We start from the raw sequence: 55,333 nt of genomic DNA on the forward strand, positions 1-55,333 counted from the left end.
AGGAGTCCACACAACTCCCGATGATCACGCGGTGGCCGTACCCGTTCCCAGCCGGGCCTGACGCAAGATCGCAAAACCAGACCGGAGTACCAGGACGGGTTGCAGCCGGTTCGATCCGTAAAGGGCCCGGCCCTCAGCCCGGCCCCCCGGGCGCGGTGACGGTGCGTCAGGCAACTCCAGGTGCGGGCATGCCCCTGGCGCCTGGTGGGCAACACGCGCTGTTCTGTCCGGTGGGCAACGCGCGCCGTTCCGGCTGGTGGGTGCGGTGAATGTGGAGGGTGGACGGTGGCCGCGTGTTCGCGCGTATTGGTTTCCGATGCGTTTCATGAGGTGTGCGCGAGGTATTGACACCCGCACGGTCGGCTCCTACTTTTCCTTCACGCGAACCGGTTCGATACCGGATACGAGCATCACTCCCACCTCTGCCCTGACCGGTCTGCTTCTCCTCTGGAAGTGGCGAACCGGTTCGATGAAGGAGTCCCCGTGAACATCGGTGAGATTGCCAGGCGGGCCGGTGTCTCGCGGAGCACCGTGTCGTATGCGCTGAGCGGCAAGCGCCCGGTGTCGGACGACACCCGCGAGAAGATCCAGCAGGTCATCGACGATTTGGGCTACCGGCCCAACGCGAGCGCACGTGCCCTGGCCAACGGCCGGACCAGCACCATCGCTCTGGTCTTCCCGCCGGCCGGGGACCACTACACCGGGATGCAGCTCGATTTCCTCGGCAGCGTGGTGGAGGCCGCGGCCGCCCACGACTACGACGTGCTGCTCTCCCCGAGTGGCGTGGACAGCGACCGCTCGTTCCAGCGCCTGCTGGGCGAGCGGCGCGTCGACGGCGCGATCCTGATGGAGATCAGGCTCCAGGACGACCGGGTCGACCACCTCGTCGCCGAGGGCTTTCCCGCCGTCTGCATCGGCCGCACCGCGCGGCCGGAGAGCGCCTGGTGGGTCGGCCTGGACCATACGGCGCTGGCGGCGGCCTGTGTCCACCACCTCGCGGACCTGGGCCACCACAGGGTCGCCCTCGTCAACCGGCCCGAGCGGCTGCTGCGCGCCGGGTACGAGTCCGCGCACCGGGGGCTGGACGGCTTCACCAAGGCCGCCGCCGAGCGTGGGCTCACCGTCCGGACGTACAACTGCGAGGACGACGCCCCCTCGGGGCAGGCGTGCCTGGAGCGGATCCTGCACGACGACCCCGCCACCACGGCCCTCGTCACACTGAACGAGGCCGCGCTCGGAGGCCTCTACCGGGGCCTCGCCCACGCGGGCCGCCATGTGCCACGCGACTTCTCCGTCACCGGTGTCGTGGCCGCCCCGTGGGCCGAGACGGTGACCCCGCAGCTCACGGCGGCCGACGTGCCGGCGGCGCAGATGGGGCGCCTGGCCGTCGAACTGCTCGTCGAGCGGCTCGACCACCCCGACGCGCCCCCTCGCCACCAGCTGCTCGCCCCGCCGATCTCGCTCCGCGCCAGCACCGGGCCCGCCGGCCCCCGCTCTCCGGGGGACACGCGCGGGATCCCTGACGCCTCCTCGACCACCTGACAGGCCGCCCTCCGCATCCCCTGTTGATCGCAGGCCCTACTCCTCCTCCTTCACCTCCCGTCCCGTCACCGTTCAACCGGCAGCTCCGCGACTCCGCAGCGCTGTTCAGCCTGCCCTGCCCTGCCCTGCCATCCGTCCAACTCCCCTCCACTGGCATGCCCATGCCTGACACAGAGGAACGCCCGATGAACAAATCCACCAGGCGCCGTCTCACTGCCACTGCCGTAACCGTTGTCGCCCTCACCGCCGTCACCACCGCATGCTCCTCCGGCGACGGCACCCCCTCCACGAAGGCTGCGGACAGTGGTACCTACACCATCTGGGACCCGTACCCGCAGTTCGACAAGACCTCGGCCTGGGCGAAGCTGCTGGACGACTGTGGCACCAAGGCCGGCGTCAAGATCAAGCGGACCGCCTTCGACACCAGTGACCTGGCGAACAAGGCGCTGCTGGCGGCGCAGCAGGACAACTCCGCCGACGTCCTCATCGTCGACAATCCGGTGGTGTCGACGCTGGCCGAGGCGGGCGTGCTCACCACGACCGACGACAACAAGCTGGACACCTCGAAGGTCGACCCCAACCTGCTGGCCGCCGGCCAGTCGGGCGGGAAGACGTACGGCACGCCGATCGGCGCCAACACCCTCGCCCTCTACTACAACAAGAAGGTCCTGAAGGCCGCCGGGGTGGACATCGCCTCGGTCAAGGACTGGAAGTCGCTGACGGCAGCCCTCGAGAAGGCCAAGAAGGCCGGCAAGAAAGGCATCACGTTCTCCGCGATCGGCACGGAGGAAGGCAGCTTCCAGTTCCTGCCCTGGTTCTGGGGTTCGGGCGCGAAGCTGACCGAACTCGACTCGCCCGAGGGCGCCTCGGCGCTGAAGCTGTGGACCGACTGGCTGAAGGAGGGGTACGCCCCGAACTCGGTGCTCAACAACACCCAGACCACCAGCTGGCAGGAGTTCGCCAGCGGTGACTACGCCTTCGCCGAGAACGGCACCTGGCAGCTCGCAGGCGCCAAGAAGGCCGGCTTCGACTACGGCGTCCTGCCCATCCCCGGCGCCTCGGGCGGGGATGCCGCAGCCCCGACGGGTGGTGAGTTCGTCACCGTCCCGGTCCAGGGCGACACCGGCCGCTACGCCACCTCCCAGAAGTTGGTGTCCTGCCTGACCAGCGCCGAGAACCTGTCGGCCACCGACACCACCTTGTCCTACGTGGCCCCGACCAGCGAGGTCCAGGACAAGCAGGTGGCGGCGAACGCCGAGCTGAAGCCCTGGGTCGACGCGGTCAAGGCCGCCAAGGGGCGCACCAGTGACGACCTGGGCACCAAGTACCCGAAGATCTCCGAGCAGATGTGGAAGGCGGTCCAGTCCGCCCTCAGCGGCTCCGAGTCGCCCAAGGACGCGCTCACCGCGGCGCAGGACGCCGCCAAGTAAACCGTCAGGCACCGCGACCCAGGGCTTCTTGATGAATCGCATGACACATCTGCCGGACCGCCGGCCAGTGCGTAACCGGAACGGGGCGGCGGCCCTCGCCGCCCCGCTCCCGGCCCGCACCACGACCCGGCGCCGTCGCCCCACCTCCCAGCAGTGGGCCGCCTGGGCCTTCCTCGCCCCGGTCATCCTCTACCTCGTCCTCTTCTACGCCTATCCGCTCTACCGCAACCTCGACCTGAGCCTGCGCAACTACACCGTCCGCTCCTTCGTCCAGGGCGACGCGCCGTTCACCGGACTCGCCAACTACCGGAAGGTCCTCGACGACCCGACCTTCGGTCCGGCCCTGTCCCACACCGTGGTGTTCACCGCCGTGTGCCTGTTCTTCCAGTACGCCATCGGCCTGGCGCTCGCCGTCTTCTTCAACCAGCACTTCAAGCTCTCCGCGACCCTGCGGGCGCTGTTCCTGGTGCCGTGGCTGCTGCCGCTGATCGTGTCGGCCTCCACCTGGTCGTGGATGCTCAACAGCGACTCCGGTGTCGTCAACGCGGCACTGCACGCCGTCGGCGTCGGTCCGGTGAACTGGCTGACCTCCCCGGAGTGGTCGCTGACGTCGGTGATCATCGCGAACATCTGGATCGGCGTCCCGTTCAACCTGGTCGTGCTCTACAGCGGCCTGCAGTCCATCCCGGCGAACCTGTACGAGGCCGCGGCCCTCGACGGAGCGAACGCCTGGCAGCGCTTCTGGAGCATCACCTTCCCGCTGCTGCGCCCCGTCTCCGCGATCACCCTGCTGCTGGGGCTGGTCTACACGCTCAAGGTCTTCGACATCATCTGGATCATGACCAAGGGCGGCCCGGCGGACTCGTCCACCACCTTCGCCACCTGGTCCTACCGGCTCGGCTTCGGCAACCTGCTGCCCGCCTTCGGCCCCGGTGCGGCCGTCGGCAACCTGCTCGTCGTCGCCGCCCTGGTCTTCGGTCTGGTGTACCTGAGGGTCCAGAGAAAGCAGGCACTGGCATGAACAACCTGCTGCACCGGCTCCGGCTTGGCGGTACGGGGTGGAAGACCGCCCTCGGCCTGGCACTCACCGCCGTCATGCTCTTCCCGGTCTACTGGATGCTCAACGTGTCCTTCACTCGTGACCAGGACATGCGCAAGTCCCCGCCCGACCTGTTCCCCGTACACGGCACGCTGGCCGGCTACCGCGCCGTGTTCGACCAGCAGTTGCCCTACCTGGGCACCAGCCTGGTCATCGGCCTGGGCACGGTCGCGCTGACCGTGGCGCTCGCGGCGCCCGCCGGATACGCGCTGGCGAAACTCCGCCCGCGCGGCGGGGGAGCCTTAAGTTTCCTCTTCCTGGTGGCCCAGATGATCCCCGGCATCATCATGGCGATGGGCTTCTACGCCATCTACCTCAAGCTCGGCCTGCTCCAGTCCGTGCCCGGCCTGATCGTCGCCGACTCCACCCTGGCCGTCCCCTTCGCGGTCCTGATCTTCACCGCGTTCATGTCCGGCATCCCCGGCGAACTGCTCCAGGCCGCGCAGATGGACGGGGCCGGGCCCTGGCGCACCTTTCGGTCCGTGGTGCTGCCGATGAGCCGCAACGCGGTCGTCACCGTGTCGCTGTTCGCGTTCCTGTGGTCGTGGTCCGACTTCGTCTTCGCCAGCACCCTGGCCAACGGCGGCGCCCACGAGCCGATCACCCTCGGCATCTACCACTACATCGGCAACAACAACCAGGAGTGGAACGCCATCATGGCCACCGCCGTCGTGGCCTCGCTGCCCGCCACGGTGATCCTCGTCCTCGCCCAGCGCTACGTCGCCGCCGGCGTGACGGCCGGAGCCGTCAAGGACTGACCACCGGACGACCACTGTCGGCCACCCTGCTGAAGAAACGAGTCACACCACATGACCGCCGCCCGATCCGGCCCGGCCTTCTCCCTCCATGACATCCCGTTCAGTACGCACGGCTCCTGGTTCGGCATCTCGCCCGTGCTGGCGGAGAAGACCCGGGCCGAGGACCTCCACCTCGTCTCGCACCAGAACGGCATGCACGCCGTCCTGCGCCTCACGCCCCTCGACACGACGACGGGCGAGCGCGCGGGGACCCGCGTCGAGGCGACCCCGGGCCTGCTCAGCTGGACCGGTGAGCAAGGCCGCATCCGCCTCGCCTACGCCTCACCGGACACCGTCCGCCTGCGCGGCGAAGGACTGGCCCTGCGCTTCACCGCGGCGGCGGACACCCTGACCCCCTTCACGGGCACCTACTTCTATCGCGACCCGGTGGACGGGGCGTACGTGTTCACGTCGTACGAGACCGGGCGCCGTTACCGGGTCACCATGCTGGCGGGCACGGTCGCCGGGGTGTCCGGCAGCCAGGCCCTCGGCAGCGGCGAACGAGGCGTCACCGTCACCGCGGCCCCCGGCGGAGTCTGGGAGGCGGCGATCGAGGAACTGGACAGCGCATGCCTGCCCTACACGTCCTCGGAGACGTTCGACGCCGTCGTGGCCACCGCGCAGCACGCCTTCGCCGCGTTCGTCGACGCGGTGGCCCCCTGGCGCTCGTCCCGCACCCCGGCCGCCGAACTCGCCGCGTACGTCCTGTGGTCGGCGACGGTCCGCCCGGCGGGCCTGGTCACGCGGCCCGCGGTGCTGATGTCCAAGCACTGGATGGACAAGGTCTGGAGCTGGGACCACTGCTTCAACGCCCTCGCCCTGGCACCCGGCGCCCCCGCCCTGGCCTGGGACCAGTTCTCCCTGCCCTTCGACCACCAGGACGAGACCGGGGCCCTGCCCGACTCGGTGACCCACTCCGAGGTCCTCTACAACTTCGTCAAACCGCCCATCCACGGCTGGACCCTGTCCCACCTGCGCAGACGGCTCCCCGAACCCCTCAGCCGGACCGAACTCGCCGAGATCTACCGCCGATTGGCACGGTGGACGGACTTCTGGCTCACCGCCCGCCGCGCACCGGGCGCCGCCCTGCCCCACTACCAGCACGGCAACGACAGCGGCTGGGACAACGCCACCACCTTCGACCCCGAGCGCGTGGTCGTCACCGCCGACCTGGCCGCCTTCCTCACCCTCCAGCTCCGCGAACTGTCCGGCCTGGCCACCGAACTGGGCCTTGCCGACGAGGCCCGCCGCTGGACCCGTACCGCCCAGTCCACCCAGGCCGCGATGCTCGACGAGCTGTGGACGGGAGAGCATTTCGTGGCCCGGGGTGTCGACAGCGGCGCGACCTGGGACAGCGCCAGCCTGCTGGACCTTATGCCGATGGCACTGGGCGAGCACCTGCCCGAGCACGTCGGCAAAGCCCTGGGCGCCCGGATCGAGACCCACCTGACCTCCTACGGCCTGGCCACCGAGCGGACCACCTCACCCCACTACCTCTCCGACGGGTACTGGCGCGGCCCGATCTGGGCCCCCGCCACCGTCCTCGTCGAGGACGGCCTGCGCCGCGCCGGCCACCACCGCCTCGCCGACGAGATCAGTGCCCGCTTCCGCGCCCTGTGCGAAACCCACGGCTTCGCCGAGAACTTCGACGCCGTCACCGGAACCGGCCTGCGCGACCGCGCCTACACCTGGACCGCCAGCGGCTACCTCCTGCTGGCCGAGGCACACGCACACCGAGACAGCCGCTGACCGGCTGTCTCCCCACAGCCCCGGGGACGCTCCATCCCCGGCAATCCTCCCCCGGACCTGTGGAACGAGCCGGACCTCAACGGCTTCTGGGACCGGCCCCAGAGCCAGTACCTGCAGATGTTGGTCGCGGTTCCACGCCGCCGTGCGGGCCAACCTCCCCAGGCAGCTCATCGTCGGCCCCAGCGTGGCCACCCAGCCCAACTCCTCCAACACCTGGTGGACCACCTACCTGAACCACATCAAGGCCAACAACGTCGCCCCCGACATCTACAGCTGGCATGCCACACCACACGACCCCGTCCAGGCCGTCAGCAGCGCCAACTCGACCCTCGCCGCCGCGGGCCTGACCAACAGCCGCCCGTACCAGATCAACGAGTACGCCGGGCGCGAGCAGCAGAACCCCGGTGGCGGCGGCTGGTTCATCTGCCGCCTGGAACGGGCCGGCGCCGACGGGATGCGCACCAACTGGGGAGGGGGCCCCAACCTGCACGACTACGCAGCCAACCTGCTCACCAAGAACAGCTCCGGCCAGTACTTGCCGCTCGGCGAGTGGTTTGTGTAGCGCTACTACGGCTCCCAGACCGGCAACATCGTGAACCTCACGCCCGGTACGAACACCGACGGGCTGGCGACCAAGGACAACACCGCGCGCAACGCGAAGATCCTTCTCGGCAACAACGGCAACAACGGCAACAACGGCGACGTCACCGTCAACCTCAACCGCCTCGACACCACCTCGGTGGTGGAGAACAGCCGGGTGCGCGCGATAGTCCAGCGCATACCGAACAACGGCGGCGGCGCGGTGACGGGTCCGGTGACGGTCTCCGACCAGACCCTGACCGTCAGCGGCAACTCGGCGTCCGTGAGCGTGCCGTGGACGGATGCCGCTGACGGCTACACCGTCACCCTGCTGCCACCGTCCAACACCACCGTCTCCACGGTCGCGTTGGCCCAGCACAGCGGTCAGTGCCTGGACGACCCCAACCTGTCCACCGCCGACGGCACGCAGTACCAGCAGTACCACTGCGAGGGCGGGTACCAGCAGATGCTCGACTTCAAGCCGGTCGCCGGCCGGGCGCGGTGCCGAACACCCGGAGAAAGGTATTTGAGTCGGAGTGTGGCTAACCAACACCAAGAGCCGGCGGGACAAACTCACCGACGACAAACTCCAGCAGCTCGCGGACCTCGGGCTGACCTAGGCGGCTGATGAAAGGGACGCGTAACGACCGGTGACAGCTTTGAAGAGCAGCGGGTACAGGCGGCCGAATGGCGGCACGGCCTGAGGTAGATAACCACCCCGTTCCTGCCATGTCTTCCTGTCCTTCCGTCGCGCCCCGGTTTGCCGTGATGGCCGTCATACCCATGCCGCCCCGGCACGCCTGTCGGGCCGGTGGGGCCAGCCGGGCCGGAGGGGCCGGAGGGGCCAGGCGGGCCGGGCAGACCCTGCCGGATGCTGTTCCCCTGGAGGGCGATGCGCCGTGATTGGAGTTCGTCGAGCTGCTGCTGGTGGGCGACGAGCACAGCTGCTTGCGCGACGAGCATGACGGTCAGCGCTGCGCCGAGTGCAAGGCGGCGTCGCGGGCTACGCCACGCCTCTTTCATACTTCCCACATCATTCCTCACGTTATGCGATGACAAGGAGCAAAAGGCAAGGGCGAGGCAAAGCGGATCTCTACGGCGAGCGTCCTTCCCGGGGCGACCGGACACTCCGCTTCTGCCGATCACTGCAGGGAGGAGCTGAAGCACGTCACGGGCGCATCGCAGGCGGTGTGCGGAACCATGTTCACCTACTTCGGGCGTCCCTTCCGGCGGGCGGAGAAGCCCGAGATGTGTCACGGGCTTCGACGTCTGCTTTCAGGCCACAACCGCGATGAACGCGACGGACCGGGTACGACCCCCGACGGCCGGTTGACGATCCCGCGCCGCGCCAACGGCGCGTCCGGCACTCTCGGCGGCGCTGCACCTCGTCCGGGCGCCGTCCACAACTCCGACTGCCCTATCCGGCCCCGTGCAAGGGCGGAATACCCTCCAGTGCACCCCGGAGGAGCCGGCCAGTGCGGCGCCGAGACTCTAACTTGGAGCCGGCGCCGGCGGAACGACAGCATCCTTCCCGTCCTTCCCGCTCGTGCCGTCCTTCCCGTTTGTGCCGTCCTTGCCGTCCTTCCCGTCCGTGCCGTCATGGCCTGCCGGGCCGATAGGGCCAGCGGGACCCGAGGGGCCGGGGGGACCGGACGGCCCTGAAGGGCCAGGCTCAACGCTCGCCTGGTCGTCGACGGGCTGCATCCGCAGGTCGTCGATCTGCACTTGCTGGGCGACGAGCAGAGCTGACTGTGCGGCGAGCGCGACGGCCAGCACCGCGCCGAGCACGAGGGGGCGCCGCGGACTACGCAGCACTTCAATCACTCTTCTCACATCATTCCTCACGCTATGTGACGGCGAAAGTGTAAAGGACGAGGGTGTGGCGGGGGTGGACCTGCGCGTCCAGTGTCTTTCCCAGGGCCGCCGCGAACGCCAGACTTCTGCCGTTCGCGGGGCGTGGACCGGGACTTCCTGCTCGGCCAGTTCACGGACCCGCTCGCGACCGCTCACGTACACCCGTACATGCCAGCGCCGACCCGCCTGACCGAGCTCAATCGTGTCCTCGCAGGGCCCCCGTAGGTCCACACCCTGACCTGGCCGGCGGGGACATCCATGCCCGCCTCGCCCTGGGCCTCCCACACCCCGCCGTCCGCAGGCGGCTGGTCATCCCACACCTCCACCGACAAGGCCGGGGTGTGGGTGTGTCCGCCGCTTTGCAGATAGACCCGCTGGCCGCATGCGGCGACGAACGGGGCGCCATCCTCCGGCTCATCCCGTTCACTCGTGTCGTCCGCATCCTCCAGCCACAACGCGTAGAAGTCGACGTCCGCACCCATCTGCTGCCTGCTGACCAGACCCATCGGACCCACCCCTTCTTCGCTGCCTGCGGCCCTACCGATCAGCCCTGCCTCGGCAGACACCTGGACAACAAGCCGCCACCCGTGGCGCACAGCCCGGGCCCGCTCGGCGGCGGCAGCAGATGATCATCCGGGCCGGACACGATCCCGTCCAGGGTGATGAGCTCGATGACGATGACACTCGCGATGAGATTCCCTTCGGTTCGGGCTCACCAGTACCTACCGGGCGCAACACCCTCGACTCATCGGATGGCGTACCCGTCCCACAACGGGCCGCCGGCTCGGTCCAGCACCTCCGTGACGGCCGCGGCGAAGGCGCTTGTGTCCCCGGCGACCGCCTGCGCGGCGGCCTCGGTCAACGCGCGGTGCAGCCCGGGGTCGGCGGCAGCCAGCCGCCGCGACAACCACTTGCCTCCGCCAAGCCAGTGCCCGTCGACCAGCAGGACCAACTCCGACGCGCGCTGCCGTGTCGAAGCCCGGCTGGTCATCGGGTGCGCCCCAGGCGAGGTCCAGCTCGCGGGCCGTCAGGATGGCGAGCGCGCCGTCGAAACGGGGCTTGCCGTCGACCAGTTCACGGTATTCACGATCGGCGTCGAAGGGCCGCTGGCTTCGCGCCGTGCGAAGCCCACGCGTCGAGGCAACCGTCGAAGGCGGCTTTCCAGGCCTTCGCGTTCAGCACCGCCGAGTCGAGCAGGACCCCGTCGGTATCGAAGACTACGGCCCGCATCGGACTCACCGATGCACCACGCGGCGGCCGGTGATCTGGACGGGAATGACCGACATCCAATACTTGCGGTCGGCGCCCGCCCAGGGCAGGGAACGCGCTGCCGCGTCCAGCCGCCGGATCACCTCGCCGTCGGTGACGCCGGCGGCCTCACCGACGGCAAGAACGCTCCAGCCCTGTTCCATCGCATCGTCGATGTGGTCGACCTCGAAGGCCACGCGGGCGCCGGCCGCACCGGCCAGCAGCGATTCCCACGAGGTACGGAACGCGATCTCGCTCCCGGAGACAACGTAGTTGACCGGAAAGATGACGGGGCCGTCACGGGTGAACACCGCCACGCGGCCAATGCCATGCGTTGACAGCAGATGACGGCACTCCGCCTCGCTCAGCGCGACGAGCTCGGAGTCGCGCTGAGCTGCCCCCTGACCGGGCGGTTGCTCGGTGGTCGCTCCGGACAGTTCGGCGACGGTGGTTCCTAGGGCGTCGGCGATACGTACCAGTGATCCGCTGCCCGGTGCAGCGGCCCGCTCCTCCAGATATGCGATGTAGCTGGCGTCCACTCCACAGCGGTTGCCGACCTGCTCGCGGGTGAGTCCGAGTTCCTCGCGCCGGGCCGCGATCCGTCGGCCCAGGTCGGTGTGTCCGGCTTCGTGGGCAGTGGCACGGACCGGTTTGGGTGTCGTGCTGGGCATGGTGTTCAGATCCCCTCGTTCGGCAGGGTCACGGTGGTGTGCTGGGGACCGCCCAACGCCACTTCGCGGGCTCCGGTTTCGGCGACGCGGGAGAAGACGTCGTACGTCTCCTCCATTTGTCCGAGTTCGAAGCGGTGGGTGATCAGCGAGGTGGCCGGAAGTCGTTTGGCCGCCATCATCTTCATCAGCATCGGAGTCGAGTAGGTGTCGACGAGTCCGGTGGTGAGGGTGCCGTCCTTGATCCACAGATCCTCGAGGTGGAGGGTGGCCGGCTTGCCGTGGACACCGATGTTGGCGACGCGGCCGCCAGGACGCACCATGCGCGTGCACATCTCGAAGGCTTCCGGCACACCGACGGCCTCCATGACGACATCGGCGCCGAGCCCGTCCGTCAGGTCCTCGACGAGACGTTCGGGCTCGTCGTCCGCGCTCGCTGACGCGTCCGCGCCAAGGGAACGAGCCGCGGCCAGCCGGGAATCGGCGAGGTCGATCGCGATGATCCGGCCGGGGCGGTACAGCTGAGCGGTGGCGACAGCGGCCAGTCCGATAGGACCTGCACCCACCACGCCAACGGTGTCTCCGGGCCGCACTTTCCCGTTCAGGACACCCACCTCGTACGACGTGGGAAAGATGTCGGCAAGGAGGACCGCGTCGTAGCCGTCGACGGCAGCGGGCAGCAGATACCCGGACAGATCGGCGAAGGGCACCCGGACGTATTCCGCCTGGGTGCCGTCGACAGTGTGGCCCAGCATCCAGCCCCCGCCTCCCCGGCACTGGCCGTAGTGCCCTTCACGGCAGAACCAGCAGCGGCCGCACGAGGAAATGCAGGAAATCAGGACCCGGTCGCCGGGACGGACGCTACGCACGTCGTCACCAGTCTCGACAACCGTTCCGACCGCGTCATGCCCCAGGACTCGGCCCCGGGTCACCTCGGGCACATCGCCCTTGACAATGTGCAGGTCAGTGCCGCAGATGGTGACGGCGTCCATGCGGACCACCGCGTCCGCGCCATCCTCGATACCCGGGTCCGGAACGTCCTGCCAGGACGTCTGCCCTGGGCCGTGGAAGACGAGTGCCTTCATGACGTCGCCCTTCCCTTCCTGTTCTCCACGTCCGGCAGGGTCTCCTTCGCCCCGTCCAGCACGGGTCACAGCCAGCCTGACTTCCTGCAGCCCGACGCGCATGGGCCCGACGGTCGCCCGCCTGGGCCGGCCGGGCCCATCCCGAGAGCCGTGCCCCATGGGACGGTGGAATCCGCCGTGCCGGAATGAGGGCCACCGCCATGTCAGGGTCAGCTGAGTCCACATCGGCCTCTTCCTCCCGCCCCGCTCTACTGCGGTTCCTGGGTGGAGTGCGTACCGTCACCGGCAGCAAGTTCCTGGTCGAGATCGATCACGCGAGGATCCGCGTCGACTGCGGCCTCTTCCAGGGTTTCGCCGATCTGCGCCGCCGCAACTGGGAGAAGCTGCCCTGCAGCGCCTCCGACATCCACGCCGTGGTCGTCACCCACGCCCGTCTCGACCGCTGCGGCTACCTGCCCCGCCTCGTCCGCCACGGCTTCCGCGGCCCCATCCTGATGAGTACCCCCACAGCCCACCTCGCGGAGATCGTGCGGCGCGACAGCGCCCGGCTCCAGATGGAGGCGGCCCAGCACGCCGACGAGCACGGCTGGTCCAAGCACCGTCCCGAGGCACCGCTCCACGACGACAACGATGTCGACCGGATGGTGGCATTCTTCGACCCAGTGGACGTCGGCAGCGAGGTCGAGATCAGGCCGGCCTACGTCGACAGCCCCGTGGCACTCGCCGCACTCGACGTCTACCAGGTTGAAGCCCACCGGATTGCTGTCGAACCCGTGGATCATCTCGCGCAGCTCCCAGGCCCTGGAACCGTCCCGGGTGAACTCCGCGACCGTCGCAGCGGTGGCCTGCGCGACCTGCGCGAAGTCGTCGACCAGGAGTTCCCGGTACCGCTCGACGACCACGACGCCAGGGTTCGACATCCTCCCGAAGTCCAAGGTGTCGCCGTTCTGGTGGATGGACCACCACCCGGCCGTAGGCCGGCGCCACGCAGGCGGCGATGTGGGCGACCAGACCCAGGCCGTCTGGCACCGCTTCGCCGACCAGGAGGCCGCGAAGGTCCGCCAAGTTCAGCCAGACCTAGGCGAACGGACTGCGCCGCAGTCGCCCCCGGCCCGGGCCCGGGGACAAGTGGCACTTGGACGAGGTCTCCGTGAAGATCAACGGGCACGACGTGTGGCGGGCTGTCGACGCCGACGACAACCTGCTCGACATCCTCCTGCAAAGCCTCCGCGCCGAGGCCGCCGCCGGACGCTCCGCGGGTGGGCGGCGCCGCGCAAGCCCACCACACCCCGACGGCGCCATCAGACACTCACGCACCCAACGACGTCACAGCGCCCGTCAGACCGCACCGTCACGACCTGTCTCGTCGGCCCGATGTCCGGCATCAAGCGGAACCGTCCCACCAGGCAGACCCTCGCTGGTGACGAAGTAGAAGACGGGGAGCAGGACGAACACGGCGACCGCCAGCAGCGGTGCGACGAGCGCCCCAAGAAGCCCGGCCAGGGTGTAGGCGAGGGTACCGGCCCAGGATCGAAGCCGACCGTGCCGCACGTACGTGTCCTCCACATCAGGGTCCAGCAGCTCGGGCCGACGGGAGATCTGTTGGTAGAAGGCCACCCAGCTCAGGCACATCGCCGCGGCGATGCCGGCGTACAGGGCGACGGCCATCCGCGCGTCCATGCCCATGGGATCTGCCTGCAGCGCGTCTGCCACCACCGCGGTCGGAAAGGACAACAACCCCGTGGTGAGCAGCAGAAACAGGTTGGCGGCATGCAACCCGCGATCCATGGTCCTGATGCGTACGAAGGCCTGGTGATGGTTGAGCCAGATCACCGCGACGTAGCCGAAGGACGCCAGGTAGCCGAGATAGGCAGGCCACTGAGCCAACAGAGCCTGGCCAAGGCCGCCCGGTTTGTGCGGAGGGTCGGCGAGATTGAGGACGAGCAGCGTGACGGCGATGGCGAACACGCCGTCACTGAATGCCTCGGCCCGTGTGGTCTCAGAACGTGAGAACTTGCGGGGATGGGTGCGGGACAAGCCGTCTCCTTACGTACTGGCTCATGTCGTTCACAAGTATCCGTGCGCTGCCTCCTGCACCACGTCCACCGAGCAGGGCCTTACGGACAATTGCGAAGCGACAGGTCAGGGCGTCGTCTCAACTACCCCTCGGAACGTCTCTTCTGATGGGGAACGCATAGGGTATGTCCGCAGGTCAGGCGGTCACAGCGGGGCGGTGAGCGCTCAGGTCGCATTACGCCGTCAGCGAGAGGGCGGGACCCGTCGCCGCAAGCGGGCTTCGCGGCTGCTGCTGTCGAAGGTATTGCCTTGGTGTGTGAGTGCCGGGCTCCAGGGCGACGCATTCCTCTCCTCGCGTCCCAACTCCAGTAAGCCGCGGGGCCTGGCGCCTCTCGAAGAGTCGGCGCCGCTCGCCTCAGGGGTCCTCGATCACGTGCGAGCTGCTGTCGGGATCCCCGTCCCAGAGATCCCGACAGCAGCTTTGACCCGTAGGCCTTTCGGCCGGCCTATGCCGGGATCACTTCCCCAGGAAGGCGAGGAGCGCGGTGTTGACCTCGTCCGCGTGGGTCCACAGCAGTCCGTGCGGGGCGCCCTCGATCTCCACGTAGTCGGCGGACGGGAGCGCCTTGTGGAACGGTCGCGCAGTTCCCTCGACGGGCAGGATCCGGTCGCCCGTACCATGCAGAATCAGGGCCGGTACGTCGATGGTCAGAATGTCGGCCCGGAAGTCGGTGTACCAGGTGGACGGCGCGGCGGCGGCCGCGAAGAAGCCGCCACGCGCCGCGACGTTCCAACTGTTGCGGACCCCGAACGGCCAGGTCCGGCTCGCCTACATCGCCCAGTTGCCCCTGGTGGACTTCACATCCGGCTGGGCCATCCGCCACGCGGTCGACCGGGCCTTCCGGGCCGCGGGTGTCGACCCAGCACAACCTTCGAGCTGAGCGGCATCGGCGCCGCTGCCGAACTGATCCGCAACGACCTGTGCGTCTGCATGATGCCCAAGTCCATCGGCGACCGCTTCCCTGACCTGCCCCAGGACCGGTGTGACCGGCACGCACCGAACTGGACGGTCATGGTGGTCGACCTCCCGGCGAGGCACCCCCGCCAAAGACCACCCTGGCAACCAGTCACGCCGCCCCCGGGCAACTCCCGGCGCCCGGACAGAAGGTCACACCCAAGACACCCCGTCACATCCACACGCACCAGCCTGTACAGAGCCCGCAGCAATGACGCCAACGGCCAAGTTGGCTGACACGTCCGCCAGTTGGCCTGCGCACGTGACGAAGTTCAGGCTCACTGTGCAGGATTGTTCGCGTGGTTCAGCCACACCTTGCGCGCCGTCCTCGCAACTCCGCTCCCGCCCGGGTCGTGAACGGAGCCTCCCAACGCCACAGCTTTCTGACATCAACAATCGAGATAACCGTCATCATGAATCATCTCCTTGTTGGGGGAAGCAATGCCGTGAGCCAGACGCTGGAGTGACTGTCTGAGCAGCAAGGAGGCTGCGCAGACACCGACAGCGTTCTGCCCGGGCCGCATCCGCGGCTGTACCCGAGAAGGTGTCCGTGTCCGAATCCACTCAGCTCCAGGTCCCACACCGACTGACCACCGCGAAGGCCCCGCACGGCGTACCCGGATGGCTGATCGCGCTCTTGGCCGTCGCCTCCGGTATGACCGTCGCCAACCTGTACTACGCCCAGCCTCTACTGTCCTCGCTGAGCACCGTGTTCCACACCAGCACGGCCACCGCCGGCGCACTGATCACCCTCACCCAGGTCGGCTACGTGGTGGGCATGCTCTTCCTGGTGCCGCTCGGCGACCGGCTGGAGAAGCGGAACCTCGTCACTGCCCTGCTGACGGTCACGACCCTTGCCCTCGTGGCGGCAGGCCTTGCCACCAGCTTCCCGATGCTGCTGATCGCCTCGCTGGTCAGCGGCGCCACCTCGGTCGTCGCCCAGATCTTGGTGCCCTTCGCCGCGAGCCTCGCGCCCGACCATGCCCGGGGCCGCGTCGTCGGCCGGGTGATGAGCGGTCTGCTCACCGGCATCCTGCTCTCCCGCACGCTGAGCAGTCTGGTCTCCGAACTCGCCGGCTGGCGCGTCGTATTCCTCGGCTCCGCCGTCCTGATGGCCGTGCTCGCGGTGGTCTTGCGCAAGGCCCTGCCGCGTCACGCCCCGACCACCACCATCCCGTACCACCACGTGCTGCGCTCCACCGTCCAGCTGGTGCGCACACACCCCGCGCTGCTGCGCCGTGGCCTCTACCAGGCAGCAATGTTCGGCGTCTTCAGTGCCTTCTGGACCACCGTCTCCTTCGTGCTGACCGGCCCCTACTTCCACTACTCCCCGGTGGGCGTCGGCATCTTCGCGCTCGTCGGCGCGGCCGGCGCCGCTATCGCGCCTGCCGCGGGCCACTGGGCGGACCGCAAGCTCGTTCGCCCCATGACCGGTGTCGCCTTCGCCGTCGCAGCGGTGGCCTTCGCCCTCGCGGGCTTCGGCCAGCACAGCATCATCCTGATCGCCCTGGCCGCCATCTTGATCGACATGGCGGTGCAGACCACCCTCATCCTCGGCCAGCACACCATCTACCAGCTCGATCCGAGCGCACGCGCACGCCTCAACAGCGCGTTCATCGCCATCTTCTTCCTCGGCGGCGCCGCCGGCTCCCAGCTCGGCTCGATCGTCTACCACGCCGGAGGCTGGAGCGCGCTCACCATCCTCGGAGCCGCCCTGCCTGTCCTGGCCCTGCTCTACTGGACCACGGAACGCCGGGCACAAGCCCGAACCACACGCTGACCCCGACGCACCCGCTTCAGCCCAGGAAGACACCCCTCCCGGCTGAAGCGGGCGACGTATCCAGGAAACGCTGCCCTACGTGATATGCCGCAGCAATGCCGCAACCGCCGGAGGCACTTCCCCCTGGGGCCGCGCCACCATGACCTTCCAGCCAGGCGCGTGCTGGGCGAACCGGCGCGCGGCCAGATCGGGGAACCGTGCGGCAATCGACTCCGGCATGATGCACACACCCAGATCGTGCCGAACGAGTTCGGACGCAGCGACAATGTCGTTCACCTCAAAGGTGTGACTGCGCTCGACGAGAGCCGCACGGAAGGCCCGGTCCACTGCGTAACGGATCGCCCAGCCTGGTGTGAAATCCACGAAGGGCAGACGGGCGACTTCCGCGAACGTCACCAGGGAGTCATCGGCGAAAGCCCGCTCGGGCGAGGCCAGCAACACCATCTCCTCGCGTGACAACAGCCGGGTCACCAAACCCCGTTGCTGCTGCCGATCGAATGCGACAACGGCCAGATCCACCGTGCCCTCACGCAGCGCCTGCCGAATATCGGCCACCGCCGCCTGCCGGAGGTTGACCACCACGCCCGGGTGCTCCGCCCGCAAACTCGCCAGAGCACGGTGGAGTCCGGCCCAGACACCCTGCATCGTGCCGACCGTGACGCGCCCCCGAAGCTGCCCCCTCACACCATCGACTGCGGCCCGGGCCTGCTCGGCAGCCCGCAGCGTCGTACGTGCCGCCGGTACGAACGCCTCACCGGCCGCGGTCAGCGTCACCCGGTGCGTGGTGCGCTCGAACAGCTTGCTGCCCAGCTCCTTTTCCAGCGAACGGACCGTTGTAGACACCGCGGACTGCACGACGTGCAGCCGCTGCGCCGCCGCCGTGAACCCGCCTTCCTCGGCGACCGCGACGACAACCTCCATCTGCCGCAGATCCATGGCCCTCGCCGCCTCTCCGATTCGGCATCCCGCGGACCATCTCTGTGCGAGATCACCGCACCCACAATTCATCGTATCCGCTGCAGAACTCGTGGCAGCGCCGCCCAGGCCACTCCCGGTCACTGGCCCCGGACTCGATCAGGTCAGCGGCTGCCAGACGGACTTGCTCGCGCCGAGCCCGTTCCTCAGCCGTCAACCCGCCGCCATCGGGATACCTCATGCTCCCTTCGGGCATAGCGCGGCCCACGACAGCCGCATCCTTCGGCGGCCGGAGCACCTGGCCCGACTCATCCGCGAAGCACAGCCACGCGTCCTGGTCCCTCACCCTCTTTCCACCCGCGGCCAGGTCTCCTTGATCCAGGCGGCCACGGCGTCCTCGTCGCGTTCGGCAGCGCGCCGCACCAGGACCTGCACCGTGAAGCCCTTCTGGCGCAGGATGCGCCAGGTCTGCGCCGCACCGAAGCAGACATGGAAGCGCCGCGCGATCACGACGGACACGCCGGCCAGCGTCCACCCCTGATCCTCCACGACGCCCGAGCCGTCACCGCGCTGCCCCGCCGCCGCTGAGAACCAGACGCGATGTGTCGCGGTGGGTGTTCGCGTCCCCTGCGTCCGGCTGAATGCGTTGCGGCAAAGGTGGCCGCTTTTGGCGAGAGCTCTTCTCCTGAGGACCCCACACCCACTTGGTTACCGTCTCGCCCCCGTGCGGATCAGGCGCAGGCCACAGCCGGACTACACCTGATCTCGCCGAGGTCGCCTCAGTGCGGGACGAATCACTACACCCTTACGTCGGTCGGGTAGCCCGAGGGAATCTCCACCCTGGCGGGGCCGGACCGTTGCCTTGACGTTTTCCTGCTCCCGGCCCGTCACGGGGAGGGCGTTGTCGATGAGGACGGCGGCGATGGCGGCGGCGGTGGGGAAGGACTCGGCATTGAGGACTCGGGTGCGGGCCGAGGCGCCATCGAGGAGCAGCGCCAGTTGTTCGCCGAGCTGTTCGGGGTCGGTGGCGCCAGCTTCGCGGGCCGTTTCGGCGAGCCGCGCGGCGATGGCGAGCTTGTACTCGCGTGCGAATTCGGACGCGGGGTGTTGGGGGTCGTGGATTTCGACGGTCGCCGCGATGTAGGGGCACAGGGGCGTGAGCTCGCCTGGGCCGGACGTGGGCATCTCGAAGGCGGCGAGGAGTCGTTCGCGCGGTGTGAGGTCGGTGCGGTCGAACACCGCGGCCATGAGGCCGGGATCGAACCGGCGCAGGTATTCGGCGACCAGCACGTCCTTGCCGGTGAAGTGCTGGTAGGCCGTGCGCTTCGAGACCTGGGCCACTGCGCAGAGTTGGTCCATGCCGGTGCGGTTGATGCCCTGAGCGCGAAACAGCTGCTGTGACGCACTGAGGATGCGCTCGCGCGCGCCCCTGCCGCGGCGCCGGCCTTGGGGGCCCTTCTCCAACTTCGTCATGCCTGCACCATACCTCAATTCGGTACCGCTCGGTGTACATAGCTTGCACTCCCACCGGTCGCCGGATACGTTATGTACACAGCTCGGTGTACTAAGGAGTGAGTGGTTGTGGGAAAGCTCGATGGCAAGGTAGCGGTGATCACGGGCGGGTCGACCGGCATGGCGCTGGCCGGCGCGAAGCTGTTCGTTGAGGAGGGGGCACATGTCTTCATCACCGGCCGGCGGCAGGAGGCGCTGGATGAGGCGGTGAAGGTGATCGGCCGGAACGTGACCGCCGTGCAGGGTGACGCGGCCGACCTAGCCGACCTGGACCGTTTGTACGAGACGGTCAGGCGGGAGAAGGGCGCGATCGACGTGCTGTGGGCGAGTGCCGGGATGGGGGAGCAAGGCAAGCTCGGTGAAATCACCGAGGAGCAGTTCCACCGTGCGTTCTGGCTGAACGCACGCGGCACGTTGTTCACGGTGCAGAAGGCGCTGCCGCTGCTCAACGACGGTGGCTCGATCTTCATGACCGGGTCGAACGCTTCGCTGAGGGGCTTCCCCGGGTGGAGTGTGTATGCCGGGAGCAAGGCCGTGCAGCAGGCGTGGGCCCGTGTGTGGCTGAACGAGCTCAGGGACCGGCGGATCCGGGTGAACGTGCTCACCCCCGGCCAGGTCGCCACGGCCAAGCAGGAGGAGCTGTTCGACGAGGAGACCAAGAAGCAGTTCGAGTCCCTGATCCCGCGAGGCAAGATGGGCCGCCCCGAAGAGATCGCCACGGTCGCGCTGTTCCTCGCCTCGGACGACTCAAGCTACGTGAACGGACTGGAACTGACCACCGACGGCGGCACCACGGTGATCTGAACGAACACACCTGTATACGCACACACACCCGCGAGAACGCAGTCGCCACGGGCCGAGGAACTGGCCTCGAATGCGGATATGGGAGTAGCTATGACCACGTTCGCCCGGCACCGTGCTGTCTGGGAGTCCTTCGTCGACTGCATGCACAGCGGCGCAGACAAAGAAACCCTTACCCGTTTGTTCGCCGAGAACGTGGTGCTGAACAGCCCGCTCGGCGATGAGCCGCTCGTCGGCCGCGAGGCCGTCGTGGAAGCCATACAGACCGTCAAAAGGCTGGCGGCCGACCTCACGTACTGCCCTCAGCGGCGAGACCCACCACGCCGCATTCTTCCGGCTGCAGATCGAGGACACCGTGGTCAACGGAATGGACTACACCCTGATCGACGCGGACGGCAAGATCGCCGAGGTGACCATGTGGTGGCGTCCGCTGCCGTCCGCCGTCGCGATGCAGGGACACCTTGCGAACGTGCTCGGCATGCAGCCCTGGGAACTGCGCACGAACGGGGCGTAAGGATCACGGATGCCCTCGTCGCATGTGTGTGACCTGACCTCCTTGGAGCAGGTCATCGAGGGACAGGTTCACGCATCCCGACCTACCGGCGGAATGTCAGCCGGGGGTCCGGCCGGATGCCGGTATCCGGCCGGACCCCCCGCCTTCTCCGCCGGCGCCGAGCTCCGCGGCTCACCCCGTTGGGTGGCTCGGCACCAACGAGACAAAGCGAAAGTTCGAGAACAAGGAAGAGAGCACACCTCATGAGCAGCATCAGCATCATCGGCACCGGGAACATGGCCCGTACGATCGCCGCGCTGGCGGTGGCCGGCGGCAACACCGTCGAGGTCATGGGCCGCGATCACGCCAAGGCCGCTGACCTGGCCAAGGCTCTCGGCGGCGGCGCCACGACGGGAGAGTGGGGTGCCGTCCCGGCCGGCGACATCGTCATCGTGGCCCTGTTGTCCGACAGTGTCGTTCCGGTTGTCGCCCACTACGGAGACGCCCTCGCGGGCAAGGTCATCATTGAGATCAGCAACCCCTTCAATGCCACGGCCGACGGTCTGGCCCACCGCGGGGTCACCTCGATCGCGCAGGAAGCCGCCAAGGTGGCCCCGGCCAGTGCCAGCGTGGTGAAGGGATTCAACACCGTCTTCCGTCATGTCCTGGAGCAGGGCCGGCCCGACGTCTTCATAGCCGGCGATGATGCGCAGGCCAAGGCGATCGTGGAGACGTTCATCAAGAGCCTCGGGATGCGCCCGATGGACGCCGGCGGCCTGGAGATGGCGCACTGGCTGGAAGGAGCGGGTGTGCTCACCATGGGCCTCGCACGCCACGGGGTGGGGGGCTGGAACTTCGCCCTCGGCGTCACGGAACTTCCCGCTTGAGCCGTACCGGAGGAGGTACTCGCGATGAAGCTTGGAGCGACTTCGGCGACGTCGCCGATCGTGCGTGGGCAGGCGGTGATATCGCGTAGTGCCCGTCAGCGGCCGGTCAGTCTCCGAGTTCGTGGCGGACGCGCCGGGACGGCCTGAACGTGTAGAGATCGAGGATGTCGGGCGGCTCGGCGAGGCCAGGGCCGCCGTTTCGGACCCAGGCGGTGATGTCTGCTGCGGCGCCGGGGTCGTTGACCTGCCCGAGCCAGACCGGGCGTCCGCCGGCCTTGCGGCCTTCGGCGGAGGGCTGGATGACGATGACGTTGGCGCGCTCGCACGCATCCAGGCAGTCTGTGCGCCGGACCATCGCGACTCCGGCCAGCTGGGTGCGCAGGTCGGTGAGCTGGGCTTCGTGGTCCAGGCGCGGCACCTTGGCCGGGGTGCCGCAGCAGCAGCCGCGGCAGACGGTGACGGTGGGCCGGGCCGCCCCAGAAGCGGGGGCGGCCTTCTTGGTACGGCGGCTCACCGCATATCCTGCGCGGCGCGGTTCCAGGCGATGTCGCGCAGCAGACGCAGCCCGTTGAGGCCGACGATGACGGTCGAGCCCTCGTGGCCGAGGACACCGAGCGGCAGCGGGAGGCTGCCCACCAGGTCCCAGATGACGAGGCCGGAGATGAACACCCCGGCGATGACCAGGTTCTGCACCACCAGGCGGCGGGCCGCCCGCGAGAGGGCGATGACCTTGGGGACGGTGGCGAGTTCGTCGCGGACGATGACGGCGTCGGCCGTTTCCAGGGCGAGGTCGGAGCCGGCGCGGCCCATGGCGATGCCGATGTGGGCGGCGGCCAAAGCGGGGGCGTCGTTGACGCCGTCGCCGAGAACCAGCACTTTGCGGCCACGGGCCTCCAGGCGCCGTACGGCTTCGACCTTGTCCTGGGGCAGGAAACCGGCGTGGACCTCGTCGCCGGTGATGCCGACCTCGGCGGCCAGACGGGCGGCGGCGCGGGGGTTGTCGCCCGTCACCAGCATCGGGGTGCTGCCGGTCAGGTCGGTCAGGTCGGCGACGGTCATGGCGGCGTCGGGACGCAGCCGGTCGGCGATGCCCAGCACCCCTACCGGGACCTTGTCGAGTAGGACCAGGACGGCCGTGCGGCCACCGTCCTCCAGGTCGGCCGCGGCCTCGGCGGCGATAACCGCCGCGGTGTCGTTGTTGCCATCGAGGAGACGAGCGGGGGCGCCGACCGTGACCGTGTGGCCGTCGATGGTGGCGCTGACGCCGACGCCGGGCGTGGAGGTGAAGTCCCGCATGGCGGCGATGGCCACACCGCGGGTGCGCGCCGCGTCGGCGACGGCACGGGCCAGGGGGTGTTCGCTGGGGTGCTCGGCGGCGGCCGCCAGCGCCAGCAGGGCGTCCTCGGCCAGTCCGGAGCCGGGCAGAGGGCGGATGTCGGTGACGCGAGGGGTGCCCTCAGTCAGTGTGCCGGTCTTGTCCAGGGCGACCGCATCGACCTGCCCGAGACGCTCCATCACCACGGCGGACTTCACCAGGACGCCATGGCGTCCGGCGTTGGCGATCGCCGACAGCAGCGGCGGCATCGTCGCCAGGACCACCGCGCACGGCGAGGCCACGATCATGAAGGTCATCGCCCTCAGCAGCGAGGCGGTCAGGTCCGCACCGAGCGCGAGGGGAACCAGGAAGACCGCCAGGGTCGCGAAGACCATGCCCAGGCTGTACCGCTGCTCGACCTTCTCGATGAACAGTTGTGTGGGCGCCTTGGTCTCGGAGGCCTCCTCGACCATCGCCACGATCCGGGCGATCACCGAGTCCGAGGCATCCCGCTCCACCTTGACCCGCAGGGCACCAGTGCCGTTCAGGGTGCCGGCAAAGACCTCGTCCCCGGCCTCCTTCACGACCGGCAGCGGCTCACCGGTGATGGTGGCCTGGTCCACCTCACTGGCCCCGTCAAGGACGCGACCGTCCGCACCGACCCGCTCACCAGGGCGGACCAGGACGGTGTCCCCGACCACTAGATCCTCGGTCGGGACCGTCGCCTCGCTCCCGTTGTCGGCCAGGCGGGTAGCGACGGTCGGCGCGAGGTCGAGCAGGCCGCGCACCGCGTCCTGGGTGCGGGCGGTGGCCAGCGCCTCCAGCGCGCCGGAGGTGGCGAAGATGACGATCAGCAGCGCGCCGTCCATCACCTGCCCGATCGAGGCCGCGCCGATCGCGGCCACGATCATCAGCAGGTCCACATCCAAGCTCTTCTCCCGCAGCGCCGTGAGCCCCGCCCAGGCCGGCTCCCACCCCCCGGTTACGTAGGCGGCGGCGTATACAGGGCCCCACGACCAGGCGGGTGCGCCGGTCAGCTGGAGCGGCAGCGCGATCAGGAACAGCGCCAGCGCCGCGGCAGCCCAGCGCGCCTCGGCCAGGGCGAACACCCGCGTACGCCGCCTCGGCGCCGTACGCGGGGCAGCCGGAGCTGCCCGTTCAGGCCGCTGGATCAGGTCGGAGGGCATGACAAAACAACCCCTTCAGGGCGGAAGACGGCGACACGCACACCATACAGGAACATCTGAACAGGTCTTCACATGTGACCGGTAGGATGGGCGGTATGGGTCATGGAGCCGACGACAAGAACCACGCCACCTCCCGCGAGCGTCTGGACGCGGCGGGGGCCACCGACGTCGCCGCCACCCTCCAGGCCCTGGCCACCCCTTCGCGGCTGTACATCCTGGCCCGCCTCCAGGAAGGCCCCTGCGCGGTCGGTGACCTCGCCGAGGCTGTAGGCATGGAAGCCTCCGCCTGCTCTCACCAGCTCCGCCTGCTGCGCAATCTCGGACTCGTCACCGGAGAGCGCCGGGGCCGCTCCATCGTCTACGCCCTCTACGACAACCACGTCGCCGAGCTGCTGGAACAGGCTCTCTTCCACGTCGAGCACCTGCGGCTCGGCCTGCGTGACGCCCCCGTTGCCGAAGCGGCCCCGGTCGCGGCCCGGCCGTAGTTTCCCGTACCTCAACTACTCACGCCCGTCTGCCACTTGTGGTGGTGCGTGCGGTGGTTGTCGCCCGGTCAGCGGATTCGAGGCAGTGCCTTGTCGCCGCATGCACGTACTTCACGGCGACCCTGGGTGGATGCCGAAGAGCCGGACGAGACAAATCGGGTCTGCCGTCTCGCGAGCTTCGTCGAGAACCCGGTCGGCCCACAGCTGGCGGGGCAGAAGTCCGATCTGGTCGACAACGCCGTGGTCAGCGTCTTCGACCTGACCGGTCCGGCGCACCGGGACGACACCGGCCGGGTGACCTTCACGGGCGTTCCCTCGCCCCGCTGGTCTGTGCTGATCGGTGTGCCCAATCCGGGCAAGCCGTGGGGGGGTGCGGGGCATGGCGCGCCCCATCCAGTACCTCGACACGTCTGTGATCATCGGTGCGCGGCGCCGGTCAAGGACGATGGCGTCGTACGCCGCGCCGTCGTCGGCGACGTCGCGCTCACCGTGGACGACGAGGGCAACGCCGTGGTGTCGATCCCTGCAGGCCGGAAGGTCACCGTGGTCACCCGCGAGGCTTTGGGCCGGTGAGCGCCCGTGCCACTGCGGTCTTCTGCCGACGCCCACCTGCAGCCCGTGGCCGAGGGCATCGTGCCGTGGGCCGTGCGAGGCGCTGTGCCGCAGGAACGCCCAGTCGTCGTGGTAAGTCGCCGGGCTGCCCGGCTCTGGGAAGAGCACGCTCGCCAACCTGCTCCACCCCGTAGGGACTGGGGATCAGCCAGCCGTCCGCCATGCGGCTCTGCGGACGGCGGATCGGGTTTCAGTCGGTGATGTACCAATTGCTCTTGAGGTACTCCAGGGTGCTGCTGCCGAGCTCGCGCTCGGAGAAGGTGACGGAGGCCCTGATCGCTTCGGTCGGGATCTCGACCTTGTCGGGAGCCAGCACAGCGACGCGCTGCGGGTCGACCGTCGCGGTTCGCAGGGCCTTCTTCTGCGCAGGCGAGATCATCTGGAACGTGACGACGAACGTCGACGTGCACGGGCCGAACCCCTGGTCCTCTGCCTGCTTCGCGGCGGGCCCGGCCACTTCACAGACCGTGTTGATGTCCTCACGGCCCACAGCATGGAGGTACTGCTCGTACCGCTGGATCGCGCCCTCCTTCGTCCTGGGAGCGGGCTGGTCCCCGGTCGGCTCGGCCGACGGCTTCTCGGTCCGAGGGGACGCGGACGGCGTGGCCGACGGTTCTTCGGGCCGCCCCGATTCGGACGACTGCGACGGCTTCGCGGCCGTGGACGTGTCTTCTTCCGGCTTCTCCGGACCACACGCGCACGCCGCCAGCGCCACGCAAGTCGATACCGCCACGCTCACCAGCACCCGAACTCGCATCCAGTCCCCCTCAGCAACAGTCGGCAACAAAGGAGGACACGCGAGATCTGGGGGAACGGTTCCTGAGCCGGTCCGTATGACATTCGATCCTGGCCGCCCCAGCTGGCACCGAGTCGTTTCACGTCAGGAACTCCGAGCAGAGCCAGAATTCGGGATCGGCATCAACATCCTCGGCCCGTTCCGCGGTTTGTCCGGCAGCCGTCGTACTGCTCCTACAGCGTCTTCTCACCCGCCGAACCCGAGCCGGACGACGGACAGTCCCTGCCCGGCCAGTCCTGCGGGTTGAGGGCGGGCGGCCACCGCGGTCGTCGCCGATCGACCCGGCCGTGATCAACAGCGGTACAACCTTGTCCTCTTCAAGATCGTCTGCTTGTCGAGGAGTTGGAGCGTCCGGCTCCCCGACACCCTTGGGGGATGCAATGCACGGAGTCTCCGTCGGCCGCGCCCTGCGGCTGGGAGCGTGCGGTACCGCGGTCGCGGGCCTGTTCGTGATCGGTCTGGGAGCTGGGACTGCAGCGGCCTCCGACACGCTGTGGATCCAGTCGCCGTACGAGCTGAACGTGCCGCTCGGCGTCGACGGTGGCGAGGCCCCGGCCCGCTCGCTCGACCTCGGGCTCTACCACGACAACAGCAACGTCTCGGTCACCGACGGGCGGTTGACGCTCGACGTCTCCGGGCTCGCCGGAGTGGCTGACATCATCTGGCCGGCGAACTGCACGCCCGAGGGCACCGTCGCGGTGTGCACGGTCGACGGCGAGATCCCGGTGACCAACGTCGACGCCGTGCACCTGGGGATCCGGGCCGCCACCGGCGCGCTGAAGGGCGCGCAGGGCACCGTCACGTACTCGGCGACGGCCACCAAGCCGTCCGGCACGATGAAGTCGCCGCAGGGTTTCAGCACCACGGTGACGGTGGCCCGGACCTCGCGCTCAACGACCCCGGCAGGGCGGAGGGCGTGCAGCCGGGCTCCAACCTTCCGCGGCCGGTCAGCGTGACCAACGAGGGCAACGAGACGGCGCACGGCTACACCCTGAAGATGAGCGCCTCCTACGGCCTGGACTTCGTCACCTCGTACCCGCAGTGCACGTACCGCAAGGACGAGGGCGGTGGCGAGTACGCGCCGATGACGCACGCCACGTGCACCTTCGACGACGAGATCGCCCCGGGAGCCCGCGTCGAGCTGCCCGAGCAACTGGTGGTCGCCGTCAACGGCAAGGCGCTGTACGAGCGGCTCGATCTCAGCGTGGACCCGGCGGGCGGCGTCACCGACATCGACAGCGACGACAACTACGTGGCGCAGGAGGTACTCGCCGACAACACGGCCGACTTCGCCGTGCGCGGCACCGACGTCACGGGGAGCGCCGGCGAGACGGTCACTGCCGAGGTCCGGTTCCAGAACGGGGGCCCCGCCTGGTTCGGCAACCTGGGCTCCGGCGACCCGGCCGCAGTCGTCGAATTCCGGGTACCGCAGGGAACGACCGTCTCCGACGCCCCCACGGAGTGCCGCCCGCGCACGCTGACCGGCGGCTACTACCCGAACCTGCGCGATGCCGACAGTCTTCACCCATACGGCGGAGGACGACGAGCAGTTCTCCGACACATTCATCGAGCCTGCCCGCCGCTCGGCGGAGTTCTCCAGCGCCCTGTACGCGGCGGGCCTGCGCCACAAGGAGTCCGGGTGCGGTGCGCGCGATCTTCGAGTCAATGGTCGATCTGCCCGACCACGGCGACCTGATGACGCGATTCCTCTCGCTGTCGTTCCCGCGCATGTTCCTGTAGGGCGAGCAGAACGCGTCCCTGTTCTACCTGCCCAAACCGGCCGCGAACGGCGTCGAGTTGGCGCAGATCTCGCCCAGCGGACACTGGCCGATCGGCGCGGGTGGAACTCCGGTCGCGGCGAGGTGTGTTCACCAGCTGATGCCGGCCACCACCGGCAGGTGGTCGCTGCCGGTGGCCGGCAGCACCGACGAACTCTTCGCCTCCACACCACGGACCAGGATCTGATCGATCCGCGCCACCGGGAACTTCGCCGGCCAGGTGAAGCCGAAACCGTCTCCGGCCGCTTCCTGGACCGAGTGCAGTTGCGAGGTGATGCCGTCGAGCGCGCGGTCGTCCGTGGTGGCGTTCAGGTCGCCGAGCAGCACCACCCGTTCGTTCTGCTCGGCGGCGATGGCCTCCCCGAGCGCCTGCGCGTTCCTGTCCCGCGTTTCCGTCCAGAAGCCCCCTCTGGGCATGACCCGTACGGACCCCAGGTGGGCCACGTACACGGCGAGAGGTCCCTGGTCCGTGGCCACCGTGGTGCGCAGCGCCCGGTTGTCGACGAGCTTGACGTCGGCCGGCTTGCTGTCGCCGAGCGGGCCGACATCCTGCTTGATGTCGACCGGCTGGGTGTCCGACAACGGCAGCTTGCTCCACAGCCCGACCGTGCCCTGCACCGTGTGGTACGGGTACGTCTTCGCCAGCTCCTTCTCGTATGTGCCCTTGTCCTGCGCGGACAGCTCGACCAGGGCCAGCACGTTCGCACCGGAGGCAGCCAGGTCGCGGGCGGTGCTCGCCGGGTCGGGATTCTCGGCGCCGACGTTGTGGCTGGCCACGGTGAGGTCGCTGCCCGTCTGGGACTTGTCGCCGAACAGCCCGCCGAAGAGGTTCAGCCACACCACGGCCGGCAGCAGCAGGGCAACCACCGCGGAGGCGGATCGGCGCCACAGCGCCCCGGTAAGCAGTAGCGGGATGAACACGGCGAACCACGGCAGGAAGGTTTCGACCAGGCTGCCGAGGCCCCCGGTGTTCGGGATCTGCGCGTGCAGCAGCATGACCAGACCGAGCAGCAGTGCCAGCACCGCGAGCACCAGGCCGCGCTTCCAGGGCCCGGGCCGGGCGGCGATACGGATCGCCCGGCGGATGCTCGCGCCCCAGGCATGGGAGTCGGCATACCGGCGGCCGTCGCCGTCCTGCCTGTTCCCCGCCGTGTCCGGGGCCTCGGCGCGCTCCTCGGCGTCGGCCTGCTGCCGCGCATCCGACTTTGCTTGAGTTGCTTCAGTCACTGATCAAATTCCCGAACTCTGAAATCGTGGAAGGGTTGCTTGTCTGGCCGATATGCGGTGCTGGGGTGGGCAGTTCAACGGCGACACGGAGTCCGCCGGCAGGGCGCGGGATGATCGTGAGGTTTCCGTCGTGTACGTAGGTGATCGTCTTGACGATGGCCAGCTCAGCCGCGCCGAGCGGGCGGCGTGCGTGATGCGGTTCAGCGGGGCGAGCATGCGGCCGGCGAGGAACCGCCCTCCCGCGAAACCGAACACCAGCAGGAACAACATCGTGACGGCCGCCATCAGAGCGAAGGCGCGCGCGACCGAGAGGCGGTAGTCGGGCGGGAAGACGAGCCCGACGTGCTTCACACGAGTCAGGAACAACCACCCGGCGATGAGCATCAGGACACCGGCCGGCATGAGGAATCCGGTGTAGTTGAGGGTGAGTTTGAGGCGAACGCTCAGCCCGGTCTGCCTATCCACGGTCCCCTCCCTCACGTCCGGCACCGGACCCTGTGTCGATGCGGTACCCGACTCCGGGCACGGTGGCGATGATCCACGGTTCGCCCAGACGCTTGCGCAGCGCCGAGACCGTGATGCGCACGGCGTTGGTGAACGGGTCGGCGTTCTCGTCCCATGCGCGTTCCAGAAGTTCTTCGGCACTGACGACACCGCCTTCACCAGCGACGAGGATTTCGAGTACGGCGAACTGCTTCCTGGTCAGCGCGACGTGGCGGCCGTCCCGGTGGACCTCCCTGCGAAACGGGTCCAGGCGCAGACCTGCCATCTCTCGCACCGGCGGCCTGTTGTGTGCACGCCTGCGGTTGAGTGCTCTGAGCCTGAGCACGAGCTCCCGTAGCTCGAAAGGTTTCGTGAGGTAGTCATCGGCGCCGAGCTCGAACCCGGTGGCCTTGTCGTCGAGACGGTCGGCCGCGGTGAGCATGAGGATCGGCATACCGCTGCCGGAGGCGACGATGCTCTTGGCGACTTCATCGCCGCTGGGTCCGGGAATGTCACGGTCGAGGACGGCGATGTCGTAGGCGTTGATGCTCAGCAGCTCCAGAGCGGTGTCGCCGTCACCTGCGATGTCGGAGGCGATCGCTTCCAGGCGTAGGCCATCACGGATGGCTTCTGCCAGAAAGGGTTCGTCCTCGACGATCAGAACACGCATACTCCGAGGCTACGAGGCCGCCCATATCGTCGGCATATCGAAAACCGGATACGTGCCGGCACCATCGCGTTCCCTTGACCGGCAGCACGAATCGCACCCCGCCGGCAGCACACACGAGGGCCGCCGGACTCCCTGGCTCCGTGTCATCCGCCTAATGGGAGCTACGGAGCCGGGGAATGCTTGGTCCGTAGCCACCAGCAGGTGAGCACTATCGCCGCCGGATGAACCTGACTCCCGCGGATCACGGCGAAGCCTCACACCCCCTGCGCCAAAGGTCCGCGTTTCACCTGGGAGCGGGGCCCGCCGAAGCCGGATCAGGCGCGCAGGGTGACGCCGAAACGGGTCTTCATTCGCCGCAGTTCCCACAGCGAGACGGCGGTCACCGACAGTGGCCCGCCCAGCGTGGAGCAGAACTGGACGAGGGGCGGGCCCCCCGGCATGCCGTCGCCGATCAGGCTGAAGGCCGCGAACACCCACACCAGCGTCAGGGTGAGGACGGGCGGCAGCATCGGGTGGACCTGGGCGCTGTTGAAGGCACTGCGGGCCGAGTACAGCGACGCCATGAAGAAGAAGGGAAAACCCCACACGATCACGATCAGCGAGGCGACGGCCAGTACGTACTCCCACCAGCTCTTCCCGTCGTCGGCGTCGACGGTCAGGGCCGTCGGGACGAGGATTCCGCCGATGACGACCAACGTCAGCACGTACAAGCCGACCGCCTTGAGCGGAGCGCGCAGCCGGGAGCGCAGATGCGGCCGCAGGTGCGGGGGCGCGTAGGAGATGAATCCGATGATGACCAGGGGCGCGGCGATGATCAGCACGAACGGGGCGAGGATGAGTTGGGCGGCACCGCCGTACGCCGCGTCCTCCCAGCGGTTCGGATCCACGTTGTAGGCGAGGATCAGGGCGATGGTGGCGACGGCACCGAGCACCGTGCGGGCCAGCTGGACGCGGTCCACGGTGCGGTCCTCGATCCGGCCGTCGCCCTCCTGCACGAAGAGCCTGTTGGCAACGCGGTGCGCGGAGCGCAGGATCGCGCCGACGAGTCCGAAGGGAGCGCCGAACGACAGGCAGCCGCGGCGGCGCCGGGCGGCGGACCTCGTGGGCTGGGGGCCGTAGGGGTACGGGTTCGGGTACGGAGGCTGGTTCGGGTACGGGCCCGGATTCGGTGGTGGCGGACCGTACGGGCCGCCCTGCGGTGGTCCGTAGGGAGCGCCCCAGCCGCCCTGGCCTCCCGGTCCGTTGCCGCCAGGCTGACCCGGGCCGTTTCCCGGCCCCCATCCCCCCGTAGCCATGCCGCTCCCCGTTCGCTTTCGGCCAGTTGCTGTGTGTGCCCTGTGGTGCCACGGCGCAGTGTAATGGCACATCGGGTGACAGAGGCGGCGCTCGTTGCCGGTCGCGCCGCCTTGCCCGTCGCGCCACATACGTGCATACCGTCAGCGCTCCGGCGACGCGACGAGGCCAGTCGGGACGCCGACCGGATCGAGGTCGGGGGTGCCGCGGGGCCACCAGTCGTCGTGGCCCGGTTCCGACACGTACCCGTTCCACAACCCGTCCCGGCCGAGGCGGAGTTGGAGATGGCGCGGGGTGGGTGGGGAGGTTGCGCCAAGGGCAGAAGGCCGGCAGGCCGGCGGCGAGGAGAAGCGGGCGGGCGCGGTCGAAGCGTCCGGCCGGCGGGTCCCACGGCTCCTCGAGAACGGCGAGCCCTTCGATACCGCCCTGCCGCCAGGCCGCGACCGCGCGGGCCAGTTCGGTGGCGGGTTCTGGCCGCGATTCCGTGAATCCCCGGATCACGCCCGCAGCAGGATGCGGGTGCGCAGGAGACGGAATGAGACTCGGCCGTACATGGCCCGCTTGATCGTCTTGATGCGGTTGACGTTGCCTTCGACGATGCCCTAGCTCAAGGGCTCAGTGAGGTCGGCGGTGACAGCGTCCAGGTGGAGGCGCAGGCCCCGCGCGAAGGTGCGGATCGAGGGCGGTGCCTCTCGCTCGGCGCGGACCCAGGTCAACAGCTGGTGTCCGCGACGGTGTTGGAGCAGGCCATGGAAGGTGCGGGCGAGATCGTGGGCCCGCGCGATGTCGGGACAGTCGGTGGAGGCCCAGCCCGTGAGGGGCCGCGCTGCAGGGATCTGTTGGGTAAGGATGCGGGCGGCCTCGAAGGGCAGGCGGGCGGCCGGCTCGACGCGTTCGTCGCCGGTCAGCTGCTCCCCGAGTTCGGAGGGGACCAGGCGGACGGCTTCCGCGGCCCGTCCTTTCTCGTAGCCGAGGTCGTGGTGGGGGTGCCCGGCGGATCCGGGCACCAGTGGCCGGGTCAGTAGGTGGTCAGGTGGGCTGGGGGCGGCCGAAGAGCAGGTCGTAGCCGGCGGGCAGCTGGAGCAGGATCTGCTGCGTGAGCTCGTCGCCGGCCGCGTCGGCGGCGGTGCTCAGGACGGCACTGACGTCCCAGGCCGCGGTCGCTTCGGTGGCGCCCTCGATCCAGGCCGCCGTGGCCCGCACGAACCGCTCGGGTGAGAGCGGTTCGGCGCTCTGCAGCGGGTTGAGGAGGATCAGGGCGAAGGTTTCCGGCAGGCGTGCGGCCAGTTCGGCACGCACGGCGCCGACCAGGTGGGCGCCGAGCAGCGCGAGGACGACGCGGGCCGCGCGTTCCGCTTCCTCAGCGCTCTCGTACTCGCCGCGTTCCTTGACCTGGTCGAGGAACGCTTCCCATCGCAGGGTCATGTCCGCCACCGCCTCTGTTGGCCTGAGGGGTGCGCAGGACGGGCGGGAGGGGGAGATCAGGTGCCCGTCCTGCGCCGCTGGCCCGCCCGGATTGCCGGGCTCAGCCGGAGATCTCCTTGCGGGAGGACTCCCCGCCGATCGAGATCTTGCGGGGCTTGGCGCGCTCGGCGATCGGGATGCGGAGGGTCAGCACCCCGGCGTCGTAGTCGGCCTTGATGTGCTCGGTGTCCAGGGTGTCGGCCAGCACGATCTGGCGGGAGAAGACGCCCAGCGGCCGCTCCGACAGTTCCATCTGCACGTTGTCGGCCCTCGCCGCGGGCCGGCGCTCGGCCTTGACCGTCAGCATGTTCCGCTCGACGTCGATGTCGATCGCCTCCGCGCTGACGCCGGGGAGGTCGAAGGCCACCACGTACTCGTCGCCCTCACGGTAGGCGTCCATCGCCATCGCGGACGGCCGCGTCCAGGTGCCGGTGCCGGTCAGCTGCTGGGCGAGGCGGTCGAGTTCACGGAAAGGGTCGGTGCGCATCAACATCGCGAAACACCTCCAGAAGGTTCGGGCTGTACCCGCCAATGCGCTTCACTGACACCGTTGTAACATGTCATCCATCGGATGACAAACAGCGTGTCGTCGAAAGGATGACGGCCCGAAGGAGTTCCCGTGACAGCAGCCGGCCAGCCTCCCCCCTCCCGCCCCGACGACCGGAGCCCGACCTCGTTCCTGGCCGCCGCCGCGGCACTGGAGGCCATCGACCACGCCGTGCACGACGCGCACAACAGGTCCGCCGACCCCGGCGCAGACGGACCAGAGGCCCTCCAGGCCCTGGCATCCCTTCTGCTGCTCCGGCAGATCCGCGAGCAGCTCGCCGGATGGGAAACCGGCCTGATCGAAACCGCCCGCCACGCGGGAGCAAGCTGGGCCGACCTCGCGCACCCCCTCGGCGTAGCCAGCCGCCAGGCCGCCGAACGCCGCTACCTGCGCAACCGTCCTGGCCCCGCCGGAACCACCGGAGAACAACGCGTCCAGGCCACCCGCGAACGCCGCGCCGCCGACCGCACCCACACCGCCTGGGCCCGCGACAACGCCGCAGCCCTGCGCCGCCTCGCCGGCCAGATCACCGCCCTCACCGACCTCCCCCCGGCCTCCCGTGCCGTCCTCGGCCAGCTCGACTCCGCCCTCGCCCAAGACGACCCCGCCGCCCTCATCCACCCACTCACCACGTCCCGCCCCCACCTGGCCGCCACCCACCCCCTCCTCGCCGCCCAGCTCGACACCCTCATCAACCAGGGCAACCAGGGCAACCAGCCGCCCAACCAGCCCGACCACGCGTAATAACACCGTCCTGCCGTACAGCGGGGACCACCAGGCCACGCCCACGCCGGACGGCGGATCAAAACGACGGCTCCCCCTTCGACTTCCCAAGCGCTTGCCCTGGCCGCGCGAGCCCACAACAGAATGGAGATCGAGGGCGACCTCCGCTCTCCCGGCTCGCCACAGACGAACGGTCGGCCGAGGGCAAGTCTGGCTGCGTGGGCGCGTGCGGAAGCTTTCGGGCTTCACCGTCTGCCGCCGGCGGAAGGGCTGGCGGCACCTGGCCGTGATGGGTCGGGCGCGTTGTCCGACAGTGGCGGGGGCGGTGGCTCCGGCTGCGGCGGGGGCGCCCGGTCGAGCTCCCGCAGTGCTTGGGAGACATCGGTGGCTGTTCGATGCCGCTCGGCCCGCTCTCACGGACCCGCTGTGCCCTGCCGATTACGTCTGGTAACGCAGCTGCTGGGCCCATCTAAGGAATCTCCGGGCGTCGTGCGGTGGCCGGGCCCGTCGGCGTGCATGCGCCTGGCCGACGGGCACGAGCGCGTGCCGGCCCTATTGCGATATCGGTCCGTCAGTTGCGCCTGCCAGGCCAACCGGCAAGCCCCTCCGCACTGGGGGGCTGCGCGATGGCCTGCTCGACGGAGTCGTGGAACGAGTAAACGTCACGCAGACCGCCGAGAAAGAAGACACGCAGGAGCCGCTCGTCGGAGCAGGCAATCCGCAGCGATCCGTGACGGGCCTTGATGTGTTTGGTGACAGCGACGATCATGCCGAGCCCCATGGAGTCCAGGAAGGGGCTCCTGCGCAGATCGAGAACAAAGTGACGGTGACCCTCGGCGAGCCTGCGGATCACTGCGGCTTGCACGAGGGGAGCGAAGACAATGTCGATGTCTTCGTTGGCCTCGACGACCGTCCAGCCGTTCGTCACGTGGTAATCGACTGACTCATTCGGTCCTGCGACGCCCTGATCCCACACGTCCTCGCTCCTCTGCACCCTATGACCGGTTTGTCCGACTAGTCCATGAAACGGGCCATGGCTGCGGAGTCGCAAGGACTCGGTTTTCAGATGGTGAGCGAGAGTCTGCACGACACCCGCTCCGCTATGGCGAGCAGCGTCGGCACAGCACCTTCGAGACGGTCGGTGCGGTTTGCACGCAGGGAGATACCAAGCGCGCCAAGAGTGTCGCCTTGCCGGATGGGCACTGCGACGCACGCGGTACCCAGGGAGTACTCCTCGATATCGGTGACGGCAGTCCCATGGGGCGCGGCATCGAGACGGCGTAGCAGTTCGGCACGGTGAGTGATGGTGCGAGGGGTGAGATCGTTCAGCGTGTGGCGGGAGAGGTAGTCGGCGCGGGCATCGCCGTCCAGCTCGCGCAGAACGCACTTGCCGAGCGCCGTGGCGTGCCCTGCGTCTTCGAAACCGACCCACAGATCGACACGGGGCGCCTTCGGCCCGTCCACGATCTCCGCGACCCGGATCTCGCCGTCCTCATAGAAGGTCAGATAGGCCGCGGCCGACAGGTCATCCCGCAGCTCCGTGAGCGTGGGACGGACCCTGCTGAGCGCTGCCTGATCGCGGCTTCCTCCATGCAGCGCGCCCAGCCTCTCCCCCAGGACGAACGTGCCGTCGTCGAGTTTGCGCACGTAACCCTCGTGCACCATCGTGCGCAGCAAATGGTAGGTCGTGGCCAAAGCCAGCCCAGTCTCGCGCGCGAGCTGCTTGGCCGGCACGCCACCTTCGTGCGCACCCACAGCCTCCATCAACCGGAAGGCTCGCTGCACCGACGCAATGAGCGTGGGGCCCTCCTTACCACCCATGCCTCCACAGTGCTCCATGCAGATAATTCAGGGCAAATTCGATGAACGGGACGTTACCCGCCTCGGAGGCCCGGACAGTCGGCTGAGCGGAGACAGCAGTGACCGGCCGGGGGCCTCTCGCGTGCCGGAAAGCCACGCAGGCCGGCCACCGGCCGGTGTCTGTGCTCGGAACTGCCGGGGCTACATCGTCGGGTCGATGTCCTGCTTGCCCGTACCGCCTACGTGCTCGCTCTGCTCCTTGAGCTGGCGGGCCTTGTCCTTCAGACGCTGACGCTCCTGCGGGTCAGTGGCACGTTCCGCGGCCTGTTCCAGGTCCTGAGCCTTCGCACGCATCTGCTGGGCACGACCGGACTCACCTGCAGCGCTCATGATCACTCCTTGGGTGATGGGGGAAGAGCGGGCCACAACAGCGAAACAGGCCCCGCCACCCCCTGCATCTCGAGCGGTCACCCACCGCTATCCACGCAGTTGGAAAAGCCCCCGCACAACGACAGCACAGCCCAGGGAGTGCCGACCAGCCGCCTGAAGGTTTTATGCGACGCCGCGTTTTTCGGCCCTCTGGTGGTCTACGGACCGTGAATCTGACCGGCGCCGTCTTCCATGGCTCCGTGATCCTCGACGTGTCCGCCCGAAAGATCTCCTGCCGCCGCGCACGATTCGAGGGGACATCTCTCATCCGAGCCCGCTGTGCTGCGGTCGGTCGACCTGCAGCGCGCGGCTCCAGCACGTCTGTGCCGTGACGACCGGTTTCATCTCAACCAATCGGCCGGACGACGACTCGTTGGACAGTGAACTCGACGTCATTGTCGCCTTCGACTCCGTGGCAGGCGTGGACGCCGCCACTGGATGACGACGAAGGTGTTGTCCGAGTCGTTGAGGTCGCCGATCAGCATGAACAGCGCGTCCTCGGACGGGTCGTCGATGCGGTCGCCGCTCTCACTCTCGGCCCGGTAGTACGCAGCCCCCACCGCCCCCGCCTCCCCTCGAACCGCGGACTGACCGCGGCCAGAATGACACGCGGGGCCGACACTCCAGCAGGTCACAGCCATTCGTTGCGGACGGACCCCGGGGCGGCGCAGCCCGGGACGAGGAACCCCGGATGGCTTCCAGCACCGCCGTGAACTGCGGGCTGTGCGCGGGCGGCACGGATGAGTGCGGGCGGCACGGATGAGTGCAGTGCACCGCCCGGCGAGCACACGTACGGACCGCGGCCCGGCGCCACGGTCCGTACCGGCGGTGCAGCGTTCAGGTGGTCAGCGCGCCTGGGTCACCGTGCCCAGGTCCTGCCCGAGTCCGGGGCCTGCGCGAGTCCGGTGGCCCACAGCTGGTCGACACGCGAGCGCTCGGTGGCGTTCGGGTAGCGGTTGGTGCAGGACGGGCCGGGGCCGCCGCCCGACATCAGCTCACTGCACGGCCCGCTGTAGTCGTCCGGCAGGCCCAGCACGTGCCCGGTCTCGTGGGCGGCGACGCGGACCGAGTCGTTCTGCCGGCTCTGGGAGTAGTCGAGGAAGATGTAGCCGTTTCCGTGGCCGTTGGTGGAGGCGTAAGACCCGCTTGGGTCGTTGCCTTCGCGGTAGGAGAAGTCGGCACCACTCGACGCCGCCTGGAGCTTGACGTTGGACTGGGAGCTGTTCCAGATCGAGGCCGCGCTCGATATCTCCGAACGGAAGCTCGGTGCCTGGGAGGCGTTGTAGTAGACCGTCACCGCCTGCGCGTTCGGCTGGGCGGCGCGCTTTTCGGCGACCGATTTGAGCACGGCCTTGAAGAACGCCTTGTTGTTCGCAGCCTTCTCAACCGACCCGGCGTACCGCGCCCCGGAGGTACCGGCGGCAGCGGACGGGGTGGCGGCCGTCTGGGCGCTCGCCGGCACCGCCGCGCCCAGCACGCTGGAGGCCAGACCCAGGCCGAGAGCGAGGCCGAGGAACCTCGCGGATGTTCGAGACGGCTTCATACGGGGGCTCCTACTCGCTCGGTGACGCCGAGCGCCCGGTGCGTGGTCGACTCTGCGTCAACACCGGTTCCGAACTGCGGCGACGTCCTGTGGGTCGTCATTCTTAGAACGGCTCGACAGGGAGCACAAGGGGTCCCGCCACTACGTCGCCTCGTAGGTCCCGGGACCTCGCCAGGGCTGTGTGCGGGTCTTCGGTCCGCACATGGCGGCGGGAGGGGAAGCTGTCGCGGCGTCAGAAGCGTTACGCCACGGGGCAACGGGCGTGCGGGCCGGCTCTGCGGAATCCCGGGGACGCACGGCGGAATCCGAATTATGACCAATACGGACAAATGGTCAGGTATCCGCCGCATCGCATCTACTAAGTGTCCCGGTTGATTCGCGGGGCTCTGTGACCGATGCCATAGAACATGGGCTTCCGCCCCTTTCGCGCCCCATCGGCCCCGGACTCCCAGGGGGCCACCCTGGGCGCTGGGCGGCATCCCTCACCGCTGAGCCGCCGTCAGCGTTCCTCGACCTCGCCGCCCTCTGCGTTGTAACGCTTGTCGCAACATTCCTTGATCATTAGGGGTGTGTCGATGGCGAGGCGCGTGCGGAAGCGCAGGCTGGAACTCGAGGCTGAGTACTGGCGGCTGCTCGCGGCCGGGGTGGGTTCGGTCGAGGCGTGCACGCAGCTCGGCTTCGGGCAGAGCGGGCATCCGCCGGTGCTGGTGATGGTGGGCCGGCTACTCGCGGTGGATATGTGCCCGCATGCTGGCTTCGCGGTCGGCGGCCGACCTGATCGCGGGGCACTGGCGCCTGCTGACCGAGCTCGGTGCCGTCCCGCGGGTGCTGGTCTGGGACAACGAGGGCGCCGTCGGGCTCAAGGCGGTCGGGCGGACCTCAACTCACCGATGATTTCACCGCGTTCGCCGGACTACTGGGCATCAAGTTGAGTCTCTGCTGTCTCCGCGTCCTTATGGACGAACGCGGATGACGGTCTTGCCCTTGATCCGCTCTGTCGGGTTGAAGGCGGCAACGGCGTCGTCGAGGGTCGCCACTTTGCCGATGTTTGCCCGCACTCGTCCGTCCCGCACTCGCTGGACAATCTCAGTCAGTTGGGCGCGATCGGACACGACGACGAAATCGACCGCCAGGCCGTCGGCGGGCCGTGCCTCCGGCGGGCCGGCGACCGTCACTAGCGTTCCTCCAGCTCGAACCAGACCCGCAGAACGCTTCCCGATGTCGCCGCCGATGACGTCGAAGACCAGGTCGACTCCGCCGACGTCTTTCAGGGCGTCGTTATCGAGGTCGACGAACGCGTGCGCGCCGAAGTCGAGTGCGGTCTGCCGGCCGGCGGCGCGTCCGGTGCCGATGACATAGGCGCCCGCCTCACGTGCGAGTTGCGTCGCCATCGAACCGACTGCGCCGGCCGCGCCGTGCACGAGGACGCTCTGGCCGGCCTGAAGGCGGCCGTGCTCGAACAGACCTTGCCACGCGGTCAGGCCCGTCATCGCGACGGCCGCGCCCACCGTGAAGTCGACGTCGCCCGGCAGCGGCGCGAGGTTACGCGCCTCGACGACCGCGTACTCCGCGAGGGTGCCGTCGCGGGTCCAGTCCGTGAGGCCGAACACCCGCTGTCCCACCGACAGGCCGGTTGTGCCATAGCTGAGGGCGCTGACCACTCCGGCCAGCTCGTGGCCGGGGATCGACGGCGTGCGGTCACGGCCGAGGCGATCGGTCCAGGTCGAGGGCCACTCCAGCTCATTCCCGGTGAATCCCGACGCATGAACTTCAACGACGACATCGCCGTAGTTCGCGCCCGAGAGGCTGGCGAGCCTCGCCGCCTGCGGCTCAGGCCGCTCGACCAGCCTCATCCCGGCCGTTCCGGCGGCCTGATCCGTCACCACGATCGCTTTCATTTGAATATCTCTCTGTATCAGTCCTCGCCTACCCCGTTACGACGTAACAGGGGTCTCTGCTGTCTCAGCGTCCTTATGGACGAACGCGGATGACGGTCTTGCCCTTGATCCGCTCTGTCGGGTTGAAGGCGGCAACGGCGTCGTCGAGGGTCGCGACTTTGGCGATGTTTGTCCGCAGCCGTCCGTCCCGGACCCGCTGGACGACCTCAGTCAGTTGGGCGCGATCGGCCTCGACGACGAAATCGACCGCCAGGCCGTCCGCCGGGTGGACCTCGGGAGGGCCGGCGATGGTCACCAGCATTCCTCCGGCTCGAACCAGGCCTGCGGACCGCTTCCCGATGTCTCCACCGATAACGTCGAAAACCAGATCGACGCCGCTTGCATCTGACAGGGCGTCGTCGTCGAGGTCGACAAACTCGTGCGCGCCGAAGTCGAGCGCCGTCTGCCGATCGGCAGCACGACCGGTACCGATGACATAGGCGCCCGCCTCACGGGCGAGCTGCGTCACCATCGATCCGACTCCACCAGCCGCACCATGCACGAGGACGCTCTGTCCCACCTGGAATCGGCCGTGCACGAACAGGCCCTGCCACGCGGTCAGGCCCGAGATCGGCAGGCTCGCACCTACCGTGAAGTCGACGTCGCCCGGCAGCGGCGCGAGGTTACGCGCCTCGACGGCCACGTACTCCGCGAGGGTGCCGTCGCGGGTCCAGTCCGTGAGCCCGAACACCCGCTGTCCCACCGACAGCCCCCTCGTGCCGTAGCCGAGCGCGCTGACCACTCCGGCCAGCTCGTGGCCGGGGATCGACGGCGTGCGGTCACGGCCGAGGCGATCGGTCCAGGTTCCGGGCCACGACAGCTCGCCCGGGGTAAATCCCGACGCATGAACCTGAACGACGACATCGTTCCCCGCCGCCTCCGGCTCCGGCCGCTCTGCCAGCGTCATTCCGGCCGTTCCCGCGGCCTCGTCCGTCACCACAATCGCCTTCATCCGGCGCCTCCCTGTAGCAAGCCCTCGCCTGTACGGCATTTTTCGCGTTCACAGCGTTAGCAGCACCAGAAACCGATGTCTTACCACCGTGGTCGACGCCGTCTGCACGGCCTGCACCGACCTGGCTATGGCTACGCCATGTGTAGCCCGGATAGCGGGCCCGATAACGTCTTCCGATACAAGTCGCCCGATGGCTCCGCTGGAGCAGACGCTGACGACCGGGTTCCAGTCGGGTCGAGCACGCACCCGGTCTACTGCAGGTAAGCGCACCCAGGGTTGACGAACTCTCCAGGCACGGCCGACAGAGAACTGGCGTCGGCGCTATGACCGATGCGAAAGGTTTGACCGCGTTTCGCGATCAGTTCTGCCGTCGTGAGCTCGTCGTCGACGGACAGCGCGGCGGGCCTGCCCCTGTCCGTCGGGATCTCGGGCGCCGGCGTCCACGACAGCCAGGCCCTCATCCCGCTCGTGAAGGGGATACCGCCGATGCGCTCCCGGCGAAGCCCGTGCGGCGCAGGCCCGGCAAACTCCACGCGGACAAGGGCTACGACTACACCCACCTGCGGCGATGGTTATCCCAGCAAGGGATCCGGCGCCGCATCGCCCCGCAACGGCACTCGGACGACACCGGTGGACCATCGAACGCACCATTGTGCGGCCGACCCAACGTCCTGGCTCGCCGCCTGCCGCCGCCTCCACCGCCGCTACGAACGCAAAGCCGACCACTTCCTCGCCTTCACCAGCATCGCCTGCACCCTCATCTGCTACCGCAGACTCACCCGAATGAGATGACTTCCAATGTGACCACACCCGTCGAGGGGCGCACTGCCTGTAGACGGGTGCCCCTCGCTCTTCGGGGGCGGGCCCGTAGGCCCGTCACCGGCCGCGCTCCGCCCCCGGCAGCGGGAGTCAGGCGAAGGTTCGGCGCAGATGCGCCGTCAGGCGTTCCGGTACGGCCGGGTGGAAGCGTCCGGAGAGGTAGCCGTCCGGGCGGATCAGGAGGGCCTCGCCGTCACGCGGCGCATAGGCGTCGCGGAACTCGCCCGCCGCGTCGCGCACCCGCGGCGGGCGCAGGCCGACCGGGCGGGCGTCCTCCGGTACCTCTGCGGCGGTGACCAGATAGGCGTCGAGAAGGCCGTGGGCGGCGCGATGCGCCTCGGCGGCGCAGGCCTCGAGCCGGGCGGCGCCGTCGCCCGAGGCGTGCTCCGAGCCCGCGAACAGCAGCAGCACGTGCCGCGGGGTGCGCAACAGGTCGAACAGCCGCCGCGGGTAGGTGGCGAGGTCGCTCAGGAGGCCGCTGCAGTCCGGTGCCCGGTCGCCGGGTGCGGGACCGGCCTCGGGTGTGTGGTCCGCCGCCTGCGCTTGGGTCAGTGGGCTGTCCGGGTAGGCGACCAGCAACTGGGCCTGGCGCCGCAGCGCCATCTCGGTGTCGGCGCCGTTGTTGAGGGGACCGGCACCGGCCTTGCGGACGCTGCGGGCATGGCGGACGGTGCGGTCGACCACTTCCTGCGCGATCGGGTGACGTTCGGCGTGATAGCTCTGGAGCACATCGTCCGTGGCCAGACCGCGGACGGCCAGGGCCAGTTTCCAGGCGAGGTTGTGGGCGTCCTGTACGCCGGTGTTCAGACCCTGCCCGCCGATCGGCGGCTGGATGTGCGCGGCGTCCCCGGCGACGAAGACGCGGCCGTTCCGGTAGTGGTCGACCAGGCGGTAGCTGGTCCGGAAGGCGGACGACCAGCGCAGCATGGAGGCGGTCGTCACCTCCGGGGACAGCCGGTCGAGCACGGCCTGGATCTGGTCGAGGTCCAGTCCCTGGCCCTCACCCAGGCCCAGGACGCCACCGTCCGGGGTGCTCGAGCCGTCTTCGCTCTCGGCTTGGGCGTGGGGGTGCAGCATCGACAGCCAGTACCGCCGAACGCCCGGCATCGGAATGCAGACGAGCATGTCGTCCACCTCACCGTTCGCGTCCAGTTTCACGGACCGCATGCTGTAGCCGGCGGGCAGTTCCCAGTCGACCTCGACGTCGCCGATCATGTACTGCTCGGGGAGGGCATCGCCATCGAAGGTCAGCCCGGCCGCCTTGCGGACCAGGCTGTGCGCGCCGTCGCAGCCCACGACGTAGCGGGCGTGCAGACGCTCGATCCGGCCGTCGCCGTGCGCGAGAACGGCTTCGACCTCGTGCGGGCGCATCTCCAGCGAGCGGAGCTCGGTCGACCGCTCCACCTCCGTGCCAAAACCCCCAAGGTGCTCGGTGAGCAGCCGCTCGGTCTCGTACTGGGGCAGCGTGGCGAAGGGATAGGGGATCTCGGGCGGCAAAGTGAGCTCGACCCGGGGCCGAGGCTTGCCGTCGATGTAGACCAGCTGCCCCAGGTGTGGCACCGCCTCGTCCAGAACTCTGCGGACCAGGCCCATGGCGTCCCACACCTCCAGCGTGCGGGGCAGGACGCCGATGGCCTTGGCATAGGGATTCGGGACGGCAAGCCGCTCGACGATGCGGCAGTCCACGCCGTGCCGCCGCAGCTCGGCCGCCGCCGTCAGGCCCACCGGGCCCGCGCCCACTACGAGTACGTCAATATCGGCCATGATCAGGCTCCCTCGTTGTCCGGTTGGTACCCGAGCCAGTGGGCTTCACCAGATTGCGCCGACCCGAAAGGGTTGAGGTTCCCCCGCAATGCGGAACCGGGAGAATCGAAACCCTTTCTTTGCCAATTGCTTACCTAGCGAGATGACGTCTAAAGGCGTCTAAAGGCGCTGCGTGCCGCAGGCTCGGCCGCGCCCTCTAGGACTCTGGACCTGTGAAAGTCGGACTGCCTGCGTCCGAGGCCAGGTACTTGCCGAGGCATCCGTCGACGAAACCATCGAGGGAAACGTCTACTTTTCTCCGAACGCAGTGAGTCAAGAGCTCCTCAGCGAGAGCGAGACGCCCTACGTGTGTCCCTGGAAGGGGCGTAGCCTGTATTTCAACGCGGTTATCGATGGAGAGGTCGTGGCCGACGTCGGTTGGAGCTGTCCCACTATCCGCGCCAGCGCGGTGAATCGTGTCGGGCGGGACTTCTCCAACTTCGGCTTGAGCTCAGACGTGACCGTCGACGGCCGAAGCTGACTTTCGCGCACAGGCACGCTCGTGGACCCCAGAGCCCCCGGAGCCCCCGGAGCCCCCGGAGCCCCCGGACGAGCTTCGCCGGTGGTCCCGTCGGCGGGCGTCAGCCCCTTCGGCGGGTGCGGCCGCCGGATGAGAGCACAGGCTCCGTGCCGCCGCTTCGTTCACGATCCGCCGGACTTCGCGAGCCGCGCCTTCGGCCTCTCGAGACGCGGCGCAGGAATCGGCACCAGGCGGCGCTGCAGTGGATGGAGGGTAAGAGTGTTCTCGTACACGACGCCAATCGTGAGGAGCCACTGCCCCGAGAGTTAGGAGCCCTCTCATGGCTATCAAGCACGGCACCGTCGAAATGGACGGCCTGAACGTCTTCTACCGCGAAGCAGGCCGACCGGGTGCTCCGAAACTGCTGCTCCTGCACGAGGAACGAGTACGCGCAGCACGTGCCTCTCGCGACGATTACCCAGCGTCATCACCTGGTGTGACCCGAGGCGATCCGATGCCGTGGCGCGCCACACAGAACAGGTCTGGATCAGGAGCAGGGGGTGCTCGGCGATCATGAACACGGCTTACTTCGAAATGGCCGCGGCGAATACGGTGGTCGCCGCCGTCGCCGCTTTCATCGGCGGCCTCTTCGTCGCGGGAATGCTGGTGTGGGCGGTCCGCGTGGGCATGAGGGTGCGCAGGGAAGAGCTCAGGCCGCCCAGGCCGGATGAGCAGCCTCATCTGCCCGAGGGCGGGGCGGTCCACGAGATCCGGGAAGTGCGGGAGCCGGATGAGCTCCCACTGGCCAAGGACGAGAGTGAGCGCCTCATGCCGTACGAGCTCCACCAATTCGGCACTAAGCGCAGCACGAATCAGAAAGTCCCGCGATGGACCCCCGGGTCGAGCGGCTCGTTCGGCAGCGGCGGCCCCGGTCGCACGTGAGGCGTGAGCCGGCCCGCAGGACACGCGCGCACTGACACGTACGTCACCGCATCAAGGACCGGAGGATGACGCGTCGAGAGCGAGGTGAGCCGTCATCACCCCTGTCAGGTGCTTTATGCGGAGGCGGGGCTTGCGTGCGTCGACGGCTTCCCGGATGTCGGACGGGTGTGTTCCAGGCGGCACGGCGTTGATCGCGTCGTCCGGGGATCATCTGGTGCCGGGGTACTACATGGCTGCGGCGGCTGCGCTTGCGCTGGTGCCGTTGGTGCGGATGCCGGAGACCGCGGGGCGGTCGTTGCGGGCGGAGGCCCCTGCCGGCGGTGACCGGGGGCGGTCGGGGCGGATGTCTCCGCGCGGATCTGACGTATGGCGTGTGACGTCCGGTGTCCGGCCCGGGCGGGGTGCGGCAACTCGCCGTCGCGCATGTGTGCTTCGTCGGCAGGTGCGGGTCTGTCATGGCTGGGCGCAACGTTCCCGTGCCCCTTGCGGGGGCGCCGATGCCCGGCCACCCCAACAGAGGAATGGGCCCCTTCACGGTTGAAGGGGCCCATTACTGCTGGTGCCTCAGTCGGAGCGGCGGGACCTCAACGCGTCACGCAGCAGCTCTGCCAGGTGGCGGGGGGTGCGGTCCGAGAGCTGGGTGATCTGGGTGCGGCAGCTGTAGCCGTCCGCCAGGACCACCGTGTCCTCAGGGGCCTCTCGCAGCGCGGGCAGCAGGACCTGTTCGCCGACCGCCACTGAGACGTCGTAATGGCCTTTCTCGAAACCGAAGTTGCCGGCCAGGCCGCAGCAACCGGAGTCCAGGCGGCCGGAGTCCACACCCGCGCGGGCCAGGACCCGGTCGTCCGCCTTGCTGCCGAGGGTGGCGTGCTGGTGGCAGTGGGTCTGGGTCATCGCGGTCACCGTTTTGTCGCCGAGCCGCCCGAACTCGACGTCCGGGGCCTTCTGGTCGAGGAGTTCGGCCAGTGTCATGGTCTGCTTCGCGAGCCGCACGGCTCGCTCGTCGCCGGGGAACATCTCGGTGGCGTCCGTGCGGAACAGCGAGGTACAGCTGGGCTCCAGGCCGATCAGCGGCATGCCCTGCTTGAGGTACGGGTCGACGGCGTCGAGCGTGCGGCCCAGGACCTTCTTCGCCGTGTCGAGCTGACCCGTGGTGTGCCAGGTCAGGCCGCAGCACAGGCGGTCGGGCGGCAGGACGACCTCGAAGCCGGCGTACTCCAGGACCTCCACCGCGGCCTGTCCGACCTGCGGCGACATGAACTCGGTGAACGTGTCGGGCCAGAGCAGGACCTTCCCGCGGCTCCCGGGAACGGCGGGCTTGTGGCTGCGGTGGAACCACGTGCGGAAGCGGCGCTTCGCGAAGGGCGGGATGGGGCGCTCGGGCGCGATGCCGCCGGCCTTCTTCAAAAGCGCGGCGGTGGCCTTGTTGCCGCCGATCGCGTTGACCACGCCCGGTGCGTACGAGGCGAGCCGGGACCAGAGCGGCAGCCGGCCGAGCGAGTAGTGCGTGAGCGGGCGGATCCTGCCCTTGTGGTGGTGGTGCAGGAATTCGGCCTTGTACGTGGCCATGTCGACGCCGACCGGGCAGTCGCTCTTGCAGCCCTTGCAGGACAGGCACAGGTCGAGGGCGTCGGCGACTTCTTCGGACTGCCAGCCGTCGGTGATGACCTCGCCCTGCACCATCTCGTACAGGACGCGGGCACGGCCGCGCGTGGAGTGCGTCTCGTCGCCGGTGGCCCGGTAGCTGGGGCACATCACGCCGCCCGACGACGTACGGCACTTGGCGATACCGACGCAGCGGCGCAGCGCCTTGGACAGGTCGCCGTCGTCCTCGGCGAGCGCGAGGGTGGTGGTCATCGGGAGGGTGGGCCGGTGGCCGGGCTTGATGCGCAGGCGCTCGTCGGCCGGGCGGGGGTGGACGAGGATGCCGGGGTTGAGGCGGTTGCCCGGGTCCCAGATCGCCTTGAAGTCGCAGAAGGCGTCCATGGCCTCCTCGCTGAAGACCTGCGGCAGGAACTCGGCGCGGGCCTGGCCGTCGCCGTGCTCGCCGGACAGCGTGCCGCCGTGGCTCGCGACCAGGTCGGCGGCGTCCGACATGAACTGCCGGAAGATCTGGACGCCTTCGGGTGTCTCGTGGTCGAAGTCGATGCGGATGTGGACGCAGCCCTCGCCGAAGTGGCCGTACGGGGTGCCCTGCAGACCATGCCGCTGGAGTAGATTCTCCAGGTCGCGCAGGTAGTCGCCGAGCTTCTCGACGGGCACGGCGGAGTCCTCCCAGCCGGGCCACGCCTCCGAGCCGTCGGGCGCGCGGGTGGCCAGGCCGGAGCTGTCCTCGCGGATGCGCCACAGCGCGGCCTGCTCGGCCGGGTCCTGGACGAGGCGGACGTCGATCGCGCCGGTGTCCGCCTTGAGCGCCTCCGCGCGGGCCTGCTCGGCCTCGAGGTCCGGAGTGTCAGACGCCTCGGAGGAGTGGCCGAACTCGCAGAGCAACCAGCCGGCGCCCTCGGGGAGCATGTCCTCGGGGCGGGCGTCGGGGACGTTGCGGCGCAAGGCGGCGACCTGGTCGCCGCCGAGGCCCTCGCAGGCGATGGGCTGGTGCTTGAGGACGTGCTGGGCGGCGTCACCGGCCGACGGCAGGTCGGAGAAGCCGAGCGCGATGAGGGTGCGGCGCTTGGGAATCTCCACCAGCTTCACGGTCGCGGAGACGACCACGGCGCAGGTGCCCTCGGTGCCGACCATGGCGGCAGGCAGGTCGAAGCCGTTCTCCGGCAGCAGGTGTTCCAGGCTGTACCCGGAGACCTGGCGGCGGAAGCGGCCGAACTCGGTGCGCAGCATGGCCAGATGGCTGTCGCGCAGGTTCCGCAGCTGCTCGTGGATCTCGCCGCGGCGGCCTCCCTCGTCGATGACCTGCTGCAGCTCCTCGGCGCTGAGCGAGCGCAGCGTCATGCGGACGCCGTCGTACGTGAGGACCTCCAGCTCGACGATGTTGTCGGCGGTACGGCCCCAGGCCACCGAGTGGGTGCCGCAGGCGTTGTTGCCGATCATGCCGCCGATGGTGCAGCGGGCATGCGTGGAGGGGTCGGGGCCGAAGCGCAGGCCGTGCGGCTTGCACGCCTTCTGCAGCGCTGCCTGGATCAGCCCTGGCTCGACCTTGGCGGTGCGCGCCTCGGGGTCGACCTCCAGGACGCGGTTCAGGTGCCGCGAGGTGTCGATGACGACGCCGTCACCGACCGCCTGTCCGGCGATCGAGGTACCGGCGCCGCGCAGTGTGACCGCGACGTTCAGCACGTGGCAGGCGGCCAGGGCGGCGGCCAGTTCGTCGGTGTCGGCGGGCAGTACGACGGCGGCCGGCACTTGCCGGTAGACGGAGGCGTCCTGCGCGTACTCGGCGCGGCGCAGGCGCCCGAAGGCCACCTCCCCGTTCGGCACGGCCTCCCTCAGCGCACGCTCCAGCTTCTGCAGCGTCGCCTCGTCGGGCACATCGGGGCGCGGCGCGGCGGATGCGGGCGCGGGGGCGGACATGGCGGCTCCTTGGGTACGGGTCTTCAAGGTTTTTACGGAACGTCGGTATGCGAAACCGGACCGGGGCCCGGGCGTATGTCCCGGACGCGGCAGCGCCCCGGCTCGGCAGGGCCGGCCGGGGCGCGTGGGCGGGAGCGGGACGGCACAGCGACACCGCGGGTGTCACGGTCGCACGGGCACCGCCCCGCGGCCTGCCGGGAAGTCAGCCGAGGACCGCCGTGACGGTCTCGCCCCACAGGCGCAGCGCCTCGTCGATCTGGTTCTCGTTGACGACGAGCGCCGGCAGCATCCGGACCACGTTGCCGTGGGCGCCGCAGGGAAGCAGCAGCAGGCCGCGCTCGGCAGCGGCCGCGAGCAGCTTGGCCGCGGTGGCGCCGTCGGGGTTGCCCTCGCCGTCGACGATCTCGGAGGCCAGCATCAGGCCGAGCCCGCGCACGTTGCCGATGCCGCCGACGCCCTCGCTCGCCGGGTGGGCGGCGGCGACCTCGCGCAGGCCGGTGATCAGCTGGTCGCCGCGCTCCGCCGCGTTCTCGACGAGCTTCTCCTCCTTGATGACCTCAAGGGTGGCGATGGCGGCGGCGCAGGACACCGCGTTGCCGCCGTAGGTGCCGCCCTGCGAGCCCGGCCAGGCCTTCGCCATGAGGGCCTCGGAGGCCGCGATCGCCGACAGCGGGAAGCCGCTGGCCAGGCCCTTCGCGGTGACCAGGATGTCGGGGCGGACGCCGAAGTGGTCGTGGCCCCAGAACTTGCCGGTGCGGCCGAAGCCGGCCTGCACCTCGTCGAAGATGAGCTGGATGCCGTGGCGGTCGGCCCGCTCGCGCAGCCCCTGCAGGAACGCGGCGTTGGCCGGCACGAAGCCGCCGTCGCCGAGCACCGGCTCGATGATGAACGCGGCCGTGTCCGCGGGCGCGCTGACGGTGGCGAGCACCTGGTCCAGCTCGCGCAGCGCGAACTTGGTCGCCGTCTCCTCGTCCCAGCCGTAGTAGTAGGCGTTCGGGAAGGGCGCGACGGCCACGCCCGGCATCAGCGGGCCGAAGCCGGAGCGGACCTTGGCGGCGGAGGTGGTCAGGGAGGCGGCGCCGAGGGTGCGGCCGTGGAACGAGCCCTGGAAGACCACGATGTTGGGGCGGCCGGTGGCTTGCTTGGCCAGGCGCATCGCCGCCTCGACTCCCTCACTGCCGGAGTTGGCGAAGAAGAGCGAGTCAAGGCCCCCGGGCAGCACCTCGCCGAGGCGCTCGGTGAGGGTGAGCAGCGGCTGGTGCAGCACCGTCGTGTACTGGCCGTGGACCAGCTTGCCGACCTGCTCCTGGGCGGCCGCGGTGACCTTGGGGTGGCAGTGGCCGGTCGACGTCACACCGATGCCCGCGGTGAAGTCCAGATGGGCCCGCCCCGACGTGTCGTAGAGGTAGACGCCCTCGCCGCGTTCTGCCAGGACGGGGGTGGCCTGCTTGAGGACGGGGGACAAGGCACTCATGGACGGCTCCTCGCTCGATGACCGACGCGGACTGCATCGCGGTCGGGGCAAACCCATCGTGGGTCGCCGCGGACCGCGTCGCGGATCTGCGGATCTACGGAGATCAACATCAGGCTGCTTCGTAGGATTGTCAACAACCTACAGTCATGCAAGCATGCAATTCCACGGCTGTCCACGAGTGAGTCTGGCCGGGAGCACAACAAATCGAGCCGGGAGTCGAAGTGAGCGCAGGTACCGAGCAGCAGACACAGCAGGAGCAGCGCCTGCAGGAGGAAGAGGTTGTCGTCGCGTCCGTGCCCGACGGGCTGTTCATCGGCGGCAGCTGGCGCCCGGCGGCCTCCGGTGCGACGTTCGGCGTCGAGGACCCCTCGCGCGCCCGTGAGCTGCGCACCGTCGCCGACGCCGGCGCCGAGGACGCGCGCTCCGCCGCCGAGGCGGCCGGGGCCGCGCAGGAGAAGTGGGCGGCCACTGCTCCGCGCGAGCGCAGCGAGATCCTGCGCCGCGGCTACGAGCTCCTGATGCAGCGCCAGGAGGAGCTCGCCCTCCTGATGACGCTCGAGATGGGCAAGCCGCTGGCCGAGGCGCGCGGCGAAGTGGCGTACGCCGCCGAGTTCTTCCGCTGGTTCGCCGAGGAGGCCGTCCGTGTCGAGGGCGGCTACCAGACCTCCCCCGACGGCAAGGACCGCTTCGTCGTCATGAAGCGCCCGGTCGGCCCGGTGCTGCTCATCACGCCGTGGAACTTCCCGCTGGCCATGGGCACCCGCAAGATCGGCCCGGCCATCGCCGCCGGCTGCACGATGATCGTGAAGCCGGCCGAGCAGACGCCGCTGACGATGCTGAAGCTCGCCGAGATCATGGTCGAGGCCGGCGTGCCCGAGGGTGTCCTCAACGTGCTCACCACCTCCCGCCCCGGTGAGGTCGTCGAGCCGCTGCTGCGCGGCGGCGTCATCCGCAAGCTGTCGTTCACCGGATCCACGCAGGTCGGCCGCCTCCTCCTCGAGCAGAGCGCCGAGCGTGTCCTGCGCGTCTCCCTGGAGCTGGGCGGCAATGCGCCGTTCGTCGTCTGCGCCGACGCCGACCTCGACAAGGCCGTCGAGGGCGCCATGGCCGCCAAGATGCGCAACATCGGCGAGGCGTGCACCGCCGCCAACCGCATGTACGTGCACGAGTCCGTCGCCGGCGAGTTCGCCGAGCGCCTCGCCGCCCGCATGGGCGCGCTGACCGTGGGGCGCGGCACCGAGACCGGCGTCGACGTCGGCCCGCTGATCGACGAGGCAGGCCGCAGCAAGGTCGACGAGCTGGTGGCCGACGCCGTCAAGCGCGGCGCGAAGGTCGTCACCGGCGGTGAGCGCGCCGAGGGCGAGGGCTACTTCTACGCCCCCACGGTCCTCACCGGCGTCTCCCCCGAGTCGGCCCTGATGAGCCAGGAGATCTTCGGCCCCGTGGCCCCGATCCTCACCTTCACCGACGAGGACGAGGTGATCGCCGCGGCCAACGACACCGAGTACGGCCTGGTCTCCTACCTGTTCACCGAGAACCTGGAGCGCGCCTTCCGGATCTCCGAGAAGCTGGACACCGGCATGATCGGCCTCAACAAGGGCGTCGTGTCCAACCCGGCCGCGCCGTTCGGCGGCGTCAAGGCCTCCGGCCTCGGCCGCGAGGGCGGCCGCATCGGCCTCGACGAGTTCCTGGAGACCCGCTACCTGGCCATGCCGCTCGGCTGACGCCACCCCACGCACCATCTGACCCACCCGCACATCCTGCTGAGCAACGAACAGACCGGAGTCGCCCCACTCATGGACCGCTTCATCGAGGTTTCCCTGCCCAAGCGCGGCGTCACCGCCACCGCGAAGCTGCTCGACGACCGCGCCCCGATCACCTGCGAGGCCATCTGGAACGCCCTGCCGCTGGGCAGCGACGTCTACCACGCGAAGTACGCGCGCAACGAGATCTACACCCTCGTCCCGGCCTTCGCCCCGCAGGAGCCCCCGCTGGAGAACCCCACGATCACCCCCATCCCGGGTGACCTGTGCTACTTCACCTTCTCCAACACCCAGATGAGCACGGCTTCGTACGGCTACGAGGCCGCCGCCGGCCAGCAGGACACCAAGGCCGCGCACGCCGAGCGCGACATCGTCGTGGACCTGGCCCTGTTCTACGAGCGCAACAACCTGCTGATCAACGGCGACCAGGGCTGGGTCCCCGGCATCGTCTGGGGCACGGTCGTCGAGGGCCTGGACCGCCTCGCCGAGGCCTCGCAGGACCTGTGGCGGGCGGGCGCGCTGGGCGAGTCGCTGCTGTTCAAGCGCGCCTGACGCAGCGCCGCACGCAGCACCACCACGTGCTGTGCCCGGCGCTTCAACGGCGCAGCGCCGGACACAGCTGGACAGCACACAAAGGGGGCGGGCCGGGGACGAGATCCCGGGCCCGCCCCCTTTGTGCGGCCTCGTGTCAGCCGACCGGCGCGAAGTCCACCACGTCCGCCTCCCGCAGCGCGGCCTGCAGGACCGCCGAGGCGCGCAGCACCAGCTCGTCGCCGTGCCGGGCCGCCACCAGCTGGGCACCCACCGGCAGGCCCGCGTCCGTCACGCCGCAGGGCACCGAGGCGGCCGGCTGCTGCGTCAGGTTGAACGGGTACGTGAACGGCGTCCAGCCCGTCCAGCGCTTGTGCTCGCCGCCCGGCGGCACCTCGACGCCCGCCTCGAACGCGGGGATCGGGACGGCGGGCGTCAGCAGCAGGTCGTACGTCTCGTGGAAGCGGCCCATCTGCACGCCGAGCGCCATCCGGGTGTCGACCGCGCCCAGGTAGTCGAGCGCGCTCTTCGCGGCGCCCTCGCGGCACACCTCCTGGAGGCCCGCGTCGAGCTGGGCGAACTGCTCCGGGCGCAGGTTCTCGACGACCTTGGCCGCGCCCGAGAACCACAGCGTGTGGTAGGCCTCGACCGGGTCGTCGAAGCCCGGGTCGGCCTCCTCCACGTCGGCGCCGAGCTCGGCGAGGAGCCGGGCCACAGCGGCGACGCGCTCGGCAACCTGCGGGTCCACGGTGGCGCCCGCGATCGTCGGCGCGTACGCGATCCGCAGCCCGCTCAGGGAGCCCTGGGCGAGCGCCTCGGCGACGGCGGCGCGGTAGCTGCCGCGCGGCGCATCGAGGGCCGACCAGTCGCGGCTGTCGAAGCCCGTGACGACGTCCATCAGGAGCGCCGCGTCCTCGACAGTGCGGGTCATCGGCCCGGCGTGTGCGAGGGTGCCGAACGGGCTCGCCGGGTACAGCGGAATCCGCCCGTACGTCGGCTTCATGCCGAAGATGCCGCAGAACGCGGCCGGGATGCGCACCGAGCCGCCGCCGTCCGTGCCCACCGAGAGCGGCGCCATGCCCGCGGCGACCGCGGCGGCGCTGCCGCCCGACGAGCCGCCCGACGTGGTCGACGGGTCCCACGGGTTGCGGGTCACACCGGTCAGCAGGTTGTCGGTGACGCCCTTCCAGCCGAACTCCGGGGTCGTCGTCTTGCCGACGAACACCGCACCCTGCTCACGCATCCGCGCCACGCACGGCGCGTCCTCGTCCCACGCGCGGTCGGCCGAGATGCTCAGCGAACCGCGCAGCGTGGGGCGGCCCCTGGTGTACAGCAGGTCCTTGATGGACGTCGGCACACCGTCGAGCAGGCCGAGCGGCTCGCCGCGGCCGCGCCGCTCCTCGCTCGCCCGCGCCTGGGCGAGTGCCTCGTCCCGGTCGACCAGGCAGAAGGCGTTCAGCTTGCTGTCGACCGCCTCGATGCGGTCGAGCACGGAGACGGTGGCCTCCACCGGGGACAGCTCGCCGCTCTCGTACGCGGCGAGCAGTTCGGTGGCGGTCAGCGCGTACGGCTCCTGGGGAGACGAGGTGCTCGTGCTGGTCATCGGGGGCCCTCCTCGGATGCGGTCTGCGCACCGGCCGCGACCGGTACGTAGCCCAGTTTCTTGTCCACGACATTGCGCAGCGGGCGGCCGGAGCGCCAGCGCGCGAAGTTGTCGGCGAAGACCTCGGCGAGGTCCTCCAGCCAGGTGTCGGTGTCGGCCGACATGTGCGGCGACACCAGCAGGTTGGGCGCGTCCCACATCGGGCTGTCGGCAGGCAGCGGCTCCTGCCGGAACACGTCCAGGGCGGCGCCGCCCAGCTGCCCCTCCTCCAAGGCGGCCAGCAGGTCCTTCTCGACGACGATCGGTCCGCGCCCCACGTTCAGGAACCGGGCGCCGCGCTTCATCCGCGCGAACGCCGCCGCGTCGAACATGTCCTCGGTCCGGTCCGTCAGCGGCGCCGCGCAGACCACCCAGTCGGCGCCCGCGAGCAGCGCGTCGAGCTCGTCGAAGGCGTGCACCGTGCCGACCTCGGGGTCGTCGTCCCTGCGGGTGCGCCCCACCAGGTCCACCCGCAGTCCGAGCGCCCTCAGAGTGCGCACGACGGCCCGCCCGATGGGTCCGCCGCCCACCACGACCGCGTGCGTTCCCGAGACCCGCTGGGTGACCCGGTGCTGCCAGACGCGCTCGCGCTGCCGGTCGTACGTCCCTGCGAAGTCCTTGGCGAGGGCGACGATCTGGCCGGCCACGTACTCGGCGATGGGCTGCTCGAAGACGCCCCGCGAGTTGGTCAGCAGGATGTCGGAGTCGCGCAGGGCGGGGAACATCAGCCGGTCCACTCCGGCGCTGGCGGTGTGCACCCAGCGCGGGCCGCCCTGCGCCGGCCAGGCGGCGGGCAGGGCCTCGGTACCGAATTCCCAGACCAGCAGCGCGTCGGCGTGCGGCAGTTCTGCGGCGAGCCGCTCCTCGGAGATGCAGACGAGGTCGGCGTGGGCGGTCACGTCGTCCATGCCGGGCGGCCGCTGGTCGGCAAGCACCAGGACACGGGGGGCTGGGGAATTCTCGGTCTTCGTCACGGCGGTCCTTCGGTCGCTCGGCACTGCGGCGACGGTCGGTGGGACAGAGTGCGGACGCGGTCGTCGCGGACGGAAATGCGGGCGGTCATACGGGTGAACGACGGTGTGTCCCCATGTGATCGGCAGCAGATCAGGGACACGGCATGCAGGACGACGGACGAAGAAGCACCATGGAAGCAGCCGGGTGTCAAAGGGGCCGGAGCCTCTTTCCCACCGCCGTCCACCCGCTCGCTCACCTCGGGGAACGAGCCTTTCCCCCATGGGGATTGACACGCTAAGCAGCGCGTCTTTACGTTGTCAACAATCTACAGCCACCTCGGCTACCCGGAGGCCGACGACTGAAACCCGCACCGTCCGCGGGCCGGGCGGCCATCTCCTACCGCCCTTCAGTACGACCCTGTCACCACGTCCACCCAGGCGTACGGACCGCATCCCGTACGCGTGCAGCCATGAAGGGGCTCTGCATTGGACATCACGACCTTCGGCGGACCGGTACCACAGCGCGGCATCGGCGTAGTCGCCCCGTTCGACTTCGCGCTCGACCGCGAACTGTGGCGCTGGACCCCCGAGGAGATCTCCCTCCACCTGACCCGCACCCCGTACGTGCCGGTCGAGGTCAGCGTGGACATGGCGCGCCTGATCAGCGAGCACGAGACGCTCCAGCACGCCGTCACCGCGCTCGATGCCGTACG

Annotated in this window: 54 protein-coding genes and 7 pseudogenes (2 of these 61 cut by a window edge); 26 read left to right on the forward strand and 35 right to left on the reverse strand. The window is 69.3% G+C overall.

Annotated elements, in window-relative coordinates:
- The 8 genes from ACY0PA_RS02850 to ACY0PA_RS02885 form a co-directional block, all read left to right on the forward strand.
- Positions 1-24: the 3' end of a hypothetical protein gene (locus ACY0PA_RS02850; RefSeq protein WP_473083166.1), read on the forward strand. 429 nt of this gene lie to the left of the window's left edge; 24 of the gene's 453 nt are visible here — the last part of the coding sequence; the start codon falls outside the window, past its left edge; the stop codon is at positions 22-24.
- Between the two features lie 459 nt (positions 25-483).
- The gene (locus ACY0PA_RS02855) at positions 484-1,542 is read left to right on the forward strand and encodes a LacI family DNA-binding transcriptional regulator (protein ID WP_473083167.1); all 1,059 of its coding nucleotides are present in this window, start codon (positions 484-486) and stop codon (positions 1,540-1,542) included.
- Positions 1,543-1,727: 185 nt separating this feature from the next.
- Positions 1,728-2,972: a sugar ABC transporter substrate-binding protein gene (locus ACY0PA_RS02860; RefSeq protein WP_473083168.1), complete on the forward strand. Its 1,245-nt coding sequence runs from the start codon at positions 1,728-1,730 to the stop codon at positions 2,970-2,972.
- Between the two features lie 31 nt (positions 2,973-3,003).
- Positions 3,004-3,993, forward strand: a complete 990-nt coding sequence (locus ACY0PA_RS02865) for a carbohydrate ABC transporter permease (protein ID WP_473083169.1) — start codon at positions 3,004-3,006, stop codon at positions 3,991-3,993.
- Positions 3,990-4,829 (forward strand): carbohydrate ABC transporter permease, encoded by an 840-nt coding sequence (locus ACY0PA_RS02870; RefSeq protein ID WP_473083170.1) that lies wholly within the window; start codon positions 3,990-3,992, stop codon positions 4,827-4,829. The genes ACY0PA_RS02865 and ACY0PA_RS02870 overlap by 4 nt, the downstream gene beginning before the upstream one ends.
- 51 nt (positions 4,830-4,880) lie before the next feature.
- Positions 4,881-6,617: an amylo-alpha-1,6-glucosidase gene (locus ACY0PA_RS02875; RefSeq protein WP_473083171.1), complete on the forward strand. Its 1,737-nt coding sequence runs from the start codon at positions 4,881-4,883 to the stop codon at positions 6,615-6,617.
- 142 nt (positions 6,618-6,759) lie between these two features.
- Positions 6,760-7,179: a hypothetical protein gene (locus tag ACY0PA_RS02880; RefSeq protein WP_473083172.1), complete on the forward strand. Its 420-nt coding sequence runs from the start codon at positions 6,760-6,762 to the stop codon at positions 7,177-7,179.
- 30 nt (positions 7,180-7,209) lie between these two features.
- Positions 7,210-7,824, forward strand: a complete 615-nt coding sequence (locus ACY0PA_RS02885; protein WP_473083173.1) for a hypothetical protein — start codon at positions 7,210-7,212, stop codon at positions 7,822-7,824.
- An 863-nt stretch (positions 7,825-8,687) separates the two neighbouring features.
- Here the strand turns inward: ACY0PA_RS02885 and ACY0PA_RS02890 are convergent.
- From ACY0PA_RS02890 to ACY0PA_RS02915, 6 genes are all read right to left on the reverse strand, one after another.
- Positions 8,688-9,011, reverse strand: a complete 324-nt coding sequence (locus tag ACY0PA_RS02890) for a hypothetical protein (protein ID WP_473083174.1) — start codon at positions 9,009-9,011, stop codon at positions 8,688-8,690.
- Positions 9,012-9,202: 191 nt separating this feature from the next.
- Positions 9,203-9,556, reverse strand: coding sequence for a hypothetical protein (locus ACY0PA_RS02895; protein ID WP_473083175.1), 354 nt, complete (start codon positions 9,554-9,556; stop codon positions 9,203-9,205).
- Between the two features lie 239 nt (positions 9,557-9,795).
- On the reverse strand, positions 9,796-10,041 hold the full coding sequence (locus ACY0PA_RS02900; RefSeq protein WP_473083176.1) for a hypothetical protein: 246 nt from the start codon (positions 10,039-10,041) through the stop codon (positions 9,796-9,798).
- 244 nt (positions 10,042-10,285) lie between these two features.
- Entirely contained in the window at positions 10,286-10,969 is a 684-nt protein-coding gene (locus ACY0PA_RS02905) for a helix-turn-helix domain-containing protein (protein ID WP_473083177.1), read from the reverse strand.
- 5 nt (positions 10,970-10,974) lie between these two features.
- Entirely contained in the window at positions 10,975-12,051 is a 1,077-nt protein-coding gene (locus tag ACY0PA_RS02910) for a zinc-dependent alcohol dehydrogenase family protein (protein WP_473083178.1), read from the reverse strand.
- Between the two features lie 248 nt (positions 12,052-12,299).
- The gene (locus ACY0PA_RS02915) at positions 12,300-12,953 is read right to left on the reverse strand and encodes a hypothetical protein (RefSeq protein ID WP_473083179.1); all 654 of its coding nucleotides are present in this window, start codon (positions 12,951-12,953) and stop codon (positions 12,300-12,302) included.
- A gap of 200 nt (positions 12,954-13,153) precedes the next feature.
- On the opposite strand from ACY0PA_RS02915, the pseudogene ACY0PA_RS02920 reads away from it, so the two are divergent.
- Positions 13,154-13,303, forward strand: a pseudogene (locus tag ACY0PA_RS02920) (DDE-type integrase/transposase/recombinase); the annotation flags it as partial.
- 86 nt (positions 13,304-13,389) lie between these two features.
- On the opposite strand, the gene ACY0PA_RS02925 reads toward ACY0PA_RS02920, so the two are convergent.
- Complete coding sequence (locus ACY0PA_RS02925) at positions 13,390-14,088, reverse strand: TMEM175 family protein (protein ID WP_473083180.1); 699 nt, start codon at positions 14,086-14,088, stop codon at positions 13,390-13,392.
- A gap of 496 nt (positions 14,089-14,584) precedes the next feature.
- Positions 14,585-14,872, reverse strand: a pseudogene (locus ACY0PA_RS02930) (alpha/beta fold hydrolase); the annotation flags it as partial.
- Between ACY0PA_RS02930 and ACY0PA_RS02935 the strand changes: the two are divergent.
- Positions 14,781-15,008 carry a hypothetical protein gene (locus tag ACY0PA_RS02935; protein WP_473083181.1) on the forward strand — a complete coding sequence of 76 codons (228 nt, stop codon included), beginning with the start codon at positions 14,781-14,783 and terminating at the stop codon, positions 15,006-15,008. The pseudogene ACY0PA_RS02930 and the gene ACY0PA_RS02935 sit on opposite strands and share 92 nt — an antisense overlap.
- A gap of 624 nt (positions 15,009-15,632) precedes the next feature.
- Positions 15,633-16,862 (forward strand): MFS transporter, encoded by a 1,230-nt coding sequence (locus ACY0PA_RS02940; RefSeq protein ID WP_473083182.1) that lies wholly within the window; start codon positions 15,633-15,635, stop codon positions 16,860-16,862.
- Positions 16,863-16,937: 75 nt separating this feature from the next.
- Here the strand turns inward: ACY0PA_RS02940 and ACY0PA_RS02945 are convergent, their stop codons facing one another.
- The 4 genes and pseudogenes from ACY0PA_RS02945 to ACY0PA_RS02960 form a co-directional block, all read right to left on the reverse strand.
- Positions 16,938-17,798 (reverse strand): LysR family transcriptional regulator, encoded by an 861-nt coding sequence (locus ACY0PA_RS02945; RefSeq protein ID WP_473083183.1) that lies wholly within the window; start codon positions 17,796-17,798, stop codon positions 16,938-16,940.
- A 112-nt stretch (positions 17,799-17,910) separates the two neighbouring features.
- Positions 17,911-18,018, reverse strand: a pseudogene (locus ACY0PA_RS02950) (IS630 family transposase); the annotation flags it as partial.
- Between the two features lie 39 nt (positions 18,019-18,057).
- Positions 18,058-18,332: pseudogene (locus ACY0PA_RS02955) on the reverse strand (helix-turn-helix domain-containing protein); the annotation flags it as partial.
- A 198-nt stretch (positions 18,333-18,530) separates the two neighbouring features.
- A complete protein-coding gene (locus ACY0PA_RS02960; protein ID WP_473083184.1) occupies positions 18,531-19,250 on the reverse strand; it encodes a TetR/AcrR family transcriptional regulator in 720 nt (239 codons plus the stop codon).
- Between the two features lie 108 nt (positions 19,251-19,358).
- Between ACY0PA_RS02960 and ACY0PA_RS02965 the strand changes: the two genes are divergently transcribed.
- The 3 genes from ACY0PA_RS02965 (at position 19,359) to ACY0PA_RS02975 (ending at position 21,470) form a co-directional block, all read left to right on the forward strand.
- Positions 19,359-20,093 (forward strand): SDR family NAD(P)-dependent oxidoreductase, encoded by a 735-nt coding sequence (locus tag ACY0PA_RS02965; RefSeq protein ID WP_473083185.1) that lies wholly within the window; start codon positions 19,359-19,361, stop codon positions 20,091-20,093.
- A gap of 364 nt (positions 20,094-20,457) precedes the next feature.
- A complete protein-coding gene (locus ACY0PA_RS02970) occupies positions 20,458-20,604 on the forward strand; it encodes a hypothetical protein (protein ID WP_473083186.1) in 147 nt (48 codons plus the stop codon).
- Between the two features lie 242 nt (positions 20,605-20,846).
- Positions 20,847-21,470, forward strand: a complete 624-nt coding sequence (locus ACY0PA_RS02975; RefSeq protein WP_473083187.1) for an NADPH-dependent F420 reductase — start codon at positions 20,847-20,849, stop codon at positions 21,468-21,470.
- 106 nt (positions 21,471-21,576) lie between these two features.
- On the opposite strand, the gene ACY0PA_RS02980 is transcribed toward ACY0PA_RS02975, so the two are convergent.
- Both ACY0PA_RS02980 and ACY0PA_RS02985 read right to left on the reverse strand, forming a co-directional pair.
- Positions 21,577-21,984: a (2Fe-2S) ferredoxin domain-containing protein gene (locus ACY0PA_RS02980; RefSeq protein WP_473083188.1), complete on the reverse strand. Its 408-nt coding sequence runs from the start codon at positions 21,982-21,984 to the stop codon at positions 21,577-21,579.
- Positions 21,981-23,972: a heavy metal translocating P-type ATPase gene (locus tag ACY0PA_RS02985; protein WP_473083189.1), complete on the reverse strand. Its 1,992-nt coding sequence runs from the start codon at positions 23,970-23,972 to the stop codon at positions 21,981-21,983. The genes ACY0PA_RS02980 and ACY0PA_RS02985 overlap by 4 nt, the downstream gene beginning before the upstream one ends.
- Positions 23,973-24,067: 95 nt before the next feature.
- Here ACY0PA_RS02985 and ACY0PA_RS02990 point away from each other — a divergent pair, with 95 nt between their 5' ends.
- Together ACY0PA_RS02990 and ACY0PA_RS02995 are read left to right on the forward strand one after the other, a co-directional pair.
- Positions 24,068-24,457, forward strand: a complete 390-nt coding sequence (locus ACY0PA_RS02990; protein WP_473083190.1) for an ArsR/SmtB family transcription factor — start codon at positions 24,068-24,070, stop codon at positions 24,455-24,457.
- A gap of 126 nt (positions 24,458-24,583) precedes the next feature.
- A complete protein-coding gene (locus ACY0PA_RS02995; protein ID WP_473083191.1) occupies positions 24,584-25,030 on the forward strand; it encodes a hypothetical protein in 447 nt (148 codons plus the stop codon).
- A gap of 229 nt (positions 25,031-25,259) precedes the next feature.
- Here the strand turns inward: ACY0PA_RS02995 and ACY0PA_RS03000 are convergent, their stop codons facing one another.
- Positions 25,260-25,802, reverse strand: a complete 543-nt coding sequence (locus ACY0PA_RS03000) for a hypothetical protein (RefSeq protein WP_473083192.1) — start codon at positions 25,800-25,802, stop codon at positions 25,260-25,262.
- A gap of 443 nt (positions 25,803-26,245) precedes the next feature.
- Between ACY0PA_RS03000 and ACY0PA_RS03005 the strand changes: the two genes are divergently transcribed.
- Together ACY0PA_RS03005 and ACY0PA_RS03010 are read left to right on the forward strand one after the other, a co-directional pair.
- Complete coding sequence (locus tag ACY0PA_RS03005; protein ID WP_473083193.1) at positions 26,246-26,821, forward strand: hypothetical protein; 576 nt, start codon at positions 26,246-26,248, stop codon at positions 26,819-26,821.
- On the forward strand, positions 26,782-27,561 hold the full coding sequence (locus tag ACY0PA_RS03010) for a COG1361 family protein (RefSeq protein ID WP_473083194.1): 780 nt from the start codon (positions 26,782-26,784) through the stop codon (positions 27,559-27,561). The genes ACY0PA_RS03005 and ACY0PA_RS03010 overlap by 40 nt, the downstream gene beginning before the upstream one ends.
- Before the next feature lie 172 nt (positions 27,562-27,733).
- On the opposite strand, the gene ACY0PA_RS03015 is transcribed toward ACY0PA_RS03010, so the two are convergent.
- The 8 genes and pseudogenes from ACY0PA_RS03015 to ACY0PA_RS03050 all read right to left on the reverse strand — a co-directional run bounded on the left by ACY0PA_RS03015 (position 27,734) and on the right by ACY0PA_RS03050 (position 33,273).
- On the reverse strand, positions 27,734-28,717 hold the full coding sequence (locus ACY0PA_RS03015) for an endonuclease/exonuclease/phosphatase family protein (protein ID WP_473086218.1): 984 nt from the start codon (positions 28,715-28,717) through the stop codon (positions 27,734-27,736).
- A 324-nt stretch (positions 28,718-29,041) separates the two neighbouring features.
- Positions 29,042-29,317 (reverse strand): annotated as a pseudogene (locus ACY0PA_RS03020) (two-component sensor histidine kinase); the annotation flags it as partial.
- Between the two features lie 10 nt (positions 29,318-29,327).
- The gene (locus ACY0PA_RS03025; protein WP_473083195.1) at positions 29,328-30,023 is read right to left on the reverse strand and encodes a response regulator transcription factor; all 696 of its coding nucleotides are present in this window, start codon (positions 30,021-30,023) and stop codon (positions 29,328-29,330) included.
- Positions 30,024-30,337: 314 nt separating this feature from the next.
- Positions 30,338-31,318 (reverse strand): hypothetical protein, encoded by a 981-nt coding sequence (locus ACY0PA_RS03030; RefSeq protein WP_473083196.1) that lies wholly within the window; start codon positions 31,316-31,318, stop codon positions 30,338-30,340.
- Positions 31,319-31,459: 141 nt separating this feature from the next.
- Positions 31,460-31,775: pseudogene (locus tag ACY0PA_RS03035) on the reverse strand (SWIM zinc finger family protein); the annotation flags it as partial.
- A 143-nt stretch (positions 31,776-31,918) separates the two neighbouring features.
- Positions 31,919-32,323 (reverse strand): hypothetical protein, encoded by a 405-nt coding sequence (locus ACY0PA_RS03040; protein WP_473083197.1) that lies wholly within the window; start codon positions 32,321-32,323, stop codon positions 31,919-31,921.
- A gap of 22 nt (positions 32,324-32,345) precedes the next feature.
- Entirely contained in the window at positions 32,346-32,741 is a 396-nt protein-coding gene (locus ACY0PA_RS03045; protein ID WP_473083198.1) for a DUF2267 domain-containing protein, read from the reverse strand.
- A gap of 100 nt (positions 32,742-32,841) precedes the next feature.
- Complete coding sequence (locus tag ACY0PA_RS03050; RefSeq protein WP_356285931.1) at positions 32,842-33,273, reverse strand: Hsp20/alpha crystallin family protein; 432 nt, start codon at positions 33,271-33,273, stop codon at positions 32,842-32,844.
- Positions 33,274-33,399: 126 nt separating this feature from the next.
- Between ACY0PA_RS03050 and ACY0PA_RS03055 the strand changes: the two genes are divergently transcribed.
- Positions 33,400-34,071: a type III effector protein gene (locus tag ACY0PA_RS03055; protein ID WP_473083199.1), complete on the forward strand. Its 672-nt coding sequence runs from the start codon at positions 33,400-33,402 to the stop codon at positions 34,069-34,071.
- Positions 34,072-34,621: 550 nt separating this feature from the next.
- Here the strand turns inward: ACY0PA_RS03055 and ACY0PA_RS03060 are convergent.
- The 5 genes from ACY0PA_RS03060 to snpA all read right to left on the reverse strand — a co-directional run bounded on the left by ACY0PA_RS03060 (position 34,622) and on the right by snpA (position 37,822).
- Positions 34,622-35,026: an STAS domain-containing protein gene (locus tag ACY0PA_RS03060; protein ID WP_473083200.1), complete on the reverse strand. Its 405-nt coding sequence runs from the start codon at positions 35,024-35,026 to the stop codon at positions 34,622-34,624.
- A gap of 86 nt (positions 35,027-35,112) precedes the next feature.
- Entirely contained in the window at positions 35,113-35,871 is a 759-nt protein-coding gene (locus ACY0PA_RS03065) for an IclR family transcriptional regulator (RefSeq protein ID WP_473083201.1), read from the reverse strand.
- A gap of 180 nt (positions 35,872-36,051) precedes the next feature.
- Entirely contained in the window at positions 36,052-36,240 is a 189-nt protein-coding gene (locus ACY0PA_RS03070) for a DUF6381 family protein (protein ID WP_473083202.1), read from the reverse strand.
- A 431-nt stretch (positions 36,241-36,671) separates the two neighbouring features.
- The gene (locus tag ACY0PA_RS03075) at positions 36,672-36,839 is read right to left on the reverse strand and encodes a hypothetical protein (protein ID WP_473086643.1); all 168 of its coding nucleotides are present in this window, start codon (positions 36,837-36,839) and stop codon (positions 36,672-36,674) included.
- A 299-nt stretch (positions 36,840-37,138) separates the two neighbouring features.
- Positions 37,139-37,822 carry a snapalysin gene (gene snpA / locus ACY0PA_RS03080; RefSeq protein WP_473083203.1) on the reverse strand — a complete coding sequence of 228 codons (684 nt, stop codon included), beginning with the start codon at positions 37,820-37,822 and terminating at the stop codon, positions 37,139-37,141.
- 747 nt (positions 37,823-38,569) lie between these two features.
- On the opposite strand from snpA, the gene ACY0PA_RS03085 reads away from it, so the two are divergent.
- Positions 38,570-38,716 (forward strand): hypothetical protein, encoded by a 147-nt coding sequence (locus tag ACY0PA_RS03085; RefSeq protein ID WP_473083204.1) that lies wholly within the window; start codon positions 38,570-38,572, stop codon positions 38,714-38,716.
- A 59-nt stretch (positions 38,717-38,775) separates the two neighbouring features.
- Here ACY0PA_RS03085 and ACY0PA_RS03090 read toward each other — a convergent pair whose 3' ends face one another.
- Together ACY0PA_RS03090 and ACY0PA_RS03095 are read right to left on the reverse strand one after the other, a co-directional pair.
- On the reverse strand, positions 38,776-39,720 hold the full coding sequence (locus tag ACY0PA_RS03090; RefSeq protein ID WP_473083205.1) for an NADP-dependent oxidoreductase: 945 nt from the start codon (positions 39,718-39,720) through the stop codon (positions 38,776-38,778).
- A 73-nt stretch (positions 39,721-39,793) separates the two neighbouring features.
- A complete protein-coding gene (locus ACY0PA_RS03095) occupies positions 39,794-40,711 on the reverse strand; it encodes an NADP-dependent oxidoreductase (RefSeq protein WP_473083206.1) in 918 nt (305 codons plus the stop codon).
- A gap of 402 nt (positions 40,712-41,113) precedes the next feature.
- On the opposite strand from ACY0PA_RS03095, the pseudogene ACY0PA_RS03100 reads away from it, so the two are divergent.
- Positions 41,114-41,503 (forward strand): annotated as a pseudogene (locus ACY0PA_RS03100) (transposase); the annotation flags it as partial.
- A 117-nt stretch (positions 41,504-41,620) separates the two neighbouring features.
- Here ACY0PA_RS03100 and ACY0PA_RS03105 read toward each other — a convergent pair.
- The gene (locus tag ACY0PA_RS03105; RefSeq protein ID WP_473083207.1) at positions 41,621-43,294 is read right to left on the reverse strand and encodes an FAD-dependent monooxygenase; all 1,674 of its coding nucleotides are present in this window, start codon (positions 43,292-43,294) and stop codon (positions 41,621-41,623) included.
- A 172-nt stretch (positions 43,295-43,466) separates the two neighbouring features.
- Here ACY0PA_RS03105 and ACY0PA_RS03110 point away from each other — a divergent pair, with 172 nt between their 5' ends.
- Together ACY0PA_RS03110 and ACY0PA_RS03115 are read left to right on the forward strand one after the other, a co-directional pair.
- Entirely contained in the window at positions 43,467-43,814 is a 348-nt protein-coding gene (locus ACY0PA_RS03110; protein WP_473083208.1) for a DUF427 domain-containing protein, read from the forward strand.
- A gap of 552 nt (positions 43,815-44,366) precedes the next feature.
- Entirely contained in the window at positions 44,367-44,735 is a 369-nt protein-coding gene (locus ACY0PA_RS03115) for a DUF6479 family protein (RefSeq protein ID WP_473083209.1), read from the forward strand.
- A 564-nt stretch (positions 44,736-45,299) separates the two neighbouring features.
- On the opposite strand, the gene ACY0PA_RS03120 is transcribed toward ACY0PA_RS03115, so the two are convergent.
- Both ACY0PA_RS03120 and ACY0PA_RS03125 read right to left on the reverse strand, forming a co-directional pair.
- Positions 45,300-48,257 (reverse strand): FAD-binding and (Fe-S)-binding domain-containing protein, encoded by a 2,958-nt coding sequence (locus ACY0PA_RS03120; protein ID WP_473083210.1) that lies wholly within the window; start codon positions 48,255-48,257, stop codon positions 45,300-45,302.
- Between the two features lie 202 nt (positions 48,258-48,459).
- Positions 48,460-49,731, reverse strand: coding sequence for an aspartate aminotransferase family protein (locus tag ACY0PA_RS03125; protein ID WP_473083211.1), 1,272 nt, complete (start codon positions 49,729-49,731; stop codon positions 48,460-48,462).
- Between the two features lie 293 nt (positions 49,732-50,024).
- Between ACY0PA_RS03125 and ACY0PA_RS03130 the strand changes: the two genes are divergently transcribed.
- Together ACY0PA_RS03130 and ACY0PA_RS03135 are read left to right on the forward strand one after the other, a co-directional pair.
- Positions 50,025-51,455, forward strand: coding sequence for an NAD-dependent succinate-semialdehyde dehydrogenase (locus tag ACY0PA_RS03130; protein ID WP_473086219.1), 1,431 nt, complete (start codon positions 50,025-50,027; stop codon positions 51,453-51,455).
- Positions 51,456-51,527: 72 nt separating this feature from the next.
- Complete coding sequence (locus ACY0PA_RS03135) at positions 51,528-52,046, forward strand: DUF3830 family protein (RefSeq protein ID WP_473083212.1); 519 nt, start codon at positions 51,528-51,530, stop codon at positions 52,044-52,046.
- Between the two features lie 136 nt (positions 52,047-52,182).
- On the opposite strand, the gene ACY0PA_RS03140 is transcribed toward ACY0PA_RS03135, so the two are convergent.
- Positions 52,183-53,628 carry an amidase gene (locus tag ACY0PA_RS03140; RefSeq protein WP_473083213.1) on the reverse strand — a complete coding sequence of 482 codons (1,446 nt, stop codon included), beginning with the start codon at positions 53,626-53,628 and terminating at the stop codon, positions 52,183-52,185.
- The gene (locus tag ACY0PA_RS03145) at positions 53,625-54,575 is read right to left on the reverse strand and encodes a D-2-hydroxyacid dehydrogenase (protein ID WP_473086220.1); all 951 of its coding nucleotides are present in this window, start codon (positions 54,573-54,575) and stop codon (positions 53,625-53,627) included. Before ACY0PA_RS03145 ends, ACY0PA_RS03140 begins: the two co-directional genes overlap by 4 nt.
- Positions 54,576-55,106: 531 nt before the next feature.
- Here ACY0PA_RS03145 and ACY0PA_RS03150 point away from each other — a divergent pair.
- On the forward strand, positions 55,107-55,333 hold the 5' end (the start) of the coding sequence (locus ACY0PA_RS03150) for a maleate cis-trans isomerase family protein (RefSeq protein WP_473083214.1). 661 nt of this gene lie beyond the right edge of the window; 227 of the gene's 888 nt are visible here — the first part of the coding sequence; it begins with the start codon at positions 55,107-55,109; the stop codon falls past the right edge of the window.

The organism is Streptomyces sp. DS1-CR2 (assembly GCF_055760475.1).

Excerpts from the sequence above, each read along its gene's own strand:
- ACY0PA_RS03140 (WP_473083213.1), bottom strand. The coding sequence starts at position 53,628 with ATGACCAGCACGAGCACCTCGTCTCCCCAGGAGCCGTACGCGCTGACC.
- ACY0PA_RS03085 (WP_473083204.1), top strand. The coding sequence starts at position 38,570 with ATGCTGGCTTCGCGGTCGGCGGCCGACCTGATCGCGGGGCACTGGCGC.
- ACY0PA_RS03125 (WP_473083211.1), bottom strand. The coding sequence starts at position 49,731 with ATGAGTGCCTTGTCCCCCGTCCTCAAGCAGGCCACCCCCGTCCTGGCA.
- ACY0PA_RS02905 (WP_473083177.1), bottom strand. The coding sequence starts at position 10,969 with ATGCCCAGCACGACACCCAAACCGGTCCGTGCCACTGCCCACGAAGCC.
- ACY0PA_RS03105 (WP_473083207.1), bottom strand. The coding sequence starts at position 43,294 with ATGGCCGATATTGACGTACTCGTAGTGGGCGCGGGCCCGGTGGGCCTG.
- ACY0PA_RS03090 (WP_473083205.1), bottom strand. The coding sequence starts at position 39,720 with ATGAAAGCGATCGTGGTGACGGATCAGGCCGCCGGAACGGCCGGGATG.
- ACY0PA_RS03095 (WP_473083206.1), bottom strand. The coding sequence starts at position 40,711 with ATGAAGGCGATTGTGGTGACGGACGAGGCCGCGGGAACGGCCGGAATG.
- ACY0PA_RS02970 (WP_473083186.1), top strand. The coding sequence starts at position 20,458 with ATGGACTACACCCTGATCGACGCGGACGGCAAGATCGCCGAGGTGACC.
- ACY0PA_RS02860 (WP_473083168.1), top strand. The coding sequence starts at position 1,728 with ATGAACAAATCCACCAGGCGCCGTCTCACTGCCACTGCCGTAACCGTT.
- ACY0PA_RS03050 (WP_356285931.1), bottom strand. The coding sequence starts at position 33,273 with ATGTTGATGCGCACCGACCCTTTCCGTGAACTCGACCGCCTCGCCCAG.
- ACY0PA_RS02990 (WP_473083190.1), top strand. The coding sequence starts at position 24,068 with ATGGGTCATGGAGCCGACGACAAGAACCACGCCACCTCCCGCGAGCGT.
- ACY0PA_RS02945 (WP_473083183.1), bottom strand. The coding sequence starts at position 17,798 with ATGGATCTGCGGCAGATGGAGGTTGTCGTCGCGGTCGCCGAGGAAGGC.
- ACY0PA_RS02900 (WP_473083176.1), bottom strand. The coding sequence starts at position 10,041 with ATGACCAGCCGGGCTTCGACACGGCAGCGCGCGTCGGAGTTGGTCCTG.
- ACY0PA_RS02895 (WP_473083175.1), bottom strand. The coding sequence starts at position 9,556 with ATGGGTCTGGTCAGCAGGCAGCAGATGGGTGCGGACGTCGACTTCTAC.
- ACY0PA_RS03115 (WP_473083209.1), top strand. The coding sequence starts at position 44,367 with ATGAACACGGCTTACTTCGAAATGGCCGCGGCGAATACGGTGGTCGCC.
- ACY0PA_RS03025 (WP_473083195.1), bottom strand. The coding sequence starts at position 30,023 with ATGCGTGTTCTGATCGTCGAGGACGAACCCTTTCTGGCAGAAGCCATC.
- ACY0PA_RS03005 (WP_473083193.1), top strand. The coding sequence starts at position 26,246 with ATGCACGGAGTCTCCGTCGGCCGCGCCCTGCGGCTGGGAGCGTGCGGT.
- ACY0PA_RS03135 (WP_473083212.1), top strand. The coding sequence starts at position 51,528 with ATGGACCGCTTCATCGAGGTTTCCCTGCCCAAGCGCGGCGTCACCGCC.
- ACY0PA_RS03065 (WP_473083201.1), bottom strand. The coding sequence starts at position 35,871 with ATGGGTGGTAAGGAGGGCCCCACGCTCATTGCGTCGGTGCAGCGAGCC.
- ACY0PA_RS02935 (WP_473083181.1), top strand. The coding sequence starts at position 14,781 with ATGTCGGCCCGGAAGTCGGTGTACCAGGTGGACGGCGCGGCGGCGGCC.
- ACY0PA_RS02975 (WP_473083187.1), top strand. The coding sequence starts at position 20,847 with ATGAGCAGCATCAGCATCATCGGCACCGGGAACATGGCCCGTACGATC.
- ACY0PA_RS03120 (WP_473083210.1), bottom strand. The coding sequence starts at position 48,257 with ATGTCCGCCCCCGCGCCCGCATCCGCCGCGCCGCGCCCCGATGTGCCC.
- ACY0PA_RS03070 (WP_473083202.1), bottom strand. The coding sequence starts at position 36,240 with ATGAGCGCTGCAGGTGAGTCCGGTCGTGCCCAGCAGATGCGTGCGAAG.
- ACY0PA_RS02910 (WP_473083178.1), bottom strand. The coding sequence starts at position 12,051 with ATGAAGGCACTCGTCTTCCACGGCCCAGGGCAGACGTCCTGGCAGGAC.
- snpA (WP_473083203.1), bottom strand. The coding sequence starts at position 37,822 with ATGAAGCCGTCTCGAACATCCGCGAGGTTCCTCGGCCTCGCTCTCGGC.
- ACY0PA_RS02865 (WP_473083169.1), top strand. The coding sequence starts at position 3,004 with ATGAATCGCATGACACATCTGCCGGACCGCCGGCCAGTGCGTAACCGG.
- ACY0PA_RS03030 (WP_473083196.1), bottom strand. The coding sequence starts at position 31,318 with ATGGCTACGGGGGGATGGGGGCCGGGAAACGGCCCGGGTCAGCCTGGC.
- ACY0PA_RS03145 (WP_473086220.1), bottom strand. The coding sequence starts at position 54,575 with ATGGACGACGTGACCGCCCACGCCGACCTCGTCTGCATCTCCGAGGAG.
- ACY0PA_RS03045 (WP_473083198.1), bottom strand. The coding sequence starts at position 32,741 with ATGACCCTGCGATGGGAAGCGTTCCTCGACCAGGTCAAGGAACGCGGC.
- ACY0PA_RS02870 (WP_473083170.1), top strand. The coding sequence starts at position 3,990 with ATGAACAACCTGCTGCACCGGCTCCGGCTTGGCGGTACGGGGTGGAAG.
- ACY0PA_RS02960 (WP_473083184.1), bottom strand. The coding sequence starts at position 19,250 with ATGACGAAGTTGGAGAAGGGCCCCCAAGGCCGGCGCCGCGGCAGGGGC.
- ACY0PA_RS02875 (WP_473083171.1), top strand. The coding sequence starts at position 4,881 with ATGACCGCCGCCCGATCCGGCCCGGCCTTCTCCCTCCATGACATCCCG.
- ACY0PA_RS02985 (WP_473083189.1), bottom strand. The coding sequence starts at position 23,972 with ATGCCCTCCGACCTGATCCAGCGGCCTGAACGGGCAGCTCCGGCTGCC.